General features: G+C 61.1%; 60 protein-coding genes (2 of these 60 only partly in view). 35 read left to right on the top strand and 25 right to left on the bottom strand.

Annotated features, from left to right (window positions below):
• From ACGJAX_RS17220 to ACGJAX_RS17210, 3 genes are all read left to right on the top strand, one after another.
• On the top strand, nucleotides 1-1,267 hold the 3' portion of the coding sequence (locus tag ACGJAX_RS17220; RefSeq protein WP_090319763.1) for an efflux transporter outer membrane subunit. The gene continues 206 nt to the left of window position 1, outside the view; 1,267 of the gene's 1,473 nt are visible here — the last part of the coding sequence; its start codon lies beyond the left edge, outside the window; it ends in the stop codon at nucleotides 1,265-1,267.
• A 51-nt stretch (nucleotides 1,268-1,318) separates the two neighbouring features.
• Entirely contained in the window at nucleotides 1,319-2,269 is a 951-nt protein-coding gene (locus tag ACGJAX_RS17215; RefSeq protein ID WP_247255095.1) for an aldo/keto reductase, read from the top strand.
• Between the two features lie 62 nt (nucleotides 2,270-2,331).
• Entirely contained in the window at nucleotides 2,332-3,276 is a 945-nt protein-coding gene (locus ACGJAX_RS17210; protein WP_248914226.1) for a LysR family transcriptional regulator, read from the top strand.
• A 44-nt stretch (nucleotides 3,277-3,320) separates the two neighbouring features.
• Here ACGJAX_RS17210 and ACGJAX_RS17205 read toward each other — a convergent pair whose 3' ends face one another.
• From ACGJAX_RS17205 to ACGJAX_RS17195, 3 genes are all read right to left on the bottom strand, one after another.
• Nucleotides 3,321-3,581, bottom strand: coding sequence for a DUF2790 domain-containing protein (locus ACGJAX_RS17205; RefSeq protein WP_390955471.1), 261 nt, complete (start codon nucleotides 3,579-3,581; stop codon nucleotides 3,321-3,323).
• A gap of 193 nt (nucleotides 3,582-3,774) precedes the next feature.
• Nucleotides 3,775-5,115 carry an ATP-binding protein gene (locus tag ACGJAX_RS17200; protein WP_390955470.1) on the bottom strand — a complete coding sequence of 447 codons (1,341 nt, stop codon included), beginning with the start codon at nucleotides 5,113-5,115 and terminating at the stop codon, nucleotides 3,775-3,777.
• Nucleotides 5,112-5,771 carry a response regulator transcription factor gene (locus ACGJAX_RS17195; protein WP_090319747.1) on the bottom strand — a complete coding sequence of 220 codons (660 nt, stop codon included), beginning with the start codon at nucleotides 5,769-5,771 and terminating at the stop codon, nucleotides 5,112-5,114. The genes ACGJAX_RS17200 and ACGJAX_RS17195 overlap by 4 nt, the downstream gene beginning before the upstream one ends.
• A 132-nt stretch (nucleotides 5,772-5,903) precedes the next feature.
• Between ACGJAX_RS17195 and ACGJAX_RS17190 the strand changes: the two genes are divergently transcribed.
• The 5 genes from ACGJAX_RS17190 to ACGJAX_RS17170 all read left to right on the top strand — a co-directional run bounded on the left by ACGJAX_RS17190 (nucleotide 5,904) and on the right by ACGJAX_RS17170 (nucleotide 10,712).
• Entirely contained in the window at nucleotides 5,904-6,227 is a 324-nt protein-coding gene (locus ACGJAX_RS17190) for a PepSY domain-containing protein (protein ID WP_390955469.1), read from the top strand.
• Nucleotides 6,228-6,315: 88 nt separating this feature from the next.
• The gene (locus ACGJAX_RS17185) at nucleotides 6,316-6,786 is read left to right on the top strand and encodes a DUF2271 domain-containing protein (protein WP_390955468.1); all 471 of its coding nucleotides are present in this window, start codon (nucleotides 6,316-6,318) and stop codon (nucleotides 6,784-6,786) included.
• A 25-nt stretch (nucleotides 6,787-6,811) separates the two neighbouring features.
• On the top strand, nucleotides 6,812-8,992 hold the full coding sequence (locus ACGJAX_RS17180) for a PepSY domain-containing protein (RefSeq protein WP_390955467.1): 2,181 nt from the start codon (nucleotides 6,812-6,814) through the stop codon (nucleotides 8,990-8,992).
• On the top strand, nucleotides 8,982-9,947 hold the full coding sequence (locus ACGJAX_RS17175; RefSeq protein WP_390959900.1) for an FAD:protein FMN transferase: 966 nt from the start codon (nucleotides 8,982-8,984) through the stop codon (nucleotides 9,945-9,947). The genes ACGJAX_RS17180 and ACGJAX_RS17175 overlap by 11 nt, the downstream gene beginning before the upstream one ends.
• A gap of 63 nt (nucleotides 9,948-10,010) precedes the next feature.
• Nucleotides 10,011-10,712 carry a VIT family protein gene (locus ACGJAX_RS17170; RefSeq protein ID WP_248914221.1) on the top strand — a complete coding sequence of 234 codons (702 nt, stop codon included), beginning with the start codon at nucleotides 10,011-10,013 and terminating at the stop codon, nucleotides 10,710-10,712.
• 87 nt (nucleotides 10,713-10,799) lie between these two features.
• Here ACGJAX_RS17170 and ACGJAX_RS17165 read toward each other — a convergent pair whose 3' ends face one another.
• The gene (locus ACGJAX_RS17165; protein WP_090327258.1) at nucleotides 10,800-11,216 is read right to left on the bottom strand and encodes an organic hydroperoxide resistance protein; all 417 of its coding nucleotides are present in this window, start codon (nucleotides 11,214-11,216) and stop codon (nucleotides 10,800-10,802) included.
• A gap of 136 nt (nucleotides 11,217-11,352) precedes the next feature.
• Nucleotides 11,353-11,682: a hypothetical protein gene (locus tag ACGJAX_RS17160; protein WP_090319728.1), complete on the bottom strand. Its 330-nt coding sequence runs from the start codon at nucleotides 11,680-11,682 to the stop codon at nucleotides 11,353-11,355.
• 241 nt (nucleotides 11,683-11,923) lie between these two features.
• Here ACGJAX_RS17160 and ACGJAX_RS17155 point away from each other — a divergent pair, with 241 nt between their 5' ends.
• From ACGJAX_RS17155 to ACGJAX_RS17130, 6 genes are all read left to right on the top strand, one after another.
• Nucleotides 11,924-12,325 (top strand): hypothetical protein, encoded by a 402-nt coding sequence (locus ACGJAX_RS17155; RefSeq protein WP_390955466.1) that lies wholly within the window; start codon nucleotides 11,924-11,926, stop codon nucleotides 12,323-12,325.
• The gene (locus tag ACGJAX_RS17150) at nucleotides 12,325-12,864 is read left to right on the top strand and encodes a phosphohydrolase (RefSeq protein WP_390955465.1); all 540 of its coding nucleotides are present in this window, start codon (nucleotides 12,325-12,327) and stop codon (nucleotides 12,862-12,864) included. The genes ACGJAX_RS17155 and ACGJAX_RS17150 overlap by 1 nt, the downstream gene beginning before the upstream one ends.
• A 208-nt stretch (nucleotides 12,865-13,072) precedes the next feature.
• The gene (locus ACGJAX_RS17145; RefSeq protein ID WP_090319716.1) at nucleotides 13,073-13,351 is read left to right on the top strand and encodes a DUF3303 domain-containing protein; all 279 of its coding nucleotides are present in this window, start codon (nucleotides 13,073-13,075) and stop codon (nucleotides 13,349-13,351) included.
• A 271-nt stretch (nucleotides 13,352-13,622) separates the two neighbouring features.
• A complete protein-coding gene (locus ACGJAX_RS17140; RefSeq protein ID WP_390955464.1) occupies nucleotides 13,623-15,239 on the top strand; it encodes a sulfatase-like hydrolase/transferase in 1,617 nt (538 codons plus the stop codon).
• Between the two features lie 77 nt (nucleotides 15,240-15,316).
• A complete protein-coding gene (locus ACGJAX_RS17135; RefSeq protein ID WP_390955463.1) occupies nucleotides 15,317-16,585 on the top strand; it encodes an outer membrane protein transport protein in 1,269 nt (422 codons plus the stop codon).
• 48 nt (nucleotides 16,586-16,633) lie between these two features.
• The gene (locus ACGJAX_RS17130) at nucleotides 16,634-17,323 is read left to right on the top strand and encodes a DUF3313 family protein (RefSeq protein ID WP_390955462.1); all 690 of its coding nucleotides are present in this window, start codon (nucleotides 16,634-16,636) and stop codon (nucleotides 17,321-17,323) included.
• On the opposite strand, the gene ligD is transcribed toward ACGJAX_RS17130, so the two are convergent.
• Nucleotides 17,324-19,918, bottom strand: coding sequence for a DNA ligase D (ligD, locus tag ACGJAX_RS17125; RefSeq protein ID WP_390955461.1), 2,595 nt, complete (start codon nucleotides 19,916-19,918; stop codon nucleotides 17,324-17,326).
• Between the two features lie 182 nt (nucleotides 19,919-20,100).
• Here ligD and ACGJAX_RS17120 point away from each other — a divergent pair, with 182 nt between their 5' ends.
• The 7 genes from ACGJAX_RS17120 (at nucleotide 20,101) to ACGJAX_RS17090 (ending at nucleotide 26,876) form a co-directional block, all read left to right on the top strand.
• Nucleotides 20,101-20,550 (top strand): cupin domain-containing protein, encoded by a 450-nt coding sequence (locus tag ACGJAX_RS17120; RefSeq protein WP_390955460.1) that lies wholly within the window; start codon nucleotides 20,101-20,103, stop codon nucleotides 20,548-20,550.
• Between the two features lie 262 nt (nucleotides 20,551-20,812).
• Complete coding sequence (locus ACGJAX_RS17115; protein WP_390955459.1) at nucleotides 20,813-23,731, top strand: monovalent cation/H+ antiporter subunit A; 2,919 nt, start codon at nucleotides 20,813-20,815, stop codon at nucleotides 23,729-23,731.
• A complete protein-coding gene (locus ACGJAX_RS17110) occupies nucleotides 23,731-24,075 on the top strand; it encodes a Na+/H+ antiporter subunit C (protein ID WP_007986256.1) in 345 nt (114 codons plus the stop codon). Before ACGJAX_RS17115 ends, ACGJAX_RS17110 begins: the two co-directional genes overlap by 1 nt.
• Nucleotides 24,072-25,757: a monovalent cation/H+ antiporter subunit D gene (locus ACGJAX_RS17105; RefSeq protein ID WP_390955458.1), complete on the top strand. Its 1,686-nt coding sequence runs from the start codon at nucleotides 24,072-24,074 to the stop codon at nucleotides 25,755-25,757. The genes ACGJAX_RS17110 and ACGJAX_RS17105 overlap by 4 nt, the downstream gene beginning before the upstream one ends.
• Nucleotides 25,754-26,242 (top strand): Na+/H+ antiporter subunit E, encoded by a 489-nt coding sequence (locus ACGJAX_RS17100; protein WP_248914211.1) that lies wholly within the window; start codon nucleotides 25,754-25,756, stop codon nucleotides 26,240-26,242. The genes ACGJAX_RS17105 and ACGJAX_RS17100 overlap by 4 nt, the downstream gene beginning before the upstream one ends.
• The gene (locus ACGJAX_RS17095; RefSeq protein ID WP_390955457.1) at nucleotides 26,239-26,517 is read left to right on the top strand and encodes a K+/H+ antiporter subunit F; all 279 of its coding nucleotides are present in this window, start codon (nucleotides 26,239-26,241) and stop codon (nucleotides 26,515-26,517) included. Before ACGJAX_RS17100 ends, ACGJAX_RS17095 begins: the two co-directional genes overlap by 4 nt.
• Nucleotides 26,514-26,876: a Na+/H+ antiporter subunit G gene (locus ACGJAX_RS17090; RefSeq protein ID WP_247255111.1), complete on the top strand. Its 363-nt coding sequence runs from the start codon at nucleotides 26,514-26,516 to the stop codon at nucleotides 26,874-26,876. The genes ACGJAX_RS17095 and ACGJAX_RS17090 overlap by 4 nt, the downstream gene beginning before the upstream one ends.
• Nucleotides 26,877-27,033: 157 nt before the next feature.
• Here the strand turns inward: ACGJAX_RS17090 and ACGJAX_RS17085 are convergent, their stop codons facing one another.
• The 4 genes from ACGJAX_RS17085 to ACGJAX_RS17070 all read right to left on the bottom strand — a co-directional run bounded on the left by ACGJAX_RS17085 (nucleotide 27,034) and on the right by ACGJAX_RS17070 (nucleotide 29,394).
• Nucleotides 27,034-27,471, bottom strand: coding sequence for a DUF3995 domain-containing protein (locus tag ACGJAX_RS17085; protein WP_247255112.1), 438 nt, complete (start codon nucleotides 27,469-27,471; stop codon nucleotides 27,034-27,036).
• 115 nt (nucleotides 27,472-27,586) lie between these two features.
• Nucleotides 27,587-28,600, bottom strand: a complete 1,014-nt coding sequence (locus tag ACGJAX_RS17080) for an ABC transporter substrate-binding protein (protein ID WP_090319676.1) — start codon at nucleotides 28,598-28,600, stop codon at nucleotides 27,587-27,589.
• A gap of 126 nt (nucleotides 28,601-28,726) precedes the next feature.
• Nucleotides 28,727-28,924, bottom strand: a complete 198-nt coding sequence (locus tag ACGJAX_RS17075) for a hypothetical protein (RefSeq protein WP_090319673.1) — start codon at nucleotides 28,922-28,924, stop codon at nucleotides 28,727-28,729.
• The gene (locus ACGJAX_RS17070; protein WP_247255115.1) at nucleotides 28,924-29,394 is read right to left on the bottom strand and encodes a hypothetical protein; all 471 of its coding nucleotides are present in this window, start codon (nucleotides 29,392-29,394) and stop codon (nucleotides 28,924-28,926) included. Before ACGJAX_RS17070 ends, ACGJAX_RS17075 begins: the two co-directional genes overlap by 1 nt.
• Here ACGJAX_RS17070 and ACGJAX_RS17065 point away from each other — a divergent pair.
• The 4 genes from ACGJAX_RS17065 to ACGJAX_RS17050 all read left to right on the top strand — a co-directional run bounded on the left by ACGJAX_RS17065 (nucleotide 29,368) and on the right by ACGJAX_RS17050 (nucleotide 30,796).
• Nucleotides 29,368-29,505 carry a hypothetical protein gene (locus ACGJAX_RS17065; RefSeq protein WP_162493929.1) on the top strand — a complete coding sequence of 46 codons (138 nt, stop codon included), beginning with the start codon at nucleotides 29,368-29,370 and terminating at the stop codon, nucleotides 29,503-29,505. The two genes, ACGJAX_RS17070 and ACGJAX_RS17065, sit on opposite strands and share 27 nt — an antisense overlap.
• A gap of 297 nt (nucleotides 29,506-29,802) precedes the next feature.
• Nucleotides 29,803-30,027 carry a hypothetical protein gene (locus ACGJAX_RS17060; RefSeq protein ID WP_247255116.1) on the top strand — a complete coding sequence of 75 codons (225 nt, stop codon included), beginning with the start codon at nucleotides 29,803-29,805 and terminating at the stop codon, nucleotides 30,025-30,027.
• A gap of 160 nt (nucleotides 30,028-30,187) precedes the next feature.
• On the top strand, nucleotides 30,188-30,418 hold the full coding sequence (locus ACGJAX_RS17055) for a hypothetical protein (RefSeq protein ID WP_090319665.1): 231 nt from the start codon (nucleotides 30,188-30,190) through the stop codon (nucleotides 30,416-30,418).
• Nucleotides 30,419-30,556: 138 nt separating this feature from the next.
• The gene (locus ACGJAX_RS17050) at nucleotides 30,557-30,796 is read left to right on the top strand and encodes a DUF2789 domain-containing protein (RefSeq protein ID WP_047530030.1); all 240 of its coding nucleotides are present in this window, start codon (nucleotides 30,557-30,559) and stop codon (nucleotides 30,794-30,796) included.
• A gap of 8 nt (nucleotides 30,797-30,804) precedes the next feature.
• Here the strand turns inward: ACGJAX_RS17050 and ACGJAX_RS17045 are convergent, their stop codons facing one another.
• The 3 genes from ACGJAX_RS17045 to ACGJAX_RS17035 form a co-directional block, all read right to left on the bottom strand.
• Complete coding sequence (locus tag ACGJAX_RS17045) at nucleotides 30,805-31,008, bottom strand: hypothetical protein (protein WP_390955455.1); 204 nt, start codon at nucleotides 31,006-31,008, stop codon at nucleotides 30,805-30,807.
• A 225-nt stretch (nucleotides 31,009-31,233) separates the two neighbouring features.
• Nucleotides 31,234-32,457 carry a methyl-accepting chemotaxis protein gene (locus tag ACGJAX_RS17040; RefSeq protein WP_390959898.1) on the bottom strand — a complete coding sequence of 408 codons (1,224 nt, stop codon included), beginning with the start codon at nucleotides 32,455-32,457 and terminating at the stop codon, nucleotides 31,234-31,236.
• A gap of 620 nt (nucleotides 32,458-33,077) precedes the next feature.
• Nucleotides 33,078-33,482: a TraR/DksA C4-type zinc finger protein gene (locus tag ACGJAX_RS17035; RefSeq protein WP_047530036.1), complete on the bottom strand. Its 405-nt coding sequence runs from the start codon at nucleotides 33,480-33,482 to the stop codon at nucleotides 33,078-33,080.
• Between the two features lie 363 nt (nucleotides 33,483-33,845).
• Here ACGJAX_RS17035 and ACGJAX_RS17030 point away from each other — a divergent pair, with 363 nt between their 5' ends.
• Nucleotides 33,846-34,457 (top strand): glutathione S-transferase N-terminal domain-containing protein, encoded by a 612-nt coding sequence (locus ACGJAX_RS17030; RefSeq protein WP_390955454.1) that lies wholly within the window; start codon nucleotides 33,846-33,848, stop codon nucleotides 34,455-34,457.
• A gap of 181 nt (nucleotides 34,458-34,638) precedes the next feature.
• Here ACGJAX_RS17030 and ACGJAX_RS17025 read toward each other — a convergent pair whose 3' ends face one another.
• Nucleotides 34,639-35,568: a hypothetical protein gene (locus ACGJAX_RS17025; protein ID WP_390955453.1), complete on the bottom strand. Its 930-nt coding sequence runs from the start codon at nucleotides 35,566-35,568 to the stop codon at nucleotides 34,639-34,641.
• Between the two features lie 185 nt (nucleotides 35,569-35,753).
• Nucleotides 35,754-36,062 carry a hypothetical protein gene (locus tag ACGJAX_RS17020; RefSeq protein ID WP_247255141.1) on the bottom strand — a complete coding sequence of 103 codons (309 nt, stop codon included), beginning with the start codon at nucleotides 36,060-36,062 and terminating at the stop codon, nucleotides 35,754-35,756.
• Nucleotides 36,063-36,234: 172 nt separating this feature from the next.
• On the opposite strand from ACGJAX_RS17020, the gene ACGJAX_RS17015 reads away from it, so the two are divergent.
• Nucleotides 36,235-36,918, top strand: a complete 684-nt coding sequence (locus tag ACGJAX_RS17015; RefSeq protein WP_090319648.1) for a response regulator transcription factor — start codon at nucleotides 36,235-36,237, stop codon at nucleotides 36,916-36,918.
• Nucleotides 36,896-38,290: an ATP-binding protein gene (locus ACGJAX_RS17010; RefSeq protein WP_390955452.1), complete on the top strand. Its 1,395-nt coding sequence runs from the start codon at nucleotides 36,896-36,898 to the stop codon at nucleotides 38,288-38,290. Before ACGJAX_RS17015 ends, ACGJAX_RS17010 begins: the two co-directional genes overlap by 23 nt.
• 63 nt (nucleotides 38,291-38,353) lie before the next feature.
• On the opposite strand, the gene ACGJAX_RS17005 is transcribed toward ACGJAX_RS17010, so the two are convergent.
• The 3 genes from ACGJAX_RS17005 to ACGJAX_RS16995 are packed head-to-tail and all read right to left on the bottom strand — an operon-like array spanning nucleotide 38,354 to nucleotide 40,080.
• Nucleotides 38,354-38,764: an SRPBCC family protein gene (locus ACGJAX_RS17005; RefSeq protein WP_390955451.1), complete on the bottom strand. Its 411-nt coding sequence runs from the start codon at nucleotides 38,762-38,764 to the stop codon at nucleotides 38,354-38,356.
• A 27-nt stretch (nucleotides 38,765-38,791) separates the two neighbouring features.
• A complete protein-coding gene (locus tag ACGJAX_RS17000; RefSeq protein WP_090319639.1) occupies nucleotides 38,792-39,589 on the bottom strand; it encodes an SDR family NAD(P)-dependent oxidoreductase in 798 nt (265 codons plus the stop codon).
• A gap of 2 nt (nucleotides 39,590-39,591) precedes the next feature.
• On the bottom strand, nucleotides 39,592-40,080 hold the full coding sequence (locus tag ACGJAX_RS16995; RefSeq protein WP_390955450.1) for a hypothetical protein: 489 nt from the start codon (nucleotides 40,078-40,080) through the stop codon (nucleotides 39,592-39,594).
• 124 nt (nucleotides 40,081-40,204) lie between these two features.
• Here ACGJAX_RS16995 and ACGJAX_RS16990 point away from each other — a divergent pair, with 124 nt between their 5' ends.
• Together ACGJAX_RS16990 and ACGJAX_RS16985 are read left to right on the top strand one after the other, a co-directional pair.
• A complete protein-coding gene (locus ACGJAX_RS16990) occupies nucleotides 40,205-40,552 on the top strand; it encodes a DUF6124 family protein (protein WP_390955448.1) in 348 nt (115 codons plus the stop codon).
• 86 nt (nucleotides 40,553-40,638) lie between these two features.
• Nucleotides 40,639-41,559: a LysR substrate-binding domain-containing protein gene (locus ACGJAX_RS16985; RefSeq protein ID WP_247255126.1), complete on the top strand. Its 921-nt coding sequence runs from the start codon at nucleotides 40,639-40,641 to the stop codon at nucleotides 41,557-41,559.
• Here ACGJAX_RS16985 and ACGJAX_RS16980 read toward each other — a convergent pair.
• The 3 genes from ACGJAX_RS16980 to mqo form a co-directional block, all read right to left on the bottom strand.
• Complete coding sequence (locus ACGJAX_RS16980) at nucleotides 41,480-42,073, bottom strand: DinB family protein (protein ID WP_390955447.1); 594 nt, start codon at nucleotides 42,071-42,073, stop codon at nucleotides 41,480-41,482. The two genes, ACGJAX_RS16985 and ACGJAX_RS16980, sit on opposite strands and share 80 nt — an antisense overlap.
• Before the next feature lie 134 nt (nucleotides 42,074-42,207).
• Complete coding sequence (locus tag ACGJAX_RS16975) at nucleotides 42,208-43,326, bottom strand: FAD-dependent oxidoreductase (protein WP_390955446.1); 1,119 nt, start codon at nucleotides 43,324-43,326, stop codon at nucleotides 42,208-42,210.
• A 306-nt stretch (nucleotides 43,327-43,632) separates the two neighbouring features.
• A complete protein-coding gene (mqo, locus tag ACGJAX_RS16970) occupies nucleotides 43,633-45,276 on the bottom strand; it encodes a malate dehydrogenase (quinone) (RefSeq protein WP_390955445.1) in 1,644 nt (547 codons plus the stop codon).
• A gap of 368 nt (nucleotides 45,277-45,644) precedes the next feature.
• Here mqo and ilvD point away from each other — a divergent pair, with 368 nt between their 5' ends.
• Nucleotides 45,645-47,327 (top strand): dihydroxy-acid dehydratase, encoded by a 1,683-nt coding sequence (gene ilvD / locus ACGJAX_RS16965; protein WP_390955444.1) that lies wholly within the window; start codon nucleotides 45,645-45,647, stop codon nucleotides 47,325-47,327.
• A 45-nt stretch (nucleotides 47,328-47,372) separates the two neighbouring features.
• Here ilvD and ACGJAX_RS16960 read toward each other — a convergent pair whose 3' ends face one another.
• From ACGJAX_RS16960 to nirB, 3 genes are read right to left on the bottom strand one after another with little or no spacing between them, the layout of a single operon-like run.
• Nucleotides 47,373-47,813 carry a CBS domain-containing protein gene (locus ACGJAX_RS16960; protein ID WP_390955443.1) on the bottom strand — a complete coding sequence of 147 codons (441 nt, stop codon included), beginning with the start codon at nucleotides 47,811-47,813 and terminating at the stop codon, nucleotides 47,373-47,375.
• 31 nt (nucleotides 47,814-47,844) lie between these two features.
• Entirely contained in the window at nucleotides 47,845-48,222 is a 378-nt protein-coding gene (gene nirD / locus ACGJAX_RS16955) for a nitrite reductase small subunit NirD (protein ID WP_390955442.1), read from the bottom strand.
• Nucleotides 48,222-50,783 carry a nitrite reductase large subunit NirB gene (gene nirB / locus ACGJAX_RS16950; RefSeq protein ID WP_390955441.1) on the bottom strand — a complete coding sequence of 854 codons (2,562 nt, stop codon included), beginning with the start codon at nucleotides 50,781-50,783 and terminating at the stop codon, nucleotides 48,222-48,224. Before nirB ends, nirD begins: the two co-directional genes overlap by 1 nt.
• Before the next feature lie 696 nt (nucleotides 50,784-51,479).
• On the opposite strand from nirB, the gene ACGJAX_RS16945 reads away from it, so the two are divergent.
• Together ACGJAX_RS16945 and ACGJAX_RS16940 are read left to right on the top strand one after the other, a co-directional pair.
• A complete protein-coding gene (locus ACGJAX_RS16945) occupies nucleotides 51,480-52,085 on the top strand; it encodes an SCO family protein (protein ID WP_090319609.1) in 606 nt (201 codons plus the stop codon).
• Nucleotides 52,085-52,576, top strand: coding sequence for a copper chaperone PCu(A)C (locus ACGJAX_RS16940; RefSeq protein ID WP_390955440.1), 492 nt, complete (start codon nucleotides 52,085-52,087; stop codon nucleotides 52,574-52,576). Before ACGJAX_RS16945 ends, ACGJAX_RS16940 begins: the two co-directional genes overlap by 1 nt.
• 71 nt (nucleotides 52,577-52,647) lie before the next feature.
• Here ACGJAX_RS16940 and ACGJAX_RS16935 read toward each other — a convergent pair whose 3' ends face one another.
• Entirely contained in the window at nucleotides 52,648-53,055 is a 408-nt protein-coding gene (locus tag ACGJAX_RS16935) for a DUF1801 domain-containing protein (protein ID WP_390959895.1), read from the bottom strand.
• Nucleotides 53,056-53,212: 157 nt separating this feature from the next.
• Here ACGJAX_RS16935 and ACGJAX_RS16930 point away from each other — a divergent pair, with 157 nt between their 5' ends.
• Both ACGJAX_RS16930 and ACGJAX_RS16925 read left to right on the top strand, forming a co-directional pair.
• A complete protein-coding gene (locus tag ACGJAX_RS16930; RefSeq protein WP_390955439.1) occupies nucleotides 53,213-53,404 on the top strand; it encodes a hypothetical protein in 192 nt (63 codons plus the stop codon).
• 151 nt (nucleotides 53,405-53,555) lie between these two features.
• Nucleotides 53,556-53,650, top strand: the start of a protein-coding gene (locus ACGJAX_RS16925; RefSeq protein WP_247255135.1) for a hemerythrin domain-containing protein. Its footprint extends 379 nt past the window's final position; 95 of the gene's 474 nt are visible here — the first part of the coding sequence; its start codon is at nucleotides 53,556-53,558; its stop codon lies off the right edge, out of view.

The following is a 53,650-nucleotide window of genomic DNA, read 5'->3' as shown; positions in this document are numbered from 1 at the left end:
GTGGTGGTCAGCCTTTCGCTCGCCAAAACTCGATCAGGTGGTGCGCCGGGCCATCGACGGCAACCTTGAACTGGTCGCCGCCGACGCGACGATCCGCCAGGCCGCCTCCTCCGTCGCCGCGGCGGAAGGCGCGCTGTATCCGCAAGTCGATTTCGGTGCCCAGGCTGGCCGCGCACGGACGCACAATGCCAAGGACCCTTCGATCTCCAACTTCTATGCGATTGGCCCGCGAGTGGGCTTCGACCTCGACGTATTCGGCGGTAACAAACGCCAGGTCGAAGAACAGCAAGCCTTCACCGATCTGCAGAAGCATCGCTACGAAGCGGCCTACCTGACCCTGACCGGCGATGTCGCCAGCCAGGCGTTGCTGGTGGCCTCGGCCAACGCGCAGATGCGTGCAGTCGAGAAGTTGCTGGCCAATGACGCCAAGAACCTCGAACTGGTACGCATGGCCCACGCCAATGGCAGCACCACACAGATTGATGTGTCGCTGGCCGAAACCCGGCTCGCTCAGGACCGTACGCTGTTGCCACCCCTCGCCCAGCAGCGCGATTCGGCGCGCCACGCACTGTCGGTCCTGACCGGCAAAGGTCCGGCTGACTGGATCGCGCCGGACTTCGATCTTGCCGAGTTCGCCTTGCCGTCCAACGTGCCCGTCAGTTTGCCTTCGGAAATGGCCCACGACCGGCCGGACATCCTGCAAGCCGAAGCCGAGCTGCACATGGCCAATGCCGCCGTTGGCGTCGCCACCGCCAACCTCTACCCCCATGTCACGCTGTCCGCAACGCTTGCTCAGGCCGCTTCCGGCAATGGCGGCGCGGCGCTCTGGGGCTTCGCCGCAGGCATCGCCGGCCCGATCTTTGATGGCGGCACGCTCAAGGCTGAACGTCAGGCGGCCATCGACGGCTACAAGGCAACGCTCGCCGGCTACCAACAGACCGTCATCACCTCGTTCGGCCAGGTGGCGGACACCTTGCAGGCCATCAACCACGACGCCGAGGAAAACCTCGCGCAGGACGACGCGCTGCGGGCAGCCGAGACCAGTTTCCGCCTGAACCAGCAAGCCTACGCGCAAGGCGAGAACAGCATCCTCCAGGTGCTGGAGGCCGAACGTGCCTACGAACAGGCGCTGCTGGGTCAGATCCGGGTGAAGACCGCTCAATACCTCGACACCGTGCGTTTGTTTGTCGCCCTCGGCGGTAATTCCGTCGGCGTGTTCGATCAACGGGTGGCCTCTCGCGATGAACAGAAACCTTCGTACCAGTAGTGCAAAAGCGCACTCATGAACATTTACACGAGCGGGCACTGGAGTAGAAACATGTCTTACGAACCCATTTTCGATGCGCTTCGCGAAACCCGATTTCCCCTGGTAAACGGTTGCGGCGACATGCCGGCCGTTGGCTTCGGTACGTTGTTCAAGGATCTGAGCGTAACCACCCAAGCGATCAAACACGCGCTGGAAACGGGCTTTCGCCATTTCGATTGCGCAGAACGCTATCGCAATGAAGAAATGGTCGGCGCGGCGTTCAAGGCGTTCCTGGAGACAGGCAAGGCCCAGCGCGAAGACCTGTTCATCACCACCAAACTGTGGAACACCAACCACCGTCCGGAGCGGGTGCTGCCGGCGTTCGAGGCGAGCTGCCGACGCCTGCAAGTCGACTACATCGACTGCTACCTCATCCATACACCCTTTGCCTTTCAACCCGGCGACGACCAGGACCCGCGAGATCCATTCGGGCATATCATTTACGACGGGGGCGTGACGCTGATAGAGACCTGGCGGGCAATGGAGCGTCTGGTGGATGAAGGACGGTGCAAGTCCATCGGTTTGTCCGATATCACCCTGCAAGCCTTAAAAGAGATCGTGGCCCAGGCGCGGATCAAACCCGCCGTGGTGCAGGTCGAGTCCCACCCTTATCTGCCCGAATGGGAGCTGCTCGAATTCTGTCAGGCCCACGGAATCATCGTCCTGGCGTTTGCGCCACTGGGCCATGGCATGGAACCGAACGTGCTGGAAGACGAGGTCATTACCGGCATCGCCCGACGCTTGCAAAAGAGCCCGGCGCAAGTGGCACTGGCCTGGTCGGTGCAGCGCGGCGTCGCTTTTCTGACCACCTCTGCAACACTGAGCCATATTCGCGAGAACTTTGATATTGCGACCCTGCCCCACCGGGCCATGCATGAAATCCGTCAGGATATTACGACACGGATACGCTTCAATTCGGTGGTGGAAACCGGCGTACCCGGATTCATCCCGCGCATGAAGTAACACACGACAAGGGGCGGTCCTGTATTGGGCCGCCCCTTTTTATGATCCTGTGAGGTGAAACGATGGATGTTTTCCAGACCATGCGCTTCTTTACGGCTGTCGCCCAGAGCGGCAGCTTTACGGCGGCGGCGCAGTTGTTGGACACCACCACGACGAACGTTTCCAAAGCGGTTTCCAGCCTGGAGGCCAGGCTGCGCACCCGCCTGATCAACCGCACGACCCGCCGCCTGGCGCTGACCGAAGCCGGGGTGCGCTATTTGCAGCGCTGCGAAAAAATCCTCGAAGAGATCCGTGAAGCCGAAGAGGAAGCCGGTACCGCGCAAATCGATCCCAAGGGCAGGCTGAAAATTCATGCGGTGTCAGCCATCGGCAATCACTACGTGATCGACGCCATCGCCCGGTACAGGGAAATACATCCCTCGGTCATGTTCGATCTGACCCTGACCAATCGGCTGCCGGATTTGCTCGAAGAAGGCTATGACATGTCGATTGTGTTGGCGCGGGATCTGCCCGATTCGGGATTTGTCGCTCAGCGGCTTGGCACGACTTACAGCATTCTCTGCGCCTCGCCGGCCTACCTGAAGAAACGCGGAACGCCCGACTCGCCGGGTGCGTTGCATGCCCATGACTGCCTGAGAATCGTCAACACGGTGATGCCGGTTGAAAACTGGGTGTTCGAGGGGCCCGAAGGCATGGAGACGATCAATACGCCGGAGTCGTCCTTTCACGTCAACACTGCGGATGCCATGACGGTCGCCCTCACCAGCGGAATGGGTATCGGGGTTCAACCCATAGCCTCCGCGGTCGCCGGCCTCAGGGCGGGCACCCTGGTGCGTGTACTGCCGGACTATCATTTTGAAGAATTGAGCCTGTTTGCCATCTACCCGTCACGAAAATTCGTGGACGCGAAAATAAAGACCTGGCTGGAGTTTCTGAAAAACCACATCCCCAACTTGTTGGCAGCCGATGAGAAAATCGCCAGCCAGTCAGAGCATCGGGTTCGCTAGTGCCGTCGCAATGGAGTGTCGACCCTCCACCGTCTGCAGCGCACTCAACCGTTCGAACATCCAGTGCCCATCACTTGATACTGCAGCACGTGGCGTTGACCGCTGGAGTCCTCGTAAATCATTTGCGCCGATACCGGTCCACATTCATTGGGAATATCGGCCACGGTAATGACCTTGTGGATGTCCAGTTCCGTTGAGTAGGTGTAGGGTTCGACAGGTGTGGTCGTTGTCGGGGCTTCCCCCGCAAAGGCCGGCGCGCCGAGGCCGCCAAGAGCAAGAAAAATCGCTACTTTTGCCAGGTTCATGATGTTCACCGTCTCGTTCAAGGTTTGCTTGCTTGTACCTCTTGAACCAAGGGCTGGCGACGCCGTTGGTTCACCGGGTAGAGACGATGCTAAGCGTTTACCACGCTCCTAAATAGCGGCTTTGCGGACATACACTGTTGTCGGATTGCACAGGAATGACGCCACCGCACAGGGATAATGGCGCCTCTCAAACTCAACCTTCGAGCGTCGCCACCACCGGCAACCAGACGCACACTTCAAAACCATCCGGCCGGCCCGTCGCAGGCGAGACCAGCAGCATTCTGGCGTTGACCCCTTCGACAATGGTCCTGGCAATTGCCAGCCCCAACCCTGAGCCGCTGGCCTCGCTGTTGCCCCGCACAAATCGCTCGGTCAGGCGCTGCAACACCGGTTCCGGCACAGCCGGGCCACCATTGATCACCCGCAAGAGCGCCGATTCGGACAAGCTCACTTCGACCGGCAGATCCGCCGCGCCGTACTTCAGTGCGTTCTCGATCAGGTTGCGCAACAGGACGCCGAAGGCATCCGGGTCGATGGCCGAATACACACTGGCCTTCGCTGGAAGCCGCAACTCGACCCGGCCCCCGCTGCTGTGGTTCCACTCATCGACCACATGGGCCAGCAGCGGAATCAGATCCTGCGGCGTTTCAGACAACAGCCCGCCCCCCTCGGCCTTGGCCAGTTGCATGAGTTTTTCGGAAAGCCGCGCCAACTCGCGCAATGATTTTTCGATCTTCGCTGCCCTCACCCGCAGCGGGCCTTCTGGCGCTTCGTGGCGCAAGCGCTGAATCTGCGCGAGCGTCGCCGCCAGCGGCGTGCGCAGTTCATGGGCACTGTTGGCGGTAAAGCTGCGCTCGGCTTCCAGGGCCTTGCGAAAACGCTCCAGCAAATGATTGACCGCTTCGGCCAACGGATCGATTTCCGCCGGCAGGCGCGCCACCTTGATCGGCGACAAATCGCCGACCCCGCGAGCCTCCACCGCCCGCCGATAGGCTATTACGCTGCGCAGGCTGATACGCACAAACAACCAGATGCCCAACAGGCTGACCGGGATCAATGCCGACAGCGGCAGCAACAGGGCAAACAAGGCTTCCCGCGCCGCTTCACGGCGATGGCCCAGGGGTTCGGCGATCTCGATGAACACCGTTTCTCGCAACGCACTGGCCCCGTACAAACGGTACTTTTCCGTGGTCGTGAAACCTTCCGCCGGGTGCTTGCTGAAGATGTCCGGGTTGGCGTCATGGGACTGCATCAGAATCTGCCCCTCACCATTGCGTACCAGGTACGTCAGGTATTCCTTGTGGGTTTTGAGCGGGGCGACATGCTGGGCAGCGCGGGGCTCTTCGCGGTTGCTGATTTCCAGCACGGCCAGCGGCAGGATGCGTTGCGCGGTTTCTTCCAGGGCGCTGTCGAACGCCTCGTTCAACTCATGCTGCACCACCAGCCATGTACCCACCGTCGCCCCCAGCCAGAGCAGGGTCATGCCCAGCGTCAGGCCGATGCCCAGACGTTTCTGCAGACTGGAAGACTTCATGCGGACATCAGCCGATAACCCATGCCGCGCACGGTTTCAATCAGGTCACGGCCGAGTTTCTTGCGCAGCCGGCTGATGTAGACCTCGATGGTGTTGCTCTCGATTTCAGCGCCAAAGGCATAGAGCCGCTCTTCGAGTTGCGACTTGGACAACAGCGCACTGGGGCGCTGGACGAAGGCCTCGAACAATGCCCATTCACGCGCCGTCAGGTCCACGGTCACGCCTGCTCGCTGCACCGTGCGCGCACTGACGTCCACCTGCAGGTCGCCCAGTCTGATTTGCGGATTGGGGTTGCCGCTGTAACGCCGGGCCACCGCCGCCACACGGGCAGACAGCTCGAACAGATCGAATGGCTTGACCAGGTAGTCGTCGGCCCCGGCATTGAGACCGGCGATGCGGTCGGAGATCTGATCCTGGGCCGTCAGGATGATCACCGGGGTCACATCCCCGGCTGCGCGCTGCTGGCGCAAAAAGTCCAGCCCACGACCGTCGGGCAGCATCAGGTCGAGCAGGATCAAGTCATAAGGCGTGCTGCGCACACTGTTGCGCGCATGCTCAAGGCGCTGCACCCAGTCCACGGCATGGCCATCGTCGGCGATCTGCTCGCGCACCGCATCCCCCAGCCCCGGCGCATCCTCGACCAATAAAACCCGCATCTGGCACCTCCTGTGATGGTTGACGTATAGCACCTTAATCGCCGTACCTGACGTGAATCTGAAGATTCAGCTGGTTGTCAGGATTGCACTTTAGGGTATGCCACAGACGCCGACCATGGCAGGAGACAGATCATGAAATCAGGTTTTATGGCCAGTGCCGCGCTGCTGAGTCTGTTGTTCAGTGGCTATGTGCTGGCCGACGAAGATTGCAGCGACCCGGTGTCCGACTGGCAGCCGCGCGAAACGCTGCGCCAGCAGGTTCAACAGCAATATGGCTGGAGCGTGCAGCGGATCAAGGTCGACGACGGCTGTTACGAAATCAGGGGCCTGGATCGCAAGGGCAACGCGATAGAAGCCAGTTACGCGCCGGCCTCCCTGCATTTGCGCAAGCTGGAGATCCGCTTCAAGGACGACGGCGATGCCGGAGACTACCTCGCTCGGCCCATCACCGAATGACGAACTGCCGAGGATTAATTCCCGGGTTTCAGGTTGCTGTCAGCAATCAGGTTCAGGCTCTCGACCAGACGATCAACAGGACATTCCCATGAAAAAGATCATTGCAGCCACCTGCCTCGCCGGCGCCATTGCCCTGCCGGGCCTCGCCCAGGCCCGGGAAGTCACGCTGACTACGCAACTCAAGGACTACGGCGGCAACGACGCCTACCTGGCGATCTATGTCACCGATGCCAATGGCCAGTACCAGAAAACCCTCTGGGTCTCCGGCAAGAAGGCCAAGTACTACAAGCACCTGGGCGATTGGGCCCGCGGCAGTGGCATGAACCCGAGCGAGTTTGACGGCGTCAGCGGCGCCAGCGTCGGCAGCGGACGCACGCTCAAAGTCAGCGTTGAGCTGGCGGATACCTTGATCGACGCCGGTTACCAGATCCGGATTGACGGCGCCGTCGAAGACAAGCGTGAGTCTCGCGCCGATGTCAGTGTCCCGCTGACCTCCAAAGGCGCCGGCAAGCCGGCAGCCGGCAGTACCTACGTCCAGTCCTTTACTTACGATCTGTAGTACCCGACCTATCCGGAGGCTGAACATGCTTCGCCAGCTCCATTCGATACCCGGCCTGATCGCCGCCCTGCTGGTCATGATTCTGGCCATCAGCGGCGCCATGCTGTCGGTCGACCCGGCCCTGGAGCGACTGCATCAGGCGCCGATCGCCAGCGGTCAACTCAACGTCGGACAACTGGCCGGGCGCGTTGCCAGCCATTTCTCCGGCGTGGAGCAGATCCAACGCAGCGCGTCCGGGACCGTGATCGTCTACTACAACCAGAACGGCCAGGCCGGCGCCGAAACGGTCGATCCCCTGACCGGCCAGGGCCTTGCGCCCTACCAGCCCTCGGCCTTTTCACGCTGGATGAAAGACCTGCACCGCTCGCTGTTCCTCGGCACGCCGGGGCACGGTGTGGCCGGTGCAGGTGCCTTGTTCATGCTGATGCTGTCGGTGTCCGGGGCGCTGTTGCTGGCCCGACGCCTGGGCGGCTGGCGTAACCTTTTGCGGCCCATACGTGGCAACTTCAGTCAGCGCTGGCATGCCGAAGTCGGGCGTCTGGTACTCGTGGGCCTGATGCTCTCGGCGCTGAGCGGCACGTTCCTGTGCGCCACCACCTTCGGTCTGATTCCGGACGGCAGCACGGTTGAACCGGCCTTCCCGGCCCATGTCAGCGCCGGTCCGGCCATGCCGGTGGCCAACCTGCCGGCCTTGCGCAACGTCGACCTCAACGACCTGCGCGAACTGGTCTACCCCAGCCCTGGCAACCCGAAGGACGTGTTTTCCCTGCGCACGGCCCAGGGGGACGGTTACGTCGATCAAGGCAACGGCGCCCTGCTGTCCTATCAAGCCCATGACTCGATGCGCGCGCTCTACGAACTGATCTACCAATGGCACACCGGGCAGGGTCTCTGGTGGCTGGGCCTGATACTCGGGGTCTGTGCCCTGAGCGTACCCCTGATGAGCGTTACCGGGATTGTGTTGTGGTGGCGCCGCCGCAAGGCTGGCCCGAACATCCGCCACAACAGCCCCGCCCATTCGGCCGACAGCGTGATTCTGGTCGGCACTGAAACCAACAGCACCTGGGGCTTTGCCAAGACCCTGCACGACACCTTGCACGCCGCCGGACACAAAGTGCACAGCGCGCCAATGAACAGTTATTCGAACAACCTGGGGCATGCCCGCCAGCTGTTCATCCTGACCGCCACCCAAGGCGACGGCGACGCACCGGCTTCGGCCTCGCAGTTTCTGACACGCCTGGGCAAGGGCGGCCTCAAGCCTGGCCTGCCGTTTGCCGTACTGGGCTTTGGTGATCGCCAATTTGCCCGGTTCTGTCAGTTCGCTCATCAGGTTGACGCGGCGATGCAGCAGGCCGGCGGCACACCGTTGCTGGCGCTGGAGACCATCAACCGCCAGTCCTCCCAGGAATTCAGCCGTTGGGGCCAGAAACTGGGCGCTGTCATGGGCCAGGAGTTGGTGCTGAATCACACCCCCGACCGGCCGCGCACCCATCAACTGGAACTGGTGGAACGCATTGCCTACGGGCAACAGGTCAACGCACCGACCCACGTTCTGCGCTTCAAGGCCGTGGGCGAGCTGCCGTGCTTCGAGGCCGGCGACCTGGTGGGCGTCGTGCCGCCGGGAAGTGCCGAGCCGCGGTTCTACTCCCTGGCCAGCAACTCGGACGACGGCGCACTGGAAATCTGTGTACGCAAACATGAAGGCGGCGTGTGTTCCGGCTTCCTCCATGAGCTGCCCGAGGGCGCCCCGATCGAAGCCTTCATCCAGCCCAATCCGCATTTTCGCCCGGCCTCGGGCAAACAGCCGGTGATCCTGATCGGCGCCGGCACCGGTATCGGGCCGTTGGCCGGTTTTATCCGCAACAACAAGGCCCGCCATCCAATGCACCTGTACTGGGGTGGACGCCACCCGGCGTCGGACTTTCTCTACGAGCCGGAGCTCAACAGCTACCTGGCGGACCGTCGCCTCACCCGCTTGCGGGCAGCGTTCTCTCAGGTTCAGGATCGCAGCTACGTGCAAGACCGGTTGATCAGCGATGCGCTGGCCTTGCGCCGCCTGATTGAAAAAGGCGCCCAGGTCCTGGTGTGTGGCAGTCGCGAGATGGCCAAAGGCGTGATGCACGCCCTGGATGAAGTATTGGCCCCCCTCAACCTGAGCGTGCTGACGCTCAAGGCACAAGGACGCTACCTTGAAGATGTCTACTGAGCTGCAACGCTACAGCCTCAACGGCGAAACCATGGGCAGCCGTTACACCGCGCTTTTCTATGCGGAGCCAGATTTGTCGACCGAGGCCATCAGTCACAGCCTGGCGCGCGCCGTGAGCCGGGTGGACCAGCAAATGTCCACCTGGAAGCCAGACTCCGACCTCAATCGCCTCAATGCCGCGCCCGAACAGCAATGGGTCGCTGTCCCCAAGGAGCTGGCCACGGTGCTGTCCACGGCACTTCGCGTTGCTCAGCAATCAGGGGGAGCCTTTGATATCGCCGTCGGTGACCTGGTGCAAGCCTGGGGATTCGGCCCCGGCGAGCCGGTCGTCACGCCGCCAGCCCTCGATGCGCCGTTGCCAGCGGTGCGCACCTCGGCCAGTGCCGCGCTGGAGGTGGATCCGCAACACAATCAAGTCCGCAAACGCGCACCGCTGACCCTCGACCTGAACGGCATCGCCAAAGGCTTCGGCGTCGATGAACTGGCGCGTTGCCTCGAAGGCTGGGGCATCACCCATTACCTGGTAGGCATCGATGGCGAGATGCGCGCCCGGGGCGTCAAACCCGGGGGCCAGTCATGGATCCTGGCGCTTGAAAAACCCAACCGGGGCGTGCGCGAAGTGATGGGGGTGATGGAACTTGGCGACGCGGCCATCGCCACTTCGGGGGACTATCGGCACTGGGTCGATGTGGCGGGCAGGTCCTATGCTCATACCATGAATCCGGCGACCGGAGCCCCGCTAAGCAACCCGCTCGCCGCCGTCACCGTGGTTGCCAACAGCTGCATGCTCGCCGACGCCTGGGCCACGGCCCTGATGGTGCTGGGTGAAATCGAAGGCCCGCGACTCGCTCAGGAACGCGGGATGGACGCCTTGTTTGTGTTGCGCGACGGTGAGCAGTTCAAGGAAATATCGATTGTCGGCGGCGAGCGGCAGGCGCAGATTGAAACGCGCTGAAGCGACGGGTCGAAGCCCTGCCCTGTGTATTGATCCCTCTCCTGACAGTGAGTCCTCCCAACGATGAAATTCATGCACCGGCATACCGAGTCCCACCGAAGTGATCGAATTGGCTGGCTTCGCGCCGCCGTGCTGGGGGCCAACGACGGGATTGTCTCCACCGCCAGCCTGCTGATCGGCGTCGCGGCCGCCAGCGCCAGCCATTCCACCCTGCTGGTGACCGGGATGGCGGGCTTGATGGCTGGTGCCATGTCGATGGCCGCCGGTGAATACATCTCCGTGCACTCCCAGGCCGATACCGAACAGGCGGACTTGTCGCGCGAACGGGCAGAACTGGCCAGCGACCCGAAGGCCGAGCACATCGAGCTCGCCAACATTTACATGCACCGTGGCGTTTCGCCGGAATTGGCCCATCAAGTGGCCGACCAGTTGATGGCCCATGATGCGTTGGGCTCTCACGCCCGAGACGAACTGGGCATCAGCGAGACCCTGACCGCCAAACCCGTGCAGGCAGCGCTGGCCTCGGCCGCCAGCTTTGTGTCGGGTGCCGCCTTGCCGCTGGCCGTGACCTTTGTCGCGCCGGAGCACAGCGTGGGCTTATGGATAGCGCTCATGTCCCTGGTGTTCCTTGCCGCCCTGGGGGCCATTGCCGCCAGGGCTGGCGGTGCCAGGGTCTTGATCGGCGCCTGGCGGGTGACCTTTTGGGGTGCTCTGGCCATGGGGGTGACCGCACTGGTGGGGCGCTTGTTCGGAGCGGTGGTCTAGTTCGTGACGCTTCATGAAAAAACGGCGCCCCCGGTAAAAGGAGGCGCCGTTTTTTTGGCCTTGCACTCGCCAAGGCCCCTTTTCAATTCAGACCAGCTTGAGCGTGACGTTGATGTTATTGCGCGTGGCTTTTGAATACGGGCAGTACTTGTGGCCGGTGTCCACGAGTTTCTGCGCGGTCTCGCGATCCAGTCCCGGCAGGCTGACGTTCAGCCGCGCCTGCAGAAGGTAGCCACCTTCATTGGTGCCCAGGTCGACTTCGGCATCGACGGCCACGTCCTTGGGCAGGGCAACCTTCAGTTCCTTGGCCGCGACGCCCATCGCGCCGATGAAACAGGCTGACCAACCGGCGGCAAACAGTTGCTCGGGGTTGGTGCCACCGCCACCGGCGCCGGGAGACGAGAGCTTGATATCAAGAATGCCGTCAGCACTGCGGGAGGCGCCGTCGCGGCCACCCGTCGTGTGGGTTTTGGCGGTGTACAGCACTTTGTCGAGCTGGGTCATGATGATCTCCTGATTTGAATGTCGTTGATGTACGTTCAGGTGAATCAGAAAACGGCCGTCAGGCCTGATGCCAGGCATTCAATATAGACGGCACTGGAAAACGAGACGTCCGATCCGACAGAAGCCACCTCCCCCGTCATTTGCGTGCCAGCTTGTACTTCACGCAGTCGTTGTAAAAACTCTGGCGCACCGCCTCGGGTTTGATCCGGGTGGGACTGTCGTAGGTTTGCTCGGTGATGCCCATGGCCATCATGCGCATCCACGACTTGGAAAACTTGTACGTATGGATCTTTTGCCGCGCGGCATACAGCGAAACACCTGCCAATTTGAGTTCCTGGGCTCTTGCCGCCGTACCCGCGCCCCAACTGCACATGTAACGATCATTGGGCATCAGCTCCCTGGCCTGGGCAGTCACTGCAAGACCTGCAACGCCGAACGAAATCAGCGCGATCCGAATATTGCGCATTTACACTCCACCTAACCGCCTGAAAATAAAGCGATTCTGGCGACCGGCGTAACACTTGGGGGCCAGCATAATGCCTTTTTTGCAACGCACCGCGCTGACGCCCTGACGGGCCGGGCGTCGCCGGTGACATTGATCGACTTTGTTCGAGCTGACGCGCCTATCGCCAACGCGAACGCGCCCCCCTGCAACCGTTCAGAACCCTATGGGCAAACCCGATCCGGTCGCTCTATGATTGAGCCCCATGACCACCTCTGCTCCGATCCGCCAACCCTGCCCGCCCGGCGTCTGCGACTGCGGGCGCGACCCGTTGCTGGAAACACCGGGAGCGGACTTGCGCATCCTGTTTCTGACCCGCACGGAAGAGAAACGCCTGATCGACCGCCTGGAAAACCTGCAGAGCCTGACCGACCTTGAGCACATGAAACGACGGATGTTCGAGCAATTGGGCATTCGCGTGGACATCGCCCCGGGTTTCAACGAAGTGCGCACCATGCGCGGTATCGGCATCCAGGTTGGCGAACTGCCGGGACTGTGCCGCAAGACCCGCGCCTCGATCCCGACGGCGATTCGCCGCGCCATGGAAAAACGCCCGGAAATCGCCTACGAGCTGCTCAACGCCAATGACCTGTTGCGGGACACATGATGAACCCCGTTCTCGAATTCCCCCTCACCGACGAGATACTCACCGAGTTCGCGCTGGCGATTGGCACCGACCTGCAGGGCTATCGCAATCACGTCTATCGGGTACTGAATTTCTATTGCGCGATCAGCGGCCTTCAAGGCCTGCCGTGCGACGCGGTGCAGATCGCGGCGGCGTTTCATGACCTGGGTATCTGGACCGATAACACCCTCGATTACCTGCCGCCCTCGATTCGCCTTGCCAGTGAATACCTGGACACCACGCAACGCTCAGACCTGAAAGAACACGTGAGTGCGCTGATTCTCGAACACCACAAGGTGCGCCGCTATCGGTCGGCGCATGCGACAACGGTCGAGGCTTTCCGCAAGGCCGACCTGATTGATGTATCCCTCGGCCGGGTCCGTTTCGGCCTGCCACGAGCGTTCATCAAAACCGTGCAATCGACCTTTCCCGATCACGGGTTTCACGCAATGCTGATCAAGCGCTCTGCCCGCCAGTTCCTCCGCTCTCCGTGGCGTCCGCTGCCCATGTTTCGTTGGTGAAACAGGCGTTCAGCCCTGCCCTTTAACAGTCCCCGGAACAGGATCGACGGTCGTACGCGAAACGCTGCCCACTGCTATGCCTTCACATGGGAGTTCCCGTCGCAAACCAGCCAGGATGGAACTGGAAACCCCCAGTGCGACCCTGGTCCCCGGCGCCAACCAGGTCCACCCCGGCAAACTGGTGCCAATCCGCAACAGGAGGTGGCCGATGTTATTCATAGTCAGTTGGTCGATCAGCCCCGACAACCGCAATGCCGCCATCGAGCGTTTTCTCAAGACCGGCGGCGCTCCACCCGCGGGCGTCACCATGAAGGGACGCTGGCATGCGGTGGGTGGTTCGGCCGGCTTTGGCATTGCCGAAGCCAGTGATGGGGTGCCGATTCAGCAATGGGTGCTGGAGTGGAATGACCTCATGAGCATGGAAGTCCACGCCGCGTTGACCGACGAACAGATGGCGCCGCTGCTGGCCGCTACTGTCGGTAAATAAAAGCGCCATCCAGGCGGCGGGCCCTGCTCGCCGCCACGCCCCCCATCAAGCGGGGGGCACGATCGGGACTTTGAATCGAAGATACCCTCGTTGGCGTTACCCGGAAATTCGTCGACGAACGCCCTCTCAAAGCGGTGTAAACCTCCTGAAACACCACAATTTTTTTCTGGATATTTCACAGTTCATACCTACGCTCATCCGCGGGGGATCCCAATTCAGGGTGGTCGGGGGACTGCTCAAAGGTACTCACGTCAGTACACAGGATCTCGACATGAACCGGACACCATTATCCTCACTGTTCGCTTTACCGATACTGCTGTCTGCAATGGCTCTACCCGTCATTGCACAAGCCGCCGACAAAACGGCGCCCAACATCGTGGTCATCATGGGTGACGATATTGGCTGGTCCAATATCGGTGTCTACAACCAGGGCATGATGGCCGGCCGAACCCCCCATCTCGATCAGCTCGCCAATGAGGGCATGCGCTTCACCGACTATTACGCCGAGGCCAGTTGCACCGCCGGGCGTGCCAACTTCATCACCGGTGAACTGCCGATCCGTACCGGCATGACCACGGTCGGCCAGGCCGGGTCGCCCATCGGCATTCCCGCCGAAGCCGTGACCATCGCCACCACCCTCAAGGCCATGGGTTACTCCACCGGCCAGTTTGGCAAGAACCACCTGGGCGACTTGAACGAGTTCCTGCCCACGGTGCATGGCTTCGATGAGTTTTTCGGTTACCTCTATCACCTCGACGCCATGGAAGACCCGGCGCACCCCAACTATCCGCAAGACCTGCTTGCCACTGTGGGCCCGCGCAACATGGTCCACAGCTGGGCCAGCACCACCGACGACACGACCGTCATGCCGCGCTGGGGCAAGGTCGGCAAACAGAAAATCGAAGACGCCGGCACGCTCTATCCGGAACGCATGAAAACCATCGACGAGGAAATTCGCGACAAGGCCTTTTCCTTCATCGACAAGGCGAAACAGGACAACAAACCGTTTTTCGTCTGGCTTAACCCGACCCGCATGCACATCGTCACGCACCTGTCCGACAAATACGAAGCCATGCGTAATGCGCAAAACGGCTGGTCAGAACAGGAAGCCGGCATGGCGCAGCTCGACGATATCGTCGGTGACGTCATGGACAAGCTGAAAAAAGACGGCATGGATGACAACACCATCGTGATTTTCACCACGGACAACGGCGCGGAAAACTTCACCTGGCCGGACGGCGGCACCACACCCTTTGCCATGGGCAAGGGTACTGTCATGGAGGGCGGTTTCCGGGTGCCGGCCATCATTCGCTGGCCGGGCAAGGTACCAGCCAATCAGGTTGCCAACGGCATCATCTCCGGCCTGGACTGGTTCCCGACCCTCGTCGCGGCGGCAGGCAACCCGAACATCACGGCCGAACTGTTGAAAGGCAAGCAGCTGGGCGATACCACCTACAAAGTGCACCTGGACGGCTATGATCAAACACCGATGATCACCGGCAAGGGTCCGTCGAACCGCCATGAAATCTTCTACTTTGGTGAAAGCTCGCTCGGTGCGGTGCGCATTGATGACTACAAATATCGCTTCATTGACCAGCCAGGTGGCTGGTTAGGAGCTAAAGTTCCCGTGGATGTACCGTTCCTGACCAACCTGCGACTCGACCCTTTCGAGCGTATGGGTTGGCCGCAGGATCAATCGGCACAGGGTTCGCAACAGTACTTCGACTGGTTCAAGTACCAGTTCTGGCGTTTCGTGTTCGTGCAGCAACAGGTAGCCAAACTGGCTGAAACCGCGATCGAGTTCCCGCCCATGCAAAAAGGCGCGAGCTTCAACCTTGATTCGGTCAAGGCCAAGATCGCCGCGGCTCGGGCGGAGATGGCCAAGTAAGGAGTCGAATTCACGGGTGACCGAAGCTGGTCATCCGTGCCTCTGACGGATGTTTATCGACGCTAAAAGGGATTCGTATGCAGATAAAGACCTCCGCCCTGCCTGCCGCCACGCTACTCGCCCTGTGCTGCCAGCAAGCGTGGGCCGGCGGCATCTTGCTCTACGAAACCGGCACCGATAACACCGGCCTGGCCAATGCCGGTGCCGCCGCCAGGGCCCAGGGGCCCTCGACGATCGCCAGTAACCCGGCGGGCATGAGCTACCTGCCGGGTACGCAAATCACCGCTGGCCTGCAGGTGCTCTACGGCGACATGAGCTTCGATCGCGACTCGGGCACCAATGTCCAGGGCAGCGGCAGTGGCAATGCTTTCGATCCGATCCCCGGCGGCAGCTTCTTCGTCACCCATCAACTCGACGATCACTGGAGCGTCGGCTTCGGCCAGTACGGCGACTTCGGTCTGGCGCTCAATTACGACAACGACTGGTCCGGGCGCTACTTCGCGCAGAACGTCAGCCTGCTGGGCGTGTCGATGGTGCCGAGTGTGGCCTACCGCTTCAATGACCAATGGTCAGTCGGCATCGGCGTGAAAGCCATGTACGGCATGCTCAAGGCCGACACCGCCATTGACCGCTCGCCTTTCGGCCTGACCGACCGTAGCGACGGCCAGTTCAAGTACAGAGACAACGATTGGGGGTTTGGCGCCAACGTCGGGGTGATCTATGCCCCGCAACCCGGCACCCGCCTCGGCCTGACCTACACCAGCAAGGTTGATCTGAATTTCGAAGACAAGCTGGACGTCAAGGGCGACGGCCCGGTACTTCGACGCCTGGACAACACCAATACCCAAATCGACACAACGGTGCCACAAACCGTCACCCTCAGCCTGTTCCAGCAACTGGACCGGCAGTGGGCCTTGCTGGCATCGGTCAACTGGCAGGACTGGTCGGAGTTCGGCCAGATCGGGATACAGGTCGACACCACGGCGAACGATGCCCGATCAACCACAATCGACGCCAACTACAAGGACACCTGGCATCTCTCCCTCGGCGCGCAATACCAGGCCACTCAACAGCTGTTATGGAACGTCGGCGTGGCTTACGACAGCAGTGCCGTGTCGGACAGCAATCGCACGGTCACCGTGCCGATGGCCGAAACCTGGCGCATTGCGACAGGAGCCACCTATGCTCTTAACAAGGACACCGACGTTAACGTGAGTTGGGCGATGGTCTGGCTGGGTGACATGCCGGTGGATCAGACCAAAACCGTGTCAGGCAGTCGAATTTCCGGTCAATTCGACAGCGCCTGGATTCAAGCGGTGACCGGAAACATGACCTGGCGTTTCTGATTTCTGTTGACGACGAAAAACGACTTTATCCAAGGAGCACACAGCATTATGAACTTGTCCCGAAACTTGCTTATCGGCGCCGCGCTGACCGGCCTCCTGCTCGGCGGTTGCACCTCGAAAGTCACCGAAAAGACGCAGTACTCCGGCTACCTGTCCAGTTACAACAACCTGCAAGAAGTCGAAACGCCCAGCGGTGGTACGGCGATGCGTTGGATAAGCCCGTCGTGGAACCCCAATGCCTACGACACGGTAGCGTTCAACAAGCTGGAGCTCTATCCGGCGCCCAAACCCAATGAGCGGGTCAACCAGCAGACGCTCAGCGATATCCAGAACTACATGACCTCCAAGGCCAAGGGCACGCTGGGTCAGAAATACCGCGTGGTGACCACGCCGGCCTCCGCACCCATGGGCTCGAAACTGTTGATCATGCGCGCGGCAATCACCGGAGTGACCGCCGAAAACGAAGGCATGAAGTGGTATGAAGTCGTTCCAGTGGCCGCCGTCGTCGGGGGTGTCAGCGCCGCGACCGGCCATCGGGATCAGGACACCACCCTGTTTATCGAAGCCGAGTTTATCGACGCGAAAAGCAACCAGACCGTGGCCAGGGTTGTGCGCAAAGTGTTCGGCAGCACCCTGGAAAATGAGAGCCAGAAGATCACCGCCAAGGATTTCAAAGCGGCCATCGACAAGCTGGGCACCGACTTCCAGGCCTTCATCAGCAAACCTCCAGCAAACTGATTACTGCTTCATGCCGACCCGCCGACGCATGTCGGCGGTGATCGACTGCCTGGTTTTCTTCAGATCCGCCCACGGTTCATCGCCCACCTCGGCCAGGCGTTCATGCAGGTTATGAATGTTCCACTGGTTGCCGCCCTTGAGCGACTCGACCTCTTCACGAAAGATCGGCACCGACACCGGCAAGCCTTCGCGGGTACGCGCGGCATAGGCGCAGATGGTGGTCGCACCCAGACCGTTGCGCAGGTAATCGATGAAAATCCGCCCGACCCGATTCTTCGGCCCCGACACTGCGGAAAACCGCTCCGGCAGCAATTTCGCCATGTGGCTGACAATCGCGTGGCTGAAATCCTTGACCTCATCCCAGCCCAGCTTGCGGGTCAGCGGCACCACCAGGTGAATGCCCTTGCCTCCGCTGGTCTTGAGAAACGCCTTGAGTCCCAGTTCATCGAGTATCGAAAGGGTCAACTGGGTCGCCTCCACCATGCGTTTCCACGGCAATGCCGGGTCCGGGTCGAGGTCGAGTACGAAACGGTCGGGCTTGTCGAGGTTGTCCGACGTGGCGTTCCAGGTGTGCAGTTCCACCATGCTCATCTGCACCGCACCGATCAGCGCTTCGGCGCTATTGATGACCATCATCGGCTGGCCGGTGAGTGTCGGGTCCAGGGTGGTGATGCCGGGAATGGCCAGGCGTTCGGCGTTTTTCTGGAAAAACAGTTCGCCGGCAATCCCGTCCGGTGCCCGCACCAGCGCCACGGGGCGGTCCTTGAGCTCGGGCAAAATCCACTCGGCAACGCTGGCGTAATATTGCGCCAGCTGCATCTTGGTGGTGCCACTGCTGGCGTCGATGATCCGGTCCGGGTGGGTGATACGGACCTTGCCCTTGTCCAGGCCGATCTGAGACGGCGCAGGCTCGGCTTTCTTCTTCGCGGTGGAAGGTTTGGCGGCGGCGGTTTTTTCCCCAGGGGCAGTTTTCATGGCAGTCGGGCGCTCCTCGGTGATGTCGTTGGCAGGCTTGTCGTCGCGCAGGCCATGGAACACGGCATGGCGCACCGAGCCGTCCTTGGTGATTTCGGCAAAGGCCACTTCCGCGAGCAACCGGGGTTTGAGCCAGTGCACCGTCTTGAACTCGCCACCCTCGGGTGGATTGACCACGGCCGGTTTTTTCGTCTTCAAGGGTTTGAGTTGATCGTGGATGCTGGCGAGGGTCGCCTCGGTAAACCCGGTGCCGACTTTGCCGGCGTAGCGCAACTCACCGCTGTCACGGTCATGCAAGCCCAGCAGCAACGCGCCAAATGCAGTGCGCGAACCTTTGGGATCAGTAAAGCCTACGATGACGAATTCCTGCCGATGCTTGCACTTGAGCTTGATCCAGTCGCTGCTGCGCCGGGACACATAAGGCGACCCCAGGCGCTTGCCGATCAAGCCCTCCATGCGCATCTGGCAGGCGCTGTTGAGCAGCGCCTGAGGCTCTTCGTCAAAGCTGTCGGAAAAGCGCAGCAAGGGGTCATCACTGGCCTTGAGCACTGTTGCCAGCGCGGCCCGGCGTTCTTCCACGGGCACTTCACGCAGGTCCACGCCGTTGAGGTACGGCAGGTCGAACAGGTAGTAGACGATGTTGCCGCTGCGACCGGCCTCGAAGGCATTTTGCAGGGCCTGGAAGTCCGGTACACCCTCCTCGTCCATGACCACCATTTCGCCGTCGAGCCATGCCGATTCGAGGTGCAGGGCGGCCAATGCCTCGGCCTGGCCGGGCAGCTTGTGGGTCCAGTCGTGGCCATTGCGCGTGAAGAGCCTGACCTCGCCGTGGTCGATGCGGGCCATAATCCGGTAACCGTCGAACTTGACCTCATAACGCCACTGGCCATCCGGCGCCTTCTCCACCAAAGTCGCCAGTTCCGGCTTGATCAGCTCCGGCAATCTGGCCTTGCGCGCGCCGGTCAGTTGTCCGGACTTTTCCTTGCGCGCCGGGCTGGCCGGTGTCTTGATTGTTTTAGCGTTGGCGGGTTTGCCGGCTCTGGACGCCCTGGCCACGATGCGGCGTTCGCTGAGTACGCTGTCGGGCTCGGCGGCCACCACGTCGTAATCGCTCTGCGGTCTGGCCGCTCCGTCCTGATGCTTGATCAGAAACCATTGCTCCTGCTTGCCCGGCATGTGCGTGCGCACCAGATTCCACAGGCCGGCCAGTTTCTCGCCTTGCAGTTCGAATTTGAGCCGGCCCTTGGCGTAAGCCTGGGCCGGATCGTCCTGGGGTATCCACACGCCGCGGTCCCAGACCATCACTTCCCCCGCGCCGTAATGCCCCTCGGGAATACTGCCTTCAAAGGTGGCGTAGTCGATGGGGTGATCTTCGACGTGCACCGCCAGGCGCTTGACCTTGGGGTCCAGCGACGGGCCCTTGGGCACCGCCCAGCTCTTGAGCACGCCGTCGAGTTCCAGGCGGAAATCGTAATGCAGGTGCGAAGCGTCGTGCTTCTGAATGCAGAACTGCAAGGCATGGCCCTTGGCGTTTTTTCTGCCCGAACGTTTGATTGCGACCGGCTCCGTCGTCGCCGAAAAATCGCGCATGCGGTTGTAGTCATCCAGGTCCTTGTTCATGGCTCACCTGCTGCTCGCTACAGGACGCGAATGACTCGTCCCTCCCTCAGCAGAGCGGGCCGCGCGTACGAAAATTCCATCGACATTGGATTTGCCCGGACAGACGGCCCGTGCAGCCAGGCCGGGGGACGCCCTCCAGTGCTTATACTCAAGCGGTGTTGTCTCACTCCTGGAGAACAATCATGCGCACGGTTCATGTCATCGACGCCGGTAATGTACCTGCGCCGGTCAATGTCGTTGGCGAGACGATCACCATTCTCGCTGGCGGCGACCTGAGTAAACCCTTTGAGGTGCATATCCAGGAAGGTGTGCAAGGTGGCGGCCCGCCCCCGCACTTTCATCCTTGGGATGAAGCGTTCCTGGTCATCGATGGCCAGGTCGAAGTGACGGTGGAGGGCAAGGCCACGACTATCTCAGCCGGAGGCTATGTGCATATCCCCGGCGGCTCGATCCATGCGTACAAGAACATCAGCCCTACCGCGAAAATGATCGGCGTGGTGTCCGACCCGCGTGGCGGACAGTTCTTTGCCGCGATGGACCAGTTCAAGGTGCCCGAGGACCTGCCACGGATCGTTGAAATCGGCGAGCGCTATGACGTTACCTTTCTGCTGCCCAAGCCGGATGCCCATTAAGCGGGCTGACCACATTATCGTTCTTCGCGGGCAAGCCCGCTCCCCCAGGGATTTCGGGACGGCCACCGATCTGTGTCACCAAAGATCAACGGTGGGAGCGAGCCTGTTCGCGATGGCGTCAGACCGGTCAAACACCTGTCTCTGAAACAATGAAAAACAGGCTTTTTCCGTCTACCGTGTAGGATTCTGCGACAGCTTGGCGTTTGGTGATCCGGGAGCTGGCACGTATGATGCTTCACAAACTTCCGCAGATTAGAAGCCTATGTCCCTGATAGTTCTACTGCTTCTGCCTTTCATAGGCAGCTGTCTGGCGGCCGTGCTGCCACACAACGCGCGTAACACCGAATCCCTGTTGGCTGGCCTGGTGGCCTTGATCGGCACCCTTCAGGTCGCGCTCCTGTACCCGCAAATCGCCCATGGCGGCGTGATCCGTGAAGAGTTCTTCTGGCTGCCCAGCCTGGGCCTGAACTTCGTCCTGCGCATGGACGGTTTCGCCTGGCTGTTCTCGTTACTGGTAATGGGCATCGGCACACTGGTGTCCTTGTATGCCCGTTATTACATGTCGCCGGACGATCCGGTGCCGCGCTTCTTTGCGTTTTTCCTGGCGTTCATGGGCGCCATGCTCGGGCTGGTGATCTCCGGCAACCTGATCCAGATCGTGTTTTTCTGGGAACTGACCAGCCTCTTTTCGTTCCTGCTCATCGGCTACTGGCACCACCGGGCCGATGCCCGGCGCGGTGCCTACATGGCGCTGATGGTCACCGGCGCTGGCGGTCTGTGCCTGCTGGCGGGGGTCATGCTGCTTGGCCATGTGGTCGGCAGCTATGACCTGGACAAGGTCCTGGCCGCCGGCGATCTGATTCGCGCACATGCCCTCTACCCCATTCTGTTACCCCTGATCCTGATCGGCGCACTGAGCAAAAGCGCGCAATTCCCTTTCCACTTCTGGCTGCCCCACGCCATGGCCGCACCGACACCGGTGTCGGCCTATCTGCACTCGGCGACCATGGTCAAGGCCGGGGTGTTTCTGCTGGCACGGCTGTGGCCGTCGCTGTCGGGCAGCGAACAATGGTTCTACATCGTCAGCGGAGCCGGGGCCTGCACCCTGTTGCTCGGCGCCTATTGCGCGATGTTCCAGAACGACCTCAAGGGTCTGCTGGCCTACTCGACCATCAGCCACCTGGGCCTGATCACCCTGCTGCTGGGCCTGAACAGTCCGTTGGCGGCCGTGGCCGCGGTGTTTCACATCCTCAACCACGCCACCTTCAAGGCCTCGCTGTTCATGGCCGCCGGGATCATCGACCACGAAAGCGGCACCCGTGACATCCGCAAACTCAACGGCCTGTTCAAACTGATTCCGTTCACCGCCACCCTGGCCATGGTCGCCAGCGCCTCGATGGCCGGCGTGCCGTTGCTCAACGGCTTCCTTTCGAAAGAGATGTTCTTCGCCGAAACCGTGTTCATCAACGCGACCGCCTGGGTCGAAATGGCCCTGCCGATTGTGGCGACCATCGCCGGGACCTTCAGCGTCGCCTACTCCTTGCGCTTCACCATGGACGTGTTTTTCGGCCCGACCGCCACCGACTTGCCCCACACCCCGCACGAACCGCCACGCTGGATGCGCGCGCCGGTCGAGCTGCTGGTGTTCACCTGCCTGGTGGTGGGCATTTTCCCGGCCCAGGTGGTGGGGCCGCTGCTCGCCGCTGCCGCGTTGCCGGTGGTGGGCGGCACCCTGCCGGAATACAGCCTGGCGATCTGGCACGGCTGGAACGCGCCGATGATCATGAGCCTGATCGCCATGTCCGGCGGCATCGTCGTGTACCTGCTGCTGCGTAATCAGCTCAAGCGCGGGCGTTTCCGCTACCCGCCGCTGATTGGCCGGTTCAACGGCAAGCGCCTGTTCGAACGCATCCTGGTGATCAAAATGCGCCTGGCCCGGCGACTGGAGCGACGGATCAGTACCAGGCGCCTGCAGGCCCAATTGTTCCTGATGGTGCTCGCCGCGGTGCTGGCCGGCCTGATCCCGATGCTGCACAGCAGCCTGCACTGGGGCGACCGGCCGAAGATTCCCGGCTCGATCGTGTTCGTCATCCTCTGGCTGCTGGCGATTGCCTGTGCCCTGGGCGCCGCCTGGCAGGCCAAGTACCACCGTCTCGCCGCCCTGACCATGGTCAGCGTCTGCGGCCTGATGACCTGCGTGACCTTTGTCTGGTTCTCGGCGCCGGACCTGGCCCTGACCCAACTGGTGGTCGAAGTGGTGACCACGGTGCTGATCCTGCTGGGCCTGCGCTGGTTGCCTCGACGGATAGAAGAAGTGTCGCCCCTGCCGAGCAGCCTGCGCAAAGCGCGTATCCGCCGTATCCGCGACTTGCTACTGTCGACCGTGGTCGGCGGCGGCATGGCGTTGCTGGCCTACGCGATGCTGACCCGGCAAACGCCGAACGACATTTCCTCGTTCTACCTCAGTCGCGCCCTGCCCGAAGGCGGCGGCAGCAATGTGGTCAACGTGATGCTGGTGGACTTCCGCGGCTTCGACACCCTCGGCGAAATCACCGTGCTGGTGGCCGTCGCCCTGACCGTGTACGCGCTGCTGCGGCGTTTCCGCCCACCGAAAGAGAGCCTGCAACTGCCGGCGCAACAACGCCTGCTGGCACCCGACGTGGTCACCGACCTGGTCAACCCGCGCCACGCCAGCGACACCGCCCTGGGTTTCATGATGGTGCCGGCGGTGCTGGTGCGCTTGCTGCTGCCGATTGCCGTGGTGGTGTCCTTCTACCTGTTCATGCGCGGGCACAACCAGCCCGGTGGCGGTTTCGTCGCGGGCCTGGTGATGTCGGTGGCGTTCATCCTGCAATACATGGTCGCTGGTACCCAGTGGGTCGAGGCGCAAATGAGCCTGCGACCGCTGCGCTGGATGAGCACCGGATTGCTGTTCGCCACCGTGACGGGCCTGGGCGCCATGGCAGTCGGGTATCCATTCCTGACCACTCGCACCTGGCATCTGGACCTGCCCGTACTGGGCGACATTCATGTGGCCAGCGCGCTGTTCTTTGACATCGGCGTGTACGGCGTGGTGGTGGGCTCGACGCTGCTGATCCTCACGGCCCTCGCCCACCAATCGGTGCGGGGTCACAAAACGGCTGCGCAACCCAAACCCGTCGCCATGAAGGAGACCGTCTGATGGAAGAAGTCATTGCCATCGCCATTGGCGTACTGGCCGCGTCCGGCGTCTGGCTGATCCTGCGGCCACGGACATTCCAGGTGGTCATGGGCCTGTGCCTGCTGTCCTATGGCGTCAACCTGTTCATCTTCAGCATGGGCAGCCTGTTCATCGGCAAGGAGCCGATCATCAAGGACGGCGTGCCCCAGGACCTGCTGCATTACACCGACCCGTTGCCGCAGGCGCTGGTCCTCACGGCGATCGTGATCAGCTTCGCCATGACCGCGCTGTTCCTGGTGGTTTTGCTGGCCTCCCGGGGCCTGACGGGCACCGACCATGTGGATGGCCGGGAGCCTAAAGAATGAATGCAATGACGCACCTGATCGCGGCCCCGATTCTGCTGCCGCTGCTGACCGCCGCCATCATGCTGATGCTCGGCGAGAAACATCGTCCGCTCAAAGCCAAAATCAACGTGTTCTCCAGCCTGCTGGGCCTGGGCATTTCCGTCCTGCTGCTGCAATGGACGCAAACCACGGGCGTGCCCGGCTCCATCGGCGTCTACCTGCCAGGCAACTGGCAGTCGCCATTCGGCCTGGTGCTGGTGGTCGATCGCCTGTCGGCGCTGATGCTGGTGCTGACCGGGATCATCGGCGTCAGCGCGCTGCTGTTCGCCATGGCACGCTGGGACAGTGCCGGTTCGAGTTTCCATGCGCTGTTCCAGATTCAGCTGATGGGCCTGTATGGCGCCTTCCTCACGGCGGACCTGTTCAACCTGTTCGTGTTCTTTGAAGTACTGCTGGCTGCCTCCTATGGCCTGATGCTGCACGGCTCGGGCCGCGCGCGGGTGTCGGCGGGGCTGCATTACATCTCGATCAACCTGCTGGCCTCGACCCTGTTCCTGATCGGCGCGGCGCTGATCTACGGCGTCACCGGCACCCTGAACATGGCCGACCTGGCATTGAAAATCCCGCTGGTGTCGCAGGCCGATCGCGGCCTGCTGCATGCCGGCGCAGGCATTCTCGCGGTGGCCTTCCTGGCCAAGGCCGGGATGTGGCCGCTGAACTTCTGGCTGGTGCCGGCCTATTCCTCGGCGAGCGCACCGGTGGCCGCGATGTTCGCGATCATGACCAAGGTCGGCGTCTACACCCTGCTGCGCCTGTGGACCCTGTTGTTCTCCGGCCAGGCCGGGGCGTCGGCGTACTTCGGCGGCGACTGGCTGATCTATGGCGGCATGGCGACCATCATTGGCGCAGCCATCGCGATCCTCGCCGCGCAACGGCTGGAGCGGATGGCCAGCCTGAGCATCCTGGTATCGGCGGGCATTCTGTTGTCGGCCATCGGTTTCGCCCAACCCAACCTGATCGGCGCGGCGCTGTTCTATCTGGTCAGCTCGACCCTGGCACTGAGCGCGCTGTTCCTGCTGGCCGAGTTGATCGAGCGTTCGCGCTCGGCCATCGAGATCCCGCTGGAAGATGAAAACGAAATGCTGCCGCGACCGATGCAAGCTTCGGCGCCGGTCAAGGGCATTAACCTCGACGACGATCTCAAAGCCGTGGTCGGCCAGGTGATTCCCTGGACCATGGCCTTCCTCGGCTTGAGCTTCATTGCCTGTGCGCTGTTGATCATCGGCATGCCGCCACTCTCCGGCTTCATTGGCAAACTCGGCCTGCTCAGCGCCCTGCTCAACCCGTTGGGCCTGGGCAATGCCGGTGACGAGCCGGTGTCGAACGCGGCGTGGGGATTGCTGGCGTTGCTGATTCTTTCCGGGCTGGCATCGCTGGTGGCCTTTTCCCGCCTGGGCATCCAGCGTTTCTGGACGCCGCAAGAACGGCCGTCACCGGTCCTGCGGCGCCTGGAGTGCGCGCCGATCTTCGCGCTGTTGGGCTTGAGCATTGTGTTGACCTTCAAGGCCGAGCCGCTGCTGCGCTACACCCAGGCGGCGGCCGATGCCTTGAACCATCCGCAGCAATATGTGATGGCCGTGCTTGGCACCCGGGCAGTGCCGAGTCCGGAAGCCAAGGCAGCGCTCCTGGAGGTGCAACCATGAAGCGCCTGTTTCCTGCACCGTGGCTGTCGCTGGCGCTGTGGCTGTTGTGGCTGGTGCTGAACCTGTCGATGAGTCCCGGCAACTTGTTGCTGGGTGCAATGCTGGGGTTCTGCGCACCGTTGATGATGCGCAAACTGCGCCCGCTGCCGATCCGCATTCGCCGGCCGGGGGTGATTGCGCGCCTGTTCCTGATGGTCGGTCGTGATGTGGTGGTGTCCAACCTCGCGGTGGCCTGGAGCGTGCTCAACGCCGGTCGCAAGCCTCCGCGTTCGCGCTTCATCAAGGTGCCGCTGGATCTGCGCGACGCCAACGGCCTGGCGACGCTGTCGATGATCTGCACCGTGGTTCCCGGTACGGTCTGGTCGGAACTGGCGCTGGACCGCAGCATTCTGTTGTTGCATGTCTTCGACCTGGAGGACGAAGCGCTGTTCATTGAGCACTTCAAGGCGACCTACGAGCGCCCGTTGATGGAGATTTTCGAATGAGCGCCCTGCTATCGAACGCGATTGTGCTGAGCCTGTTGCTGTTTTCCGTGGCGATGATTCTGACCCTTGTCCGCCTGTTCAAGGGCCCGTCAGCCCAGGACCGGGTCCTGGCACTGGACTACCTGTACATCGTCGCGATGCTGATGATGCTGGCATTGGGCATTCGTTATGCCAGTGACACCTACTTCGAGGCCGCGCTGCTGATCGCGCTGTTCGGCTTCGTCGGCTCGTTTGCCCTGGCGAAATTCCTGCTGCGTGGCGAGGTGATCGAATGAGCGCGCCACTGTCTGTGTGGGTGGAAATCCTGGTGGCGATCCTGCTGGTGCTCAGCAGTCTGTTTGCGTTGATCGGCGCCATCGGCCTGGTACGAATGAAAGACTACTTCCAGCGCATGCACCCGCCGGCGCTGGCCTCGACCCTGGGCGCCTGGTGCGTGGCACTGGCCTCGATCCTCTACTTTTCGGCACTCAAGTCCGCGCCGGTGCTGCACGCCTGGCTGATTCCGATTCTGCTGGCGATTACCGTACCGGTGACCACCTTGCTGTTGGCCAGGGCGGCGCTGTTTCGCAAGCGCATGGCGGGGGACGATGTGCCGGCGGAGGTCTCCAGTCGGCGCAGCGAAAACGGTCGCTAGTTCAGCGTTTTGTATGGGCTGGGCTGACGCTATCGCGAGCAGGCTCGCTCCCACAGAGATTTGTGTCCCGCATGATTTTTCGTGCGCACCGATGAGCGGTGGGAGCGAGCCTGCTCGCGATGGCGATAGTCCAACCGCAGAGAAAGTCCTGTCGACCTCAGCCCCAGGCCACCGCCAACAACCCCGCCCCCAGCACCACGCACAACGGTGAGTAGACCCAGGTATCCAGCCGGGCAAACTTCGAGCCCTTGACCTCTTTGAAAAAACCCACCAGTTCCGAATCACCGATGGCCCTGGCGAACATCAAGATCGCGATGGCACTGATCAGCCATTGCAGCGACCAATGGGACACCGCCGGCAACCACCACCCCACGCGCAAGCACACCAGCAACGAAATCAACAACAACGCCCCGGCCACCAACAGCGTGATCCAGCCCCGCGGTTTGAAGGCGGGACGCAACTTCGGCTCGCCCTCCACCGGCACTTGCGGCACCGCCGCCACAGCGGCCCACTCGCCACCCAATGCCCAGTAGACATGCATCAGGCTGATCGCGGCGAAAGTCGTCACCAGCCATTGAGCCAACACCAGAGTCATGGTCAGAAATCCTTGAAAGGGATTCGAACAATCATCCTAGTTGGCATTTCCTGAACTGCACGGACCTGTCGGCGCGACCCGACCAACGCCACTGCCAGCTATCGCCGGAGCGGCCTTAGAGCCCGGCGGAAACCTTGTCCGCCACCTCCTTGGGCAGCCAGGCTTTCCACACATCCGGGTGCGCCTTCATGAACGCCTCGGCGGCCTGGCGCGGCGCCGTGTGTTTCTCGCTCATCTCGGCCAGGGCCTTGTTCAGCGGATCGATGGGCAGATCGACCCTGGTGAAGAACTCGGCTATCTGCGGGTACTGCTTCTGGAACGGCGTGGACACGCCAATGGACAGTTTCGAGGGCAACGAACGGGTGGGCTGCGGATTGGGGTTGTCTGCGTCGGTCAGGGTTTTCCAGGCTTCGGCGTCGAATGGCGGCTCTTGCAGTTGAACCAACTTGAATCGGCCGAGCAACGGCGTAGGCGACCAGTAATAGAACAACACCGGTTTGCCGCGACGGATCGACGAACTGATCTCCGCGTCCAGCGCCGCTCCGGAACCGCTGCGGAAGTTCACATAGCTGTCTTCCAGCCCATACGCCTTGAGCTTCTGTTTGTTGACCACTTCCGAAGTCCAGCCGATCGGGCTGTTGAGGAAGCGTCCCTTGGTGGGGGCTTCCGGGTCCTTGAACACATCCTTGTAGCGCGGCAGGTCGCTGACACTGCGCAGGTCCGGCGCCAGCGGCTTGATGCCCTTGGCCGGGTCACCCTTGATCACATACTCCGGCACCCACCAGCCTTCGGTGGCGCCCTTGACCGTATCGCCCAGGCTCGCGACCTTGCCTTCGGCCTCCGCCTTGACCCAGACGGGGCTGCGCCCGGCCCACTCTTCGCCAATGACCTGGATGTCATTGTTGGCCAGGGCGGTTTCCAGGGTAATGGTGGTGCCCGGCAACGTATCGGTCGGCAGCCCGTAGCCCTTCTCGACAATGATGCGCAGGATATCGGTGATCAGGCTGCCACTTTCCCAATTCAGGTCGGCGAAGTGGATGGGCGCCTGGGCAGCCGATACGGGCACCGATGACGCCAACAACCCGAAAGTGGCCAGGGTAGCGGCCAGCAAGCGTCGAAAACCTTTCATGCTCTTTGTACCTCGTGCTGTTCACAGCAATGGCAGGATGGCCTGGCAGAAGACCGCGAAGCCTCTGAATAGTCAGTCAACTGACTTTAGTAGAGGTTCCTGCTTTCGAGGGAGCATGCCCTGGTTTTAGGAAGTTTCCTGCAAGCGCGCCAATTCTCTTCTGACCATGCTGGCATACGCTGCCGGGCGCAACGCGTAGATCTGTGAGGCCACCCAATTCAGCCAGGCTCCCTGCAGCACAGCCTTCTGCCCGAACAGCCGTTGGGCCTCGGCTTGAGCGCTGGCGAGGTTTTGCTCGTGGAAGTCGGCGCGGGTCAGGCTCATTACTCGCTGGCCTTGAACGTCACCAGTTCGCCCTTGCGCCACTTGGCGGCCTTGGCGGTCACGGCCTTGAGGGTCTTGGTCAGGCCTTCCTGCAACTGCTCATGGGCGGCGAACACAGTCACTACGCTGTGACCTTCCTTGAACACGATGGCATGCCCGTCGGCGGTGGTGACAAAGGCGTAATCGCCCAGGCCGTAGACCGTCAGTTTGATATCGCGGAATTTGATTTCCAGCTTGCCGCCTTCGCGACTGGGCAATACCGAGGCGCTGAAATGATCGCCTACCTTGAGTTTGAGCCCAGGCTTATCGTCCACCACCAGTGCTGACTCGGTGTCGATTTCGGCAATGTAAATGCCTTCAGCGTTCTGTTCGGTGATGTAAACGAAACGTGACTGAAACTGTTTAACAAGCTTTGCGCGCAAATCACCCAGCACGAACAAAGCATGCATATCGAGATTACTTACTGCCAAGGAAACATCCCCACATCTGAAAATGACGCCGCACGCGAAAAAGGCGCACGGCCAAAAAAAGCGGCAATGCCGAAGGTGAAGCCAGATACCCGGGTTGAAGTCCTGAAATGAGCAGAGGGCTCATCCATCACGAGGCTTGAGCAGACTACTGGATGTCGCTCGTATCGTCTTGCCTGGCGTTCGTCAAAGGTTGAAGGAAAACGCCCTTCGTACGGCCAGAGAAATACGGACTATCAACTTCGGGGAAAATTCTCTCGAAAAAAAGCACTTTTCTGACATATCGCCAGCCAGAAATTGCTTTAGATAAACATCGATCCCCCCAGTGAGGGTGATTCTAGAGCAGCGATGCTCGTTGAGACCACCCATACCGACGTACATACGTCGGCAAAACAATGAAAAGGACTTCATATGTGCACACTGACCCACTTCGCTCATCCCCAAACATCGCACCTGATGCTGTCGCAACACCCCGAACTTGCCACCCAAGCCCTCCGTCAGCCCCGGTTTCAAGTGATATTGGCCGGCAATGCCTTCTTCCATATCAAGGAAATTTCCACCGGGCACGTCAGAGGTTTCCGCGGCGATCACAACGAAGCCTGTGCCCTCGCCCGCTCACTTGAATCACGTGTTTGACGGTTTCGTTTCCTTTCTTGCGATAGACGTTTCGTCACACCGGCGACTTATCTCAGCCGCCGGCCCGCAACAACTGCCATACTGCCCGGCCAATCAAACGCCGCCTCTCCAGGTGGACGGCGTTAAACATAACAATATATTTCCAAGGGAAGGCAGCAACGTGACGGAATTTGATATCGGCGAGTTTTTTATTTGGGGCGAAGCCAGAGAAGTCGACGGTGAGTTCCAGGCTGTCATAGTCATGCGCGCCAAACCGCCACTGAGAACCGTGACTTACCATCAGGTTGAAAAGGATCGCTGGTTCAAAACTTCGGACGTCGCTGCCAACGCGGCCCAGGAATCAGCAAAAGAACTGAAGGCTGCCGTCGATGCCGGTGCCTTGAAAGCCTGATCATCGCGTTTGCGGTCTATGCTCACTCCTGCATTTGTACATCGCTTTCGAACTCCTGACGCGCGGCTCCCTCAGATGCAATGTAGCCGCACCTCAGATCTCGTCCTCGACGCGACCGCCCACTGCAAGGAGAAGAAGATGGAATCACCGACACACGACTTGAAAGGTTTGTTCGACCAGCTCGGCCTGGACTCCACTCAAAAAGCCATCGACGATTTCATTGCCAGCCATTCACCGTTGCCCGACGACAAGAAACTCATCGATGCCGAGTTCTGGACCCCGCAACAGGCCGGTTTCCTGAAAGAACAACTGCGTGAAGATGCCGACTGGGCGCGGGTGGTCGACGACCTGAACCTGCGCATGCATCAGATTCACTAGCCCCAGGCTCAATGCAGGCTGTCTGGTGTTTCTTTTTTCAATTGCGCCAGCCAGGCAGCCCTGCACTCCTCCGCTTCATCGCGACTGGAAAATGCCGTCCCCCGGCGTTCACCGTTGAGCAGCACCACCCAACAGACGCTCTGCCCCAACGCCCGCAAACTGTCGGGCACACCACTGCCGATCATCACCGCCACATCAACTTTACTGAGCATGCTGACCTCTCGAAATCCGTTAGCAACCTAACTATGTAGGCATGTTAATCAGTCAATTCGAGGGGAAACAGCAGAGACGCTGCATATCAGCGTTTCCAAAAACGTAACAATACGGTGCGCCATGCGGACCCGCCTCTAACGCAATGCTGTTCAGTTAGGGACATTGCAGGAGCGAGCTTGCTCCTACGGTCGATCACATTCTCTTAACTGAACAGCATTGAGCCTCTAGCGAGGCTTTTCCGGCTTGTAGCCCAGACGCAAACCACCCCAATGCCGTCCCTTTATCAGGATCGGCACCGACAGGTCGTGCATCAATTCTCCCGTGTCTCGGGTATACGTTTGCAGCAGTACCGGCTGCTGATGGCTGCCACAACGGATGCCGGTACGGTCGGCAAACTTGCGCTTGGTGCGGTTTTGCGCGGTATCGACCTGGACATCGCCGGTCAGCGGCTGGCTGAAGGCTTTGTTGTGGGTCGGCACGTAGCCTTGCTGGGTGCAGGCAATCGCGAACACCAGGCCTTCATGGCGCGGCAGCAGCGGTTCCTGGATCGCCGGCAAGACTTGATCGGTGTAGCGATCGAAGCGGGTCTGATACTTGGGCGGGCTGGTGTCGGGAATTGCCTGGTAATGACGGTCGAACAAGTCATCGAGGCTGATTCGGCCGGCGTCGATGTCGGCATCGAAGCGCGCGGCAATCTGGCTCGCCCCTTCGCGGGCCAGGTCGTAGATCCGCTGGTGATAGTCATCCAGTCCGACTTCCGCCAGGCGTTCGCTGATGGTTTCGGCCTGACCTTCCATTTGAATGGCGGCCTGGGCCAGCCGCTGGGTTTGCTGGTCGCTGATGGCCAGGTCGCTGCGCATCTGTTCGATGGCATGGAACAGGCTATCGAGTTGTTCGCGGTTGGTCTCGGCGCCTCGGGCAATTTCACCGACCTGGCTTTCGACGCTGGCTGCCAGGCGCGCGATGTTTTCCAGATGTTGCCCCGTGTGCTCGACCTGCCGCACGCCAGTGTCGAGGTCGCTGGACAGTTGCCGGATCTGCTCCACCACTTGCGTGGTGCGTTGCTGGATATCGGCCACCATCTCCCCGACTTCACCGGTCGCCGTGGCGGTACGCGCGGCCAGGCCACGAACCTCGTCGGCCACCACCGCAAAGCCGCGTCCGTGCTCGCCGGCGCGCGCCGCCTCGATGGCCGCGTTCAACGCCAGCAGGTTGGTCTGGCTGGCGATGGACTGGATCACCAGGGTGACGCGCTGGATATCATCGCTGCGCAGACTCAGGGCTTCGATCAGTTCACGGCTGCTATTGGCCCGCTGACTGAGCTGATGCATGCGCGCAATCGATTCGATCAACTCGCCACGCCCCGCCGCGCCGCTCTGATGCGCCTCGCTGGCAGCACTCAGGGCCGCACGACTGAGCGTCGACGTGGCTTGTTCGGTGACAATCATGACTTCGGCGTTGCTGACGATCTGCGCCGCCGCACCGAGCTGCGATTGCAGCTTATCTGCCAGTTGCTTGACCGAAAAGGCCACGCCCGCCGCTGACAGGGCGTTATGACTGGTGGTGTAGGAAAGGTCGCGAGTCAACGCCGAGAGGGCGCTGGACGTATCGGCAGGAGCCACTTCAGGCGTCGCACGCGAACGCAGACGGGGCAGCCAGACAATCAGCACCGCCAGCGGCAGGCCCAGGTAAAGCGACCAGCCACCCAGCGTCATGCCGCACAGCAAGAGCATCAGGGCGATGCTCTGCAACGTCGGCGTCAACCAGCGGTTTTTCGGCAAAAGTTCTGGTGCAGGCACTGCCGCAACCAGAGATCCATCTCTCGTCATCGTTATCACCCCGCCATCTTCTAATTGTTGTCATCGCATTAAACGCCGGCACAAAGCCATTATCCATGGGCCTTTAGTCGTGGTCGTTGCAGCAGATCAATAGAAGTGCGGGGATTTCCGTAGACGTCGAAAAGCAAAGATCGCAGCCGTCGACATCGGCTGCCGAATCGGAGGCAGACGCTGGCGAAGGCTGCGATCTTTTCACAGACAGCCCGGGCTGAGCGGGCTGCCTGGCAGAATCACGCCTGACGCTGGTGCTTGTCGATTTGCTCGTGACGCTCTTGAGCTTCGATGCAGTACTTGGTCGTCGGGCTGATCAACAGGCGTTTCAGGCCGATTGGCTCGCCGCTGTCGTCGCACCAGCCGAAGCTGTCTTCCTTGATGCGTTCCAGGGCTTGTTCCAACTGAGGCAGCATGCGCTGGTCGCGATCGATCGCATTCACCAGCCAGGTGCGCTCTTCTTCGACGGAAGCGGCGTCAGCCGGATCGGCCGGGGTGTCCAGGCTCTCGATGGCGATGCGGTTCTGTTCGATGCGCTCATGGGTTTCGACTTTCATGTTTTGCAACAGCTCGGCGAAAAAAGCATGTTGCTCGGCATTCATGTAGTCATCCGCCGGCATGGCCAGCAACTTGTCCTTTGTCATTGATATCTCTATAAAAAAACGTGCATTAAGGCGAATAAGGGAGCGTTCCGGCAGACCTGGTCAGGCCATCGGAAAGGCGCCGTTTGTTCCAAGCGCCACCCGGCACTCAATTTACGAGGGGCGGCAGTCTAAGGCCGACTTGAGGCCTCAGCAACTGAAAAGACAGCGAATTTGTCCGGCAAAGCCTCGAAAATGCTCTATGGCAGGCATTCAGGCGGTCATCGGAGTGCGTTTATAGCAAGAAATTCCATGCAGCGGAGGTATATAGAAGACAAACGGCTATCCAATACCGCCTCATTTGCACAGCCGCCAGGCTCAGCTAAGGTTGTCCCTCCCGAAATGGCTACTTCAAGGAGCAGTTAAATGAAGCTGATCGGCATGCTGGATTCGCCCTACGTACGACGCGTCGCCATTTCTGCCAAACGCCTGGGCATTGCGCTGGAGCATGAATCGGTGTCGGTGTTCAGGCACTTCGAGCAGTTCCGGCAAATCAACCCGGTGGTCAAGGCGCCCACGCTGGTACTCGATGACGGCGAGGTGTTGATGGATTCGACACTGATCATCGACTACCTGGAGGCCCTGGCCGCACCGGGCCGCAGCCTGATGCCCGCTGGCATTAAACAGCGCGCGCATTCATTGCGCCTGACAGGACTGGCGTTGGCGGCTTGCGAAAAGTCAGTGCAGCTCTATTACGAGCGCAACCTGCGCCCCGCGGACATCCAATACCAACCCTGGGTTGAACGGGTCGAAGGGCAACTGGCGGCGGCCTATGTCGCGCTGGAGCGCGAGCTGGACAAGCAACCGCTGAGCACCGACGGTTCGATCGACCAGGCTGGCATCACTCTCGCCGTGGCCTGGAGCTTCACCCGTCTGGTGGTGCCGGATCAGGTCGCTGCGGACCACTTTCCGCGCATCGCGGCATTTACTGCCTATGCCGAAGGGCTTGAGGCGTTTGTGAGCACACCGATCGACTGACACAGTCAGGATCAAAACAGCGCAGCCTGCGACAGTTCCTGCACAGATTCGTGCAGGGCCGTCACAGGCTGTGCTGTTTTCCTTTAATGAATCAGTGCATGAACAGCGCGATCAGGATGATGATCGGGATCGGTACGCCAAGAAAGAACAACAGTAATGAGCGCATGGTGTTTCTCCTGAGTTAGCGAACGGTGGCGGTAGTGACGTAAGTGTCGGTTTCCAGATACACCACGGCGTCCCGACGACGACCGCCAAAAGTCGCGGCAAGACTGGCGAAAAATGCACCGGCCAACAGCGCAACGAACATCCATAACGTGGTCCAGGCAGCGACTTTGGCGGCCGTGTCCGCCGCTTGTTGTGCCTTCAGTTTGGCGTCAGCCACCGCTTTTTGAGTACGCCCATACACTTCATCGACCCGGCGTTCAGCATCTGCCTGGGTGAGGTTGGTCCGTTGCGCCACCAATTGCGCCAGGTAGGTGCGATCCTCGGCAGCCAGTTGCCCATCATTCAAGGAACGGACAAAGATGCGCATCACGGTGCCCCGGGCGGCGTCATCGCTGACGGCGGCCGGACGATCATCGCGAAACAGGCTGTCGACGAAGTAACCGTATTGATCGCTGTCGGTATTGGCTGCTGCGGTGCCGGCCGCTTGAGTCACGGCACTGGCGGCGCCACCCACGACCTGCGCCCCGGCCTGCACCCCGCCGCTGACCAGGCTGCTGACCGATCCAGCCACCAATGTGGCCGTCACCAGCGTCGCCACGCACCAGGCCAGGAAGCCATGGGCGGTGTCGCGGAAGTAGACTTCATCGCCGTGCATGTACGCCCACTTCACCCGCAGCCGGCCGGCGATGTAGCCACCGGCCCCGGAAGCGATGATTTGGGTGACGGCCAGCCAGACGATCGTGGAAATGCCCAGGCCCTTGGCGCTCACGCCTTCATTAGCCCACGGCGACACCGCCGAAAACCCAAGGCCAAAACCCAGCAGCACCAGAATCAGCGATAACGCCGCTGCCGCTGCCGCCCCGGCGAAAATCGCCCCCCAAGACACGCCCGAGAGCGTGCTCGATTCATCTACGGCAGGATAGAAACCATCAGAGGATCTATTCATCGTTGTATCGCTCCAGGCAGGAAAGATGGTGTTACAACTCTTCGAATGAACAATTGCAGTGACCGTGCCAGTCGCGAAATTTAGATAAGTCGTTAAACTTCAGAGGGTTACAAAGATGGAACTTCCAAAGGTCATGCAATATGCAATAAACGACCAGCCCCGGCGGGTTTTCTGCATTGCCAAAACTATTTGCGCCTGTAGCTTTTATTGCCCGCAGGCGTGAGGCAGTAGACGCCGCCTCTGGGGCCCGTACAGAACGAACCGGTTCCGCAGGCGCAACCCTCGGCGTCCTTCACAAATGCTTGTGGCCGGGCCTGGCTTTTGCTGCCATATATAGATGAACAACTTTTTTTCGAAGCACTGATGGAGCCGTCGTTACACAGGAACAGCTCACCGTCACAACGGGCAATACCGCCCTTCTTTCCCGAACAGGGTGTATTGGCGGCCCACGACGATGAGCAGACAACGCACAGCAACAACAGGCATATCGGCATCCAGCCAGGTTTCAAAGTACGCACGTTGCAGCTTCCCGTTGAAATTATGGCCCAATGATATCAATGTTCCCTTATCGCACCGTAAGCACATGAAAGTTAATTTATTAAGTCACGGGCAATTCTTGGCAAAATGCTTCGAACTCAGAATTGAACCGATTGATCAGGCCAGCCTATGACCCGTATTTTGACCATCGAAGACGACGCCGTGACCGCCCGGGAAATTGTCGCCGAACTGAGCAGCCACGGCCTCGAAGTCGACTGGGTCGACAATGGCCGCGAAGGGCTGGAGCGCGCAGTCAGCGGCAACTATGACCTGATCACCCTTGACCGCATGCTGCCCGAGCTGGATGGCCTGGCCATCGTCACCACGCTGCGGACCATGGGTGTGGCGACTCCCATCCTGATGATCAGCGCCCTCTCCGACGTCGACGAACGCGTGCGCGGCCTGCGCGCCGGCGGCGACGATTACCTGACCAAGCCCTTCGCCACCGATGAAATGGCCGCCCGCGTCGAAGTCCTGTTGCGCCGCCAGAACAACGTGACGGCACACGTCACCACGTTGCGAGTGGCGGATCTGGAACTGAACCTGATCAGCCATGAAGCCAGCCGCAATGGCGAGTTGCTGACGCTGCTGCCCACCGAATACAAGCTGCTCGAATTCCTGATGCGCAACACCGGGCAGATCCTGTCGCGAATGATGATTTTCGAAGAGGTCTGGGGCTATCACTTCGATCCGGGCACCAACCTGATCGACGTGCACATTGGCCGCCTGCGCAAAAAAATCGACCCACCGGGCAATGTTCCACTGATTCGAACCGTGCGAGGCTCGGGTTATGTCATTGCCGAACCCGTCTAAAGGCTGGCGTTCTTCCAGCAGTCGTCTGCTGGCGCTCTACAGTGCGTTGTTCGTGACCTGGAGCGCGATTCTCATGGGGGTCATGTACTACGAGGTGTCGGCCTACCTGGACAACCTGGCCAAACATTCGCTGATGCAACGTCAGCATCTGTTCTCGCGCTTTCAGGGCGAACAGCTGGTGGACGCCCTCGCCGTCAGCATGACCTTCGACATTCGCGGCCTCGACGCCTATGGCCTGTTCGACAGCCATCAGCGTTACCTCAGTGGCGCCCTGCGCGCCATCCCGCTCGACTTGCCGCTGGACGGCAAGATCCACATGCTCAGCGACTGCACCGACTCCGACGACCCGACCCTGCCCGCGGACAGCTGTGACGCGGTAGCGACCCAGACCCGCGACGGTCGCTGGCTGGTGCTGGTGCGGGACAACGGTTCGTTGTTTGCCGTCACCCGCATCATTCTCCATGCATTGTTCTGGGGTGTGACCTTGACCATTCTGCCGGGCATTGTCGGCTGGCACTTGTTGCGCCGCCGCCCGCTGCGGCGAATTCGCGCGATTCAGGCCAGTGCCGAGGCGATCGTCGCCGGTGACCTGACCAAGCGCCTGCCGCTGTCCAATCGCCGCGATGAACTGGACATGCTCGCCGCCATCGTCAACGCCATGCTCGAACGCATCGAACGCTTGATGAACGAGGTCAAGGGCGTGTGCGACAACATCGCCCACGACCTGCGCACGCCGCTGACCCGCTTGCGCGCGCAGCTCTATCGCATGCAGCAACAGGCTGGTGAAGGCTCTGCCGAAGCGGCGCAACTGGATTCGGTACTGAGCGAAGCGGACACCCTGATGGCGCGTTTTCGCGGTCTGCTGCGGATCTCCGAACTGGAAGACCGCCAGCGCCGTTCCGGTTTCGTGCAGCTCGACCCGGTGTCGTTGCTGCAGGAACTGCATGAGTTTTATCTGCCACTGGCCGAAGACGATGGCCTGGTTTTTCAATTGCACGTGCCTGGGTCATTGCCGCCGCTGATGGGTGACCGGGCGCTGCTGTTCGAGGCGATTGCGAACCTGTTGAGCAACTCGATCAAATTCACCCCGCCCGGCGGCGCGGTCATTTTGCGAGGGATCAATCAGGGTGGGCATACCCGCATCGAAGTGCTCGATTCCGGTCCCGGAATCCCGGAGGCCGAACGCGAGGCTGTGTTCCAGCGCTTCTATCGCGCCGAAGCCGGTAATCAGAAAAGCGGTTTCGGCCTGGGGCTGTCGATCGTCGCGGCGATTGTCAGCCTGCACGGCTTTACGCTGGAGGTGGGACGCAGTGAACTGGGGGGCGCGCGGCTGGTGATCGATTGCCGCCAGAGTTTGATTGCCCCGACCTGACTCAAATCTCCTGAATCGACACGGAACCTGTGGGAGCTGGCTCCCACAGGCTTCTGCGTTGACTCAAGCGGGGTAATTGGCCCGCAACGCCTGCAGGCCACCCTGGTAAATCCCGGCGAATAACACCACCACCTCCTCATCACTGACCCCCACCGGTTCAAACCGGCCGGACCAGGTCACCCGGGCGCCCTCGCCCTGGCTCTCGACCTTGATCGTCGCCAGGTACTCAGTGGCCGGAAACGGCGCCTGCACAATCGAGTAGCTGTAGGTCTTGCCGGCATTGTCAAACGCTTGCAGGCGCTCGATCACCACCGCGCCGTCCGCGGTTTGCAGACTGCGCACACGCCCGCCTTCACTGAGTTCGCTCTTGGGAATGAACGGCAGCCAGTCCGGCAGCGAGTTGAAACCCCCGATCAATTGCCAGACCTGATCGGCCGGAGCCGGGATGTCGATGAAGGCTGATGCAGATGCCATGGAATGTTCTCTCTTGATCAGTAAGGGTCAGATGGCCAGGCTGTCGACGACACCGCCGTCGACCCGCAGGGCGGCGCCCGTGGTGGCCGAGGATAACGGTGAAGCGATGTAGGCCACCAGATTCGCGACTTCCTCGACATGGGCCACGCGCTGGATGATCGAAGTGGGCCGGGCCTTGCGCACGAAGTCGTCGGCTTCCTCCTGCAGGCTGCGACCGGATTGCGCAATCGCATCCTTGAGCATCTTCTCCACGCCATCGGTCAAGGTCGGGCCCGGCAGGATCGCGTTGACCGTCACCCCGGTGCCCGCCAGCCGCTTGGCCAGTCCATGGGACACCGCCAGGTTGGCGCTTTTGGTCACGCCATAGTTGAGCATGTCGGCCGGGATCGCGATCCCGGATTCCGAAGACAGGAAAATCACCCGCCCCCAGCCCTGCTTGACCATGTCCGGCACGTAATGCCGCGACAGGCGCACCCCTGAGATCACGTTGACCTCATAAAAGCGCGTCCACTCGCTGTCGGGGGTGTCAAAGAAATCCACCGCTTCGTAGATCCCCAGGTTGTTCACCAGGATGTCGGCCCGTGGTTCGGCGGCGAACAGTTTTTCCGCGCCTTCTGCCGTTCCGAGATCGGCCGCCAGCCCGCGCAGTTGAGCGCCCGGCACCTGTTGGCGAATGCTCGCCAAGGCCTGTTCGACCTTGGCCGTATCGCGACCGATCACCACCACCGTGGCGCCGGACTCGGCCAACGCCTTGCTGATGCCCAGGCCAATGCCGGCCGTGCTGCCGCTGACAATCGCCAGTTTTCCACTCAGATCGATTTTCATGCTCAAGCTCCAATGATCGGCAACGGTGCGCGTTCGGATACCAGTCTTGGCTCACGCAGCGCCTGCCAGAAGGTTGCGGGAATCACGCGGTCATGAACGGAAAGAGTGTAGCGACCCGTCAGAAAATTACCCTCTGGCTGTGCTTCGCCCGGATCAAGGGTCAATTCATCCGGCCCGACCTTGGCCATAGGCCCCGGCCCCGGATCACGCCGGCTTCGGGTCTGCACAAGAAACAAGCGAGAGCGGCTCGCGATGGCCACCGCCGTTGGCATTTGTTTAATGGCTGTCGGCGTTACTTCGTGAAAGCTACAGCGCCTTGCGTCGTTGCCTACGGGTACGCCAGAATCCGCCGGCTTGTGCGCCTTGGGGTCGGGTTTTATCGTTTGTCGGTCGCTGAAAAGAACAGTGATCGGGTTTGGTAGCCCGACCCTACACAAGGCGCATAGCGTCACCTTTTGCAGGTTTTTCACGCCTGTATTAATGGTGGCCATGCGCAGGGCACCTTCGGGTGCGCCGGTTTTTCCTTGTGTGCCGGTCTACCAACCTCCGTATGGCCACCACCCTTCGTTTGGTAGCGAGGGTGATGGTTCCTTCAGTTCACGAGGAGCTGCATCCATGTTGAAAACTACGCCCAACCCACCAGACACCGCCCCCACTTTTCACTTCGAAACCCCTGATCCAGAAAACCACCCGGAACCCACCGACCGCATCCCCTCCGCCGCCGACATCCGCGCCACCCCGCGCAAACCCTGCCGCATGTTCATCGTCGACCCCGAGCTCGACACCGAATCCCTGCTGGCCCACGCCTGCGAATCCCTGGCGTCGGCCAACGTCATGACCCTGGACCTGGCGGACCGTACGGAAGGGACCAGTCGCAACACCCTGCTGGGCATCGCGCAAGTGATCATGCTCGGCGAACTGGCAGTCAACCGCGCACTGGACCGCCTCGACCCACCCGAATAAACACCACCCCCTGTGGCGAGCTTGCTCCCTCGCTACAGGTTTGGTGCTTTACTGAAGAAATTCTGCAACCTGCGAGCACCGCCGCCATGAACCGCAACGACCTGCGCCGCGTGGACATGAACCTGTTGGTGATTTTCGAAACCCTGATGTTCGAGAAAAACCTGACCCGCGCTGGAGAGAAACTGTTTCTCGGCCAGCCAGCGGTCAGTGCGGCGCTGGCGCGGTTGCGGGATTTGTTCGACGATCCGTTGCTGGTACGCAACGGCCGTAGCCTGGAGCCGACGCCGCGCGCCCTGGTGATTCTCAAGGAATTGCAGCCGGCGATGGACACCATTTCCGGCGCGGTCAGCCGGGCCAAGGATTTCGACCCGTCCACCAGCCGTGACGTGTTTCGCATCGGCCTGTCCGATGACGCTGAATTCGGTCTGTTTCCGCCGTTGCTCAAGCAGATCCGTGAAGAGGCACAGAATGTCGTGGTTGTCGTACGGCGGGTGAATTTCCTGCTGATGTCGTCGATGCTCGCCACCGGCGAGATTACCGTCGGGATCAGCTACACCACAGAATTGCCGGCCAATGCCAAACGCAAAAAACTGCGGGACTTGAGCGTCAAGATCCTGCGTGGCGATAACCGGCCCGGCCCCCTGACCCTGGATGAATTCTGCGAACGTCCCCATGCGCTGGTGTCGTTTTCCGGAGATTTGACCGGGGCGATCGATACCGACCTTGCACGCATCGGCCGTTCGCGCCGGGTGGTGCTGGCGGTGCCGCAGTTTGCCGGCTTGCGCGCGTTGCTGGCGGGCACCGACATGCTGGCGACGGTGCCGGATTACGCGGCGAGCGCGCTGATCGAAGGCAGCAGCCAGCTGCGTGCCGACGATGCGCCGTTCGACATCAAGCTGTCCGAACTGTCCATGGTCTGGAACGGTGTCAACGATAACGATCCGGCAGAACGTTGGTTGCGCTCGAAAATTGTGGCGCACATGTCGGCTCCACTGTCGGGGCATTGAGCGAATTGAAGTGCGGATCGCTCTCGCGCAAGTAGATCGGCAGGTCCGTCATCGGCGGCATGGCAGGGATCTCGAAATACATCTGGATCACCCAGCCACGGTGATAACTGCCGTGATTGACCACGTGCATCAGTATCGCCCCGGCGCTCATGGTGCCGCTTTCACCGGAAACGAAAGTAAACCTGACAGGTTTATCCAGGGAGGCATCGGTTTGCCGGGCGGTCCAGTCGCTGTACCAGTGATCGATGTCCTGCTGCGCCAGACGCAGGTCGATCAGGTTCGGATGCACCAATTCGTGGGAGGTCTTGAAGCCGTGCCCTCGGCCTTCGAGGTGAGCCTGCCAGATGCAGTCCACCACATAGATGTGGTTCAGCGTGCCGATCATGGTTTTGAACACTGAAGCGCGCTCTTTTTCGACTTCGCCCGGCGGCAGTTGCGCCAGATTATCGAAGAGGCGCTGATTGGCCCATTGTTTGTAATCGGCAAGCATGCGGGCAGTGCGTACGTTGATCATCAGACTTCTCCGATGGCGAAGAGCACATCTTCCAAGGATAGCGCTATCCGAGGGAGGCGGCGCAGACGCTGATTACCGGTCATCAAACCGACCTGATCCTGGTCCTGTAGGAGTGAGCTTGCTCCTACAGGGCGTCAGGCCAGCTGCTTCAGTACGTGCCCCGCCAGCGCCAGGCAACTGGTCAGGCCTGGCGATTCGATGCCGAACAGGTTCACCAATCCCGGCACCCCATGCTCGGTCGGGCCGCTGATGCGGAAGTCGGCGGCGGGGTCATTCGGCCCGCTGATTTTCGGGCGAATACCGCTGTAGGCCGGTTGCAGGCTGTGATCGGGCAACCCTGGCCAGTAACGCCGGATCGCCTGGTAAAAACCATCGGCGCGATGGGGGGCCACGCGGTAGTCGACTTCGTCGACCCATTCCACGTCCGGCCCGAAACGCGCCTGACCGCCGAGGTCGAGGGTCATGTGCACGCCCAAGCCGGCACTCTCCGGCGCCGGATAAACCAGATGCCGGAACGGCGCCCGGCCGCTGAAACTGAAATAACTGCCCTTGCACAAATGCGCCACGGGAACGTGCTGCGAGGACAGCCCTTCAATCTGACTGGCCACCTGCGGCGCGGACAACCCGGCGCAATTGATCAGCTCACGGCAACTCAACGTCATGGGCTCGGCGCCGCCCATGTGCAGTTCAAAGCCCTGTTCGATGCAGCGCGCAGACAGCAACGGCGTTTGAAACGCCAGGGACGCGCCCCGGGCTTCGGCATCGGCCTGCAACGCCAGCATCAGCCCATGGGCATCGACAATGCCGGTGGACGGCGACCACAGCGCGGCGACGCAGGACAACGCCGGTTCCAGCTCCCGCGCCTGATCGCCGTCCAGCCATTGCAGGTCATCGACGCCATTGCGCCGACCCTGCCCAAGCAGTGCCTGCAAAGCCAGCCGTTGCGCATCATCGCTGGCCACGATCAGCTTGCCCAGGCGCTGATAGCGCACGCCGCGCTCTTCGCAGAAGGCATACAAACGTTGCTTGCCCTCCACACACAACTGCGCCTTGAGGCTGCCGCCGGGGTAGTAAATGCCGGCGTGGATCACTTCGGAATTGCGCGAACTGATACCCACACCGATGCCTGCGCCGGCCTCTACCAGGACCACTTCGCGCCCGCTCATGGCCAGTGCCCTGGCCACCGCCAGGCCAACCACTCCGGCGCCAACCACCACGCTGTCCACATCGACATCCACCTGCCCTGCCCTCATGCCAACCCAGCCTCCGCTCCGGTCATCGATCAGGCTGGAGAATAGCGCCAGCAGGAACTTGCCGGCTATGACGCCTCTGGATATTGCGCCGCGCTCAGGGCCGCCATCGCTGGCAAGCCAGCTCCCACAGGATGCAGGTGATGGGTCGACCGTGAGGCTGCCTGCGCCGGCCGCTCAGGGGTAATACGTTCGTTGATTGCGTGAAGATTCAAAAAAAAACCCGCTGACCGTCACCGGTTCAGCGGGCTTTCTCTATCGCGGATCAGCTTGTCCAGGCGCCCCATTCATAACGATGGGACTCGCGGATCACAACGCCATATCAGCCGAGGCGTTCTCTTTCGGCGCTTTCGGCTTTTCAGCCTCGACAGCCGGCGCAACAGCCTGACCGATCGCCGGTGGAGGAGTCAGCTCCAGCACCTTGGCGGTGTAAGCCCACTCTTGCGCCACTTTCTCAGGGCTGCCATTGAGTTGGGTGCCGTAGCTCGGCACGATCTGATGCAGCTTCTCTTGCCAGGCCGGCGTCGCTACCTTGTCCTTGAAGACTTTCTGCAGTACCGACAGCATGATCGGTGCAGCGGTCGAAGCACCTGGCGATGCGCCCAGCAGGCCGGCGATGGTGCCGTCCTGGGAAGCGACGATCTCGGTGCCCAGCTTCAGCACGCCACCGGCGGCTTCATCACGCTTGATGATCTGCACGCGCTGGCCCGCTTGCCACAGCCGCCAGTCTTCGGCTTTGGCGTTCGGGAAGTATTCCTTCAGGGCGTTGAGGCGATCTTCATCCGACAGCATCAACTGACCGGCCAGGTACTCGACCAGCGGGTATTCCTTGATGCCGACCTTGGTCATTGGCCACACGTTGTGCGTGGTGGTGGTGGTCAGCAGGTCCAGGTACGAGCCTTCCTTGAGGAACTTGGTCGAGAAGGTCGCGAACGGGCCAAACAGGATCACGCGCTTGCCGTCCAGCACGCGGGTGTCCAGGTGTGGGACCGACATCGGCGGTGCGCCAACGGACGCTTTGCCGTAGGCCTTGGCCAGGTGTTGCTCGGCGATGGCCGGGTTTTCGGTCACCAGGAACGAGCCACCTACCGGGAAGCCCGCGTACTCCTTGGCTTCGGGAATGCCCGATTTCTGCAGCAGGTGCAGGGCACCGCCGCCGGCGCCGATGAACACGAACTTGGCATCGGTTTCGGTCTTGCTGCCGTCTTTCAGGTTTTTGTAGCTGACACGCCAGCTGCCGTCGGCGTTCTTGGTGATGTCCTGCACTTCGCTGGACAGCTTCAAGTCGAATTTCGGCGTGGTTTGCAGGTGGGCAACGAACTGGCGCGTGATTTCGCCGAAGTTCACGTCAGTCCCGATGGGGGTCCAGGTGGCCGCGACTTTCTGGTTCGGGTCACGCCCTTCCATCATCAACGGGACCCACTTCTTGATCACGGCCGGGTCTTCGGAGTACTGCATGCCGGCGAACAGCGGGCTCGCTTGCAGGGCTTCGTAGCGTTTCTTCAGGAATTTGATGTTGTCATCGCCCCACACAAAGCTCATGTGTGGCGTGGAATTGATGAACGAGCGCGGGTTTTTCAGCACGCCTTGCTGAACCTGCCAGGCCCAGAACTGACGGGAGATCTGGAAAGCTTCGTTGATTTCAACGGCTTTCGGGATCTGAACCTTGCCATTCTCGTCTTCGGGGGTGTAGTTCAACTCAGCCAGGGCGGAGTGACCGGTACCGGCGTTGTTCCAGCCGTTGGAGCTTTCCTGGGCGACGCCATCGAGGCGCTCGACCATCTCCATCGACAGGCCTGGTTCCAGCTCATTGAGCCAGACGCCGAGGGTTGCGCTCATGATGCCGCCGCCAATCAGCAGCACATCGACTTTCTTGGCTTCTTCGGCCTGGGCCGTCGTCATCCCCAACGACAAAGCCAGCCCCAGCAGGGCCGTGTTCACTTTCTTAAACATCTGTAGCACCTAATGATAAAACGTCATCCGCCCTTCCATCCTCACGCACGCAGCCCCGCGTTTAACGGCAGGTCAAGGGTTGCGGCACATCTGGATTGGAGGGTGGGCACACAAGGCCGACGAACTGCATCGACCCCAGTTATATGTCCCTTCTGAACTGACTTCTTATCTTTTTTGGCTTCAGCTACTTGAGCGACAGTGATTCCGTTCGCCTGTTTCGAGAACAGGAAAACTGAATAGGTCAAACCAAGTTGGCGCGAAGAATATCACGACACGACAAACCCGCGCGTCTGTTGCCGACTGGATAGTCCGGATACACGCGGTGGGACTTCTATACTGATGCTGTTTGTCTCAATGGGTGCATGGTCATGAGCGATAAAGACGATTTGCGCAAATACTCCTCTCAAGTCATCGACGGCGTGGAGGCCGCACCTGCCCGCGCCATGCTCCGGGCGGTAGGCTTCACCGACGAAGATTTCAAGAAACCGCAAATCGGCATTGCTTCCACCTGGGCGATGGTCACGCCCTGCAACATGCACATCGACAAACTGGCGATCGAAGCCGAAAAAGGCGCGAATGCCGCCGGTGCCAAGGGCGTGATTTTCAACACCATTACCATTTCCGACGGCATCGCCAACGGCACCGAAGGCATGAAATATTCGCTGGTGTCCCGCGAGGTGATTGCCGATTCCATCGAGGTGGTGGTCGGTTGTGAAGGCTTCGACGGACTGGTGACCGTGGGTGGATGCGACAAGAACATGCCAGGCTGCCTGATCGGCATGGCGCGCCTGAACCGGCCGTCGATCTTCGTCTATGGCGGCACCATCCGCCCCGGTGCCGGGCACACCGACATCATTTCCGTGTTCGAGGCTGTGGGTCAGCATGCGCGCGGGGACATCAGCGAAATCCAGGTCAAACAGATCGAGGAAGTGGCCATTCCCGGCCCCGGCTCCTGCGGCGGCATGTACACCGCCAACACCATGGCCTCGGCCATCGAGGCACTGGGCATGAGCCTGCCCGGTTCCAGTTCCCAGGACGCCATCGGCAGCGACAAGGCTTCGGACAGTTTCCGTGCCGGCCAGCAGGTCATGGAACTGCTCAAGCTCGACCTCAAACCCCGCGACATCATGACCCGCAAGGCTTTCGAAAATGCCATTCGCGTGGTGATCGCCCTCGCCGGCTCGACCAATGCGGTGCTGCATCTGTTGGCCATGGCCCACGCGGTCGACGTCGAACTGACCCTCGATGACTTCGTCGAGCTGGGCAAGATCTCTCCCGTGGTCGCCGACCTGCGCCCCAGTGGCAAGTACATGATGAGTGAACTGGTGGCCATCGGCGGCATTCAACCCTTGATGAAACGCATGCTGGCAGCCGGCATGCTGCACGGCGATGTGCTGACCGTCACCGGCAAGACCCTGGCGGAAAACCTCGAGAACGTCCCCGACTACCCCGCCGGCCAGGATGTGATCCTGCCCTTCGACCACCCCATCAAAAAGGACTCGCACCTGGTGGTGCTGCGCGGCAACCTCTCGCCCGGCGGCGCGGTGGCCAAGATCACCGGCAAGGAAGGCCTGCGCTTTGCAGGCTCGGCACGGGTCTACCACGGCGAAGAGGACGCACTGGCCGGCATCCTCAACGGTGACGTGCAACCCGGCGAAGTGATCGTGATCCGCTACGAAGGCCCCAAGGGCGGACCGGGCATGCGCGAAATGCTCTCGCCGACGTCGGCGGTAATGGGCAAGGGATTGGGCAAGGACGTGGCGCTGATCACCGATGGCCGCTTCTCCGGCGGCTCCCACGGCTTCGTGGTGGGGCATATCACGCCCGAGGCCTATGACGGCGGGCCGATTGCGCTGATCGAAAACGGCGACAGGATCACCATCGATGCCGAAACCCGGCAGATCACAGTCGATGTCTCCGATGCCGAACTGGCCGAGCGCAAGCGCCGTTGGGTGCGTCCGGAATCGAAGTACAAACGCGGGGTACTGGCCAAGTACGCGAAGACCGTGTCCAGCGCCTCTGAAGGCGCTGTCACGGACAAATACCTCTAAAGCCGCGCCGCCGACCCTGTTGGAGCTGGCAAGCCAGCTCCGGTTTCAATGCCCGCGGATATAGTGTTCGAACTGCCGGATCAAGTTGGCCTGCTCGACAATCGCTTCCTTGACCAGATCGCCAATCGACAGCAAACCAATCAGCTCGCCATTCTCGACCACGGGCAAGTGACGCAAATGGCTGTCCGTCATGACCGCCATGCAATGCTCGATGCTCTGTTGGCTGTCGGCCGTGACCACCGGCGAACTCATGATCGCCCTGACCGGCGTGCCGACTGACGAGCGCCCCAGCAAAACGACTTTTCTTGCATAGTCGCGCTCGCTGATCACCCCGACGACTTCACCCCTTTCGATCACCGGCAGAGCACCGACGTTCTTTTCGGCCATTTTCTTCACGGCCTCGAGCACCATCGCGTCCGGTGCGATGCTGTGCACCTGCTGGTTTTCCAGGGCCTTGAGCTTGAGCAACTGTGCGGCTGTCTTCATATCCGACTCCTGATGTGAATGGCCTGAACCGTCAGGCCACCCCGACCTCCACGACCCCATCGTTCAACCGCACCGGCCAGACCCGCAAACGCTGTTGCGGGTACTCCAGGCAGGAGCCGTCTTCCAGGCGGAAATGCTGCTTGTAGATCGGCGACGCCACCACCAGATCGCCCTTGATGCTGCCCACCAGACCGCGACCGATGACATTGGCCCCCGATTGCGGATCGTGGTTATCGATGGCGTAGAGCGTCTTGCCCTCGATGCCCGGCAGGTAGAACAACGCCACCTGCGCGCCGTCCAGCCACACCACCACACCGGAGTCGTTCACCAGATCCTGCTGGCGGCACACCGATTGCCAGATTGCGCACTGTTCATCGCGGTTGATGCGTTGGGTATTGGACGGGTTCATCAGACACGCTCCTCGGTGACAGGGATAAGGTTCAGTTCGGCGGCCATGATCGGGCGGCGTTGACCGCGCTCCTGGACGAAATGGATGTCCGGGTCCGGGCGCTTGTCGTTGACGAAGGTGCGGAAGCGCTTGAGTTTTTCCGGGTCCTTGAGGGCGTTGGCCCATTCGCATTCATAGCGGTTGACCACCAGTTGCATCTGCGACTCCAGTTCGGCGCCCAGGCCCAGGCTGTCGTGGATGATCACGTCCTTGAGGTAATCCAGACCACCCTCCAGGCTTTCGCGCCAGACCGAGGTGCGCTGCAGCTTGTCGGCGGTACGGATGTAGAACATCAGGAAGCGGTCGATGTAGCGGATCAGGGTGGCATCGTCCAGGTCGGTGGCGAACAGCTCGGCATGCCGCGGACGCATGCCACCGTTGCCGGCGATGTAGAGGTTCCAGCCTTTCTCGGTGGCGATCACGCCGACGTCCTTGCTTTGCGCCTCGGCGCACTCGCGGGTGCAACCGGACACCGCGAACTTGAGCTTGTGCGGCGAACGCAGGCCCTTGTAGCGGTCCTCGATCGTCAGGGCCATCTGCACGCTGTCCTGCACGCCGTAGCGGCACCAGGTGCTGCCGACGCAAGACTTCACCGTGCGGGTCGATTTGCCGTAGGCGTGGCCGGTTTCGAAGCCGGCTTCGATCAGTTCGCCCCAGATGTCCGGCAACTGATGCAGCTGGGCGCCGAACAGGTCGATCCGCTGGCCACCGGTGATTTTGGTGTAGAGGTCGTATTTCTTCGCGACCACGCCTATGGCGATCAATTTATCGGCGGTGATCTCGCCACCGGGAATGCGCGGCACTACCGAGTACGTGCCGTTCTTCTGCATGTTGGCCATGAAGGTGTCGTTGGTGTCCTGCAACGGCACCAGCGACGGGTCCATGATCGGCTGATTCCAGCACGACGCGAGGATCGAGCCCACGGCCGGCTTGCACACGTCGCAACCGGTGTGACCCCGGCCATGTTTGGCCAGCAGCTCCTCGAAAGTGATGATTCCTTCTACCCGCACCAGGGCATACAGCTCCTGGCGGGTGAAGGCGAAGTGTTCGCACAGGCTCTTGTCGACACTGACGCCACGGGCGATCAACTCATGCTCGAAGACTTGCTTGAGCAGACCGGCACAACCGCCGCAGCCGGTGCAGGCCTTGGTCTGCGACTTGAGCAGGCCCAGGTCGGTGCAGCCGCCGTCGATGGCCGAGCAGATGGCGCCCTTGGTCACGTTGTGGCAGGAGCAGACCGTCGCCGCCTCAGGCAAGGCGCCCGGCCCGAGGGTGGGGGCGCCTTCCGACGACGGCAGGATCAGCGCGGCCGGTTCGGACGGCAGGGTAATCGCGTTCTGCATGTATTGCAGCAGGGTGTCGTAATAGCTGTTGTCACCGATCAGCACCGCGCCAAGCACGCGTTTGCCGGTGGCGTCCACCACCAGGCGCCGGTAGCTGGCGCTCGTCTCGTCGATGAATTGGTAGCTGCGGGCACCGGGCGTATGGGCGTGGGCATCGCCGATGGAGCCGACGTCGACGCCCAGCAGTTTGAGCTTGGTCGACATGTCCGCCCCCTGGAACGGCTCGGCGACCTCATCGCACAGCCGCGCGGCGACGCTGCGTGCCATCTGGTAGCCGGGCGCGACCAGGCCGAACAGGCTGCCATTCCACGATGCGCACTCGCCGATGGCATAGATGTGCGGGTCACAGCTCAAGCACGTATCGTCGATCACCACGCCACCGCGCGGGCCGATCTCCAGCGCACATTGGCGAGCCAGCGCATCTTGCGCACGGATACCGGCGGAGAACACCACCAGGTCGGTTTCGAGGAATTCGTCGTTGGCAAAATTCATCCGATAGCGATAGTCCTCGCCGGCGCTGATCGATTGCGTGGCGCGGGACAGATGCACCCCGACACCCAGGCGTTCGATTTGCGCCTTGAGCGCCAGGCCACCCAGATCGTCCAGCTGCACCGGCATCAGGCGCGGGGCGAACTCCACGACATGGGCTTCAAGGCCCAGGCTCTTGAGCGCATTGGCCGCTTCCAGACCGAGCAGACCACCGCCGACCACCACGCCGCGCCGGGCACTGGCCGCCGCCGCTCGAATGGCATCGAGGTCTTCGAGGGTGCGATAGACCAGCCGCGAATCGCCTGCGGCGCCTTCAATCGGTGGCACAAAGGGGTACGAACCGGTGGCCAGGACCAGTTTGTCGTAGCTGACACACCCTTGCGCGGTGATGACCTGACGCCGCGCGCGGTCGATTTCCAGCACCGGCACGCCCAGGTGCAGGGTGACGCCGGGCGTCTGGTACAACGACGCATCGCTCAGCGCCAACGACTCCGCATCGCGGCCGGAGAAGTATTCGGAAAGGTGCACACGGTCGTAAGCGCGCATCGGCTCTTCGCTGAAGACATGCAAGCGATAGCGGTCAAGGGCGCCGCGTTCGATCAACTGCTCCACACAATGATGTCCGACCATGCCGTTGCCGATCACGACCAGCGTTTGCGGCTTGTTCAACGTGGCTACATTGGAATTCATAAACGACACCTGCCCAAAGCCAATCACGGAAAAAAAAGCAAAAAAAAACGCCTGAAACCTTGCGGTTCCAGGCGTCTTTGCCTGTTCTTTTGCGGTGTTGAAACCAGACGGCTATGCCTGATCCACCGATGTAGCCCACGACCTGTGCGGCCAGTCGATCGTCGTTGACCGAGCGGGCTGCCCCTCTTGTTCAGAGGGACTTGAGGGGACTAATGCAGCCTTTGTGCCAGTCGAGTGAAGGCGCCTGTTTATGGCCGTGAAAACAGGAGCGTCACCCCTTGCGAGCAAGGTTTCTGGCGAAAAAGCGGGCTTGTCGGTGGTGGATGTCTCAGGCGGGGAGACGTCAGGAAACCGCTTCGCACTGGTGCACGGTGCCCGACATCGCGCTCTAAAAGTGCAGAGGAGGCGTCTGTAGGCGCGAGCTGGCTCGCGATGGGCGCTAACGATAACGCTGGCCACCTGACACCCCGCGGCGCTCTCGGGTCCATCGCGAGCCGGCTCGCGCCTGCACCGGATCAGCGGCGAAAGCGCCATTTATCGGGTTGTGTACGGCTGGGCCGCGACCATTTGGCGCATGACCGGCGGGCGATCGATTAAGCGTCATGGGGCAACAGTTTGTTAACATCCACGCGCTTTTTTTCGTCTGATGCGTCAGGCACTGTGGTTTTTCAGTTGTGACACAGGAAGCTTTTTTCCATGAGTACGTTGTATACCCGTCGCACGGTCCTGCAAGGCATGGGCCTGCTGAGCCTTGGCCTGCTCGCCGGCTGCGATGACAGCAGCAAGCTGTCGTTCAAGTACGGCAAGGATCTGAGCGACAAGATCATGGGGCGTAATTTCAAGCTCAAGGACGCCCAGGGCGAGACCCGGATGCTCGGCAGCTACCGTGGCCTGATGCCGATGATCTTCTTCGGCTTCACCCAATGCCCGGCGGTCTGCCCGACGACCCTGGCCCGCGCCGCCCAGGCCAAGAAGCTGATGGGCCGCGACGGCGAACGCCTGCAAGTGATCTTCATCACCCTCGACCCCGAGCGCGATACCCCGCAAATGCTCGACAAATACGTCAAGGCCTTCGACCCGAGTTTCGAGGCGTTGTACGGCACCCTGGAAGAAACCGCCGCCACCGCCAAGGAGTTCGGCGTGTTCTATGAAAAGGTCCCGAGCGGCGACACCTACACCCTCTCCCACACCGCGACCAGCTACGTCTTCGATTCCAGGGGCAACTTGCGCCTGGGGCTGTCCGCGTCCCTTACCGCAAAAGAGTGCGCAGAAGACCTGCTCACCGTCATGGAGGTCTGCTGATGACTTCGTTCTGCGCAAAGCGTGTCAAACAACTGGCCCTGGGCCTGTCCCTGATCGGCATGGCCTGGCAGGTATCGGCGCAAACCCGGGTCAGCGACGCCTGGGTCCGCGCGACCGTGGCCGGCCAGCCTTCGACCGGGGCCTTCATGACCCTGCAGGCGGACACTGACAGCCAACTGCTCAGCGTGCAGTCGCCCGTCGCCAAGACCGTGCAGATTCACCAGATGAGCATGAAAGACGACGTGATGAAGATGGGTCAGGTCGAATCCGTCGCATTGCCGGCCGGCAAGCCGGTGAGCCTCGACCCCAGCGGCTACCACGTCATGTTGATGGACCTGACGGCCCAGGTGAAGGAAGGCGGCAAAGTGCCCCTGACCCTGATCGTGGAAAACGCCAAGGGCGAGAAAGAGACGATCAACATCGAAGCTGAAGCCAAGGCGCTGGGCACCATGGATCACGGCAGCATGATGGACCACAGCAAGATGCATTGATGTGCTGGCCGCCTCGTCCCGCGAGGCGGCTTATTGACCGGCAAGGGTCACTCAGCCAACGCCGCTCCCACTCACGCCCCTTTCGACGTATTAAGCACCACAGCCGCTCGTATGAGCGCCTTCAGCGCGGTTTCATTGATCTCGTCGCCTTCATGAATATCAATGGCACGCCGGGTATTGCCATCAAGGCTGGCGTTGAACAGCCCAGAAGGGTCGTCCAGTGATGCCCCCTTGGCGAAGGTCATCTTCACCGCGTTCTTGTAGGTTTCACCGGTGCAGATAATCCCGGCATGGGACCACACCGGAACCCCTCTCCATTTCAATTCCTCGACCACGTCAGGGTCGGCCTCCTTGACCAGCGCCCGGACCCGCGCAAGCGTCTCGCCTCGCCAGTCGTCCAGTTCCTTGATCTTCGTGTCTATCTGCTCGGAGGCAGTGCCGCCCTCTTTTGGTGGTGCAGCGGTTTTACCCTTTTGCATGATGATGACCGTCCTCCTGGCGCCGAATGGAGAGATTAGTAGATCGAGTCGTCCACGCAATGCGCCACGCCTTGCGAGCGGCGTGCCCACGTTTGGAAAAAAACCGAACTCCTGCCATTGCCCCTCCTCCAGTGTGCAGACACTGGAGGAAAGCACCATGAACGACGATGACCTGTTCAACCCTGCCGAGTCGGATGACACCAAGCGTCGGGACGAAGCCAATCCGCCCATCGGTTTTTCCGGGCCATGGACCGGTGGCAGTGCCGGGTGCTGCGCCACCCCCTTCGCGCCTGTGCCGCGGCCCGCGATTTGCAATGCCGGCACGACTGCGCTCGGGCAAGCTGCATGAGGCTTTGCGCCACTGCCCCCGCCAAGTCATTGATATCAGAGGCAGTTGCGGCGCGACCAGATTGGCACAGCTGATGCTCCTGTCCTGGGGCAACCACAGAGATTGCCGGCAACGACCGGTCCTGACTTCCCGTGACAGCAGAGGCTGAACCATGAACGCCATCGACATTCTGAAAGCCGACCATGAACGAGTAAAAGCCATCCTGACCCAGCTGAACGACTCAACCGAGCGCGCGGTAAAAAAACG

The sequence above is a fragment of the Pseudomonas moorei genome, from assembly GCF_042846945.1.
GTDB classification, from domain to species: domain Bacteria; phylum Pseudomonadota; class Gammaproteobacteria; order Pseudomonadales; family Pseudomonadaceae; genus Aquipseudomonas; species Aquipseudomonas moorei.
This window is presented reverse-complemented; position numbering and strand designations above follow the sequence as displayed.

Bases quoted from the DNA above. Each gene is read 5' to 3' on its own strand.
- ACGJAX_RS16960 (WP_390955443.1), bottom strand. From the start codon at position 47,813: ATGAAGACAGCCGCACAGTTGCTCAAGCTCAAGGCCCTGGAAAACCAG.
- ACGJAX_RS17060 (WP_247255116.1), top strand. From the start codon at position 29,803: ATGTGCACACTGACCCACTTCGCTCATCCCCAAACATCGCACCTGATG.
- ACGJAX_RS17145 (WP_090319716.1), top strand. From the start codon at position 13,073: ATGTTATTCATAGTCAGTTGGTCGATCAGCCCCGACAACCGCAATGCC.
- ACGJAX_RS16995 (WP_390955450.1), bottom strand. From the start codon at position 40,080: ATGGCCACCATTAATACAGGCGTGAAAAACCTGCAAAAGGTGACGCTA.
- ACGJAX_RS17135 (WP_390955463.1), top strand. From the start codon at position 15,317: ATGCAGATAAAGACCTCCGCCCTGCCTGCCGCCACGCTACTCGCCCTG.
- ACGJAX_RS17045 (WP_390955455.1), bottom strand. From the start codon at position 31,008: ATGCTCAGTAAAGTTGATGTGGCGGTGATGATCGGCAGTGGTGTGCCC.
- ACGJAX_RS17090 (WP_247255111.1), top strand. From the start codon at position 26,514: ATGAGCGCGCCACTGTCTGTGTGGGTGGAAATCCTGGTGGCGATCCTG.
- ACGJAX_RS17165 (WP_090327258.1), bottom strand. From the start codon at position 11,216: ATGACCCAGCTCGACAAAGTGCTGTACACCGCCAAAACCCACACGACG.
- ACGJAX_RS16975 (WP_390955446.1), bottom strand. From the start codon at position 43,326: ATGAGGGCAGGGCAGGTGGATGTCGATGTGGACAGCGTGGTGGTTGGC.
- ACGJAX_RS17195 (WP_090319747.1), bottom strand. From the start codon at position 5,771: ATGCGGGTTTTATTGGTCGAGGATGCGCCGGGGCTGGGGGATGCGGTG.
- ACGJAX_RS17095 (WP_390955457.1), top strand. From the start codon at position 26,239: ATGAGCGCCCTGCTATCGAACGCGATTGTGCTGAGCCTGTTGCTGTTT.
- ACGJAX_RS17215 (WP_247255095.1), top strand. From the start codon at position 1,319: ATGTCTTACGAACCCATTTTCGATGCGCTTCGCGAAACCCGATTTCCC.
- ACGJAX_RS17140 (WP_390955464.1), top strand. From the start codon at position 13,623: ATGAACCGGACACCATTATCCTCACTGTTCGCTTTACCGATACTGCTG.
- ACGJAX_RS17020 (WP_247255141.1), bottom strand. From the start codon at position 36,062: ATGCCGATATGCCTGTTGTTGCTGTGCGTTGTCTGCTCATCGTCGTGG.
- ACGJAX_RS17105 (WP_390955458.1), top strand. From the start codon at position 24,072: ATGAATGCAATGACGCACCTGATCGCGGCCCCGATTCTGCTGCCGCTG.
- nirB (WP_390955441.1), bottom strand. From the start codon at position 50,783: ATGAATTCCAATGTAGCCACGTTGAACAAGCCGCAAACGCTGGTCGTG.
- ACGJAX_RS17185 (WP_390955468.1), top strand. From the start codon at position 6,316: ATGAAAAAGATCATTGCAGCCACCTGCCTCGCCGGCGCCATTGCCCTG.
- ACGJAX_RS16930 (WP_390955439.1), top strand. From the start codon at position 53,213: ATGAACGACGATGACCTGTTCAACCCTGCCGAGTCGGATGACACCAAG.
- ilvD (WP_390955444.1), top strand. From the start codon at position 45,645: ATGAGCGATAAAGACGATTTGCGCAAATACTCCTCTCAAGTCATCGAC.
- ACGJAX_RS17050 (WP_047530030.1), top strand. From the start codon at position 30,557: ATGGAATCACCGACACACGACTTGAAAGGTTTGTTCGACCAGCTCGGC.
- ACGJAX_RS17075 (WP_090319673.1), bottom strand. From the start codon at position 28,924: ATGAGCCTGACCCGCGCCGACTTCCACGAGCAAAACCTCGCCAGCGCT.
- ACGJAX_RS16990 (WP_390955448.1), top strand. From the start codon at position 40,205: ATGTTGAAAACTACGCCCAACCCACCAGACACCGCCCCCACTTTTCAC.
- ligD (WP_390955461.1), bottom strand. From the start codon at position 19,918: ATGAACAAGGACCTGGATGACTACAACCGCATGCGCGATTTTTCGGCG.
- ACGJAX_RS17190 (WP_390955469.1), top strand. From the start codon at position 5,904: ATGAAATCAGGTTTTATGGCCAGTGCCGCGCTGCTGAGTCTGTTGTTC.
- ACGJAX_RS17200 (WP_390955470.1), bottom strand. From the start codon at position 5,115: ATGAAGTCTTCCAGTCTGCAGAAACGTCTGGGCATCGGCCTGACGCTG.
- ACGJAX_RS17210 (WP_248914226.1), top strand. From the start codon at position 2,332: ATGGATGTTTTCCAGACCATGCGCTTCTTTACGGCTGTCGCCCAGAGC.
- ACGJAX_RS17065 (WP_162493929.1), top strand. From the start codon at position 29,368: ATGCATATCGAGATTACTTACTGCCAAGGAAACATCCCCACATCTGAA.
- ACGJAX_RS17170 (WP_248914221.1), top strand. From the start codon at position 10,011: ATGAAATTCATGCACCGGCATACCGAGTCCCACCGAAGTGATCGAATT.
- nirD (WP_390955442.1), bottom strand. From the start codon at position 48,222: ATGAACCCGTCCAATACCCAACGCATCAACCGCGATGAACAGTGCGCA.
- ACGJAX_RS16945 (WP_090319609.1), top strand. From the start codon at position 51,480: ATGAGTACGTTGTATACCCGTCGCACGGTCCTGCAAGGCATGGGCCTG.
- ACGJAX_RS17005 (WP_390955451.1), bottom strand. From the start codon at position 38,764: ATGGCATCTGCATCAGCCTTCATCGACATCCCGGCTCCGGCCGATCAG.
- ACGJAX_RS17040 (WP_390959898.1), bottom strand. From the start codon at position 32,457: ATGATTGTCACCGAACAAGCCACGTCGACGCTCAGTCGTGCGGCCCTG.
- ACGJAX_RS17085 (WP_247255112.1), bottom strand. From the start codon at position 27,471: ATGACTCTGGTGTTGGCTCAATGGCTGGTGACGACTTTCGCCGCGATC.
- ACGJAX_RS16985 (WP_247255126.1), top strand. From the start codon at position 40,639: ATGAACCGCAACGACCTGCGCCGCGTGGACATGAACCTGTTGGTGATT.
- ACGJAX_RS17120 (WP_390955460.1), top strand. From the start codon at position 20,101: ATGCGCACGGTTCATGTCATCGACGCCGGTAATGTACCTGCGCCGGTC.
- ACGJAX_RS17080 (WP_090319676.1), bottom strand. From the start codon at position 28,600: ATGAAAGGTTTTCGACGCTTGCTGGCCGCTACCCTGGCCACTTTCGGG.
- ACGJAX_RS17025 (WP_390955453.1), bottom strand. From the start codon at position 35,568: ATGAATAGATCCTCTGATGGTTTCTATCCTGCCGTAGATGAATCGAGC.
- ACGJAX_RS17030 (WP_390955454.1), top strand. From the start codon at position 33,846: ATGAAGCTGATCGGCATGCTGGATTCGCCCTACGTACGACGCGTCGCC.
- ACGJAX_RS17130 (WP_390955462.1), top strand. From the start codon at position 16,634: ATGAACTTGTCCCGAAACTTGCTTATCGGCGCCGCGCTGACCGGCCTC.
- ACGJAX_RS17180 (WP_390955467.1), top strand. From the start codon at position 6,812: ATGCTTCGCCAGCTCCATTCGATACCCGGCCTGATCGCCGCCCTGCTG.
- ACGJAX_RS17000 (WP_090319639.1), bottom strand. From the start codon at position 39,589: ATGAAAATCGATCTGAGTGGAAAACTGGCGATTGTCAGCGGCAGCACG.
- ACGJAX_RS17150 (WP_390955465.1), top strand. From the start codon at position 12,325: ATGAACCCCGTTCTCGAATTCCCCCTCACCGACGAGATACTCACCGAG.
- ACGJAX_RS16980 (WP_390955447.1), bottom strand. From the start codon at position 42,073: ATGATCAACGTACGCACTGCCCGCATGCTTGCCGATTACAAACAATGG.
- ACGJAX_RS17205 (WP_390955471.1), bottom strand. From the start codon at position 3,581: ATGAACCTGGCAAAAGTAGCGATTTTTCTTGCTCTTGGCGGCCTCGGC.
- ACGJAX_RS17175 (WP_390959900.1), top strand. From the start codon at position 8,982: ATGTCTACTGAGCTGCAACGCTACAGCCTCAACGGCGAAACCATGGGC.
- ACGJAX_RS16940 (WP_390955440.1), top strand. From the start codon at position 52,085: ATGACTTCGTTCTGCGCAAAGCGTGTCAAACAACTGGCCCTGGGCCTG.
- ACGJAX_RS17100 (WP_248914211.1), top strand. From the start codon at position 25,754: ATGAAGCGCCTGTTTCCTGCACCGTGGCTGTCGCTGGCGCTGTGGCTG.
- ACGJAX_RS17110 (WP_007986256.1), top strand. From the start codon at position 23,731: ATGGAAGAAGTCATTGCCATCGCCATTGGCGTACTGGCCGCGTCCGGC.
- ACGJAX_RS17115 (WP_390955459.1), top strand. From the start codon at position 20,813: ATGTCCCTGATAGTTCTACTGCTTCTGCCTTTCATAGGCAGCTGTCTG.
- ACGJAX_RS16935 (WP_390959895.1), bottom strand. From the start codon at position 53,055: ATGCAAAAGGGTAAAACCGCTGCACCACCAAAAGAGGGCGGCACTGCC.
- ACGJAX_RS17035 (WP_047530036.1), bottom strand. From the start codon at position 33,482: ATGACAAAGGACAAGTTGCTGGCCATGCCGGCGGATGACTACATGAAT.
- ACGJAX_RS17015 (WP_090319648.1), top strand. From the start codon at position 36,235: ATGACCCGTATTTTGACCATCGAAGACGACGCCGTGACCGCCCGGGAA.
- ACGJAX_RS17010 (WP_390955452.1), top strand. From the start codon at position 36,896: ATGTCATTGCCGAACCCGTCTAAAGGCTGGCGTTCTTCCAGCAGTCGT.
- ACGJAX_RS17160 (WP_090319728.1), bottom strand. From the start codon at position 11,682: ATGCGCAATATTCGGATCGCGCTGATTTCGTTCGGCGTTGCAGGTCTT.
- mqo (WP_390955445.1), bottom strand. From the start codon at position 45,276: ATGTTTAAGAAAGTGAACACGGCCCTGCTGGGGCTGGCTTTGTCGTTG.
- ACGJAX_RS17155 (WP_390955466.1), top strand. From the start codon at position 11,924: ATGACCACCTCTGCTCCGATCCGCCAACCCTGCCCGCCCGGCGTCTGC.